The 56937-nt window shown below is 67.6% G+C and carries 46 protein-coding genes, 1 pseudogene and 2 riboswitches (1 of these 49 only partly in view); of the genes and pseudogenes, 25 read left to right on the forward strand and 22 right to left on the reverse strand.

Going from position 1 to position 56937, the window contains the following annotated elements:
- The 5 genes from MZV50_RS10855 to MZV50_RS10875 form a co-directional block, all read left to right on the forward strand.
- On the forward strand, nt 1-930 hold the 3' portion of the coding sequence (locus tag MZV50_RS10855; RefSeq protein WP_252634585.1) for a histidine-type phosphatase. 297 nt of this gene lie to the left of the window's left edge; only the last 930 of its 1227 coding nucleotides appear in the window; its start codon lies beyond the left edge, outside the window; it ends in the stop codon at nt 928-930.
- Nucleotides 931-983: 53 nt separating this feature from the next.
- Nucleotides 984-1172: riboswitch (cobalamin riboswitch) on the forward strand.
- A 106-nt stretch (nt 1173-1278) separates the two neighbouring features.
- On the forward strand, nt 1279-2313 hold the full coding sequence (gene cobW, locus MZV50_RS10860) for a cobalamin biosynthesis protein CobW (RefSeq protein WP_252634586.1): 1035 nt from the start codon (nt 1279-1281) through the stop codon (nt 2311-2313).
- Nucleotides 2313-6020, forward strand: a complete 3708-nt coding sequence (gene cobN, locus MZV50_RS10865) for a cobaltochelatase subunit CobN (protein WP_252634587.1) — start codon at nt 2313-2315, stop codon at nt 6018-6020. Before cobW ends, cobN begins: the two co-directional genes overlap by 1 nt.
- A complete protein-coding gene (gene cobO / locus MZV50_RS10870) occupies nt 6017-6637 on the forward strand; it encodes a cob(I)yrinic acid a,c-diamide adenosyltransferase (protein ID WP_252634588.1) in 621 nt (206 codons plus the stop codon). Before cobN ends, cobO begins: the two co-directional genes overlap by 4 nt.
- On the forward strand, nt 6634-7500 hold the full coding sequence (locus MZV50_RS10875) for an ABC transporter substrate-binding protein (RefSeq protein WP_252634589.1): 867 nt from the start codon (nt 6634-6636) through the stop codon (nt 7498-7500). Before cobO ends, MZV50_RS10875 begins: the two co-directional genes overlap by 4 nt.
- A gap of 5 nt (nt 7501-7505) precedes the next feature.
- Here the strand turns inward: MZV50_RS10875 and MZV50_RS10880 are convergent, their stop codons facing one another.
- Entirely contained in the window at nt 7506-8552 is a 1047-nt protein-coding gene (locus tag MZV50_RS10880; RefSeq protein ID WP_252634590.1) for a HoxN/HupN/NixA family nickel/cobalt transporter, read from the reverse strand.
- 178 nt (nt 8553-8730) lie between these two features.
- Nucleotides 8731-8948, reverse strand: a riboswitch (cobalamin riboswitch).
- A 54-nt stretch (nt 8949-9002) separates the two neighbouring features.
- Complete coding sequence (locus tag MZV50_RS10885; protein WP_252634591.1) at nt 9003-9896, reverse strand: MBL fold metallo-hydrolase; 894 nt, start codon at nt 9894-9896, stop codon at nt 9003-9005.
- Between the two features lie 74 nt (nt 9897-9970).
- On the opposite strand from MZV50_RS10885, the gene MZV50_RS10890 reads away from it, so the two are divergent.
- The 6 genes from MZV50_RS10890 (at nt 9971) to MZV50_RS10915 (ending at nt 15850) form a co-directional block, all read left to right on the forward strand.
- Nucleotides 9971-10330, forward strand: coding sequence for an ArsR/SmtB family transcription factor (locus tag MZV50_RS10890; protein WP_252635224.1), 360 nt, complete (start codon nt 9971-9973; stop codon nt 10328-10330).
- The gene (locus tag MZV50_RS10895; RefSeq protein WP_252634592.1) at nt 10299-10832 is read left to right on the forward strand and encodes a rhodanese family protein; all 534 of its coding nucleotides are present in this window, start codon (nt 10299-10301) and stop codon (nt 10830-10832) included. The genes MZV50_RS10890 and MZV50_RS10895 overlap by 32 nt, the downstream gene beginning before the upstream one ends.
- Before the next feature lie 4 nt (nt 10833-10836).
- A complete protein-coding gene (locus MZV50_RS10900) occupies nt 10837-11613 on the forward strand; it encodes a sulfite exporter TauE/SafE family protein (RefSeq protein ID WP_252634593.1) in 777 nt (258 codons plus the stop codon).
- Nucleotides 11614-11785: 172 nt separating this feature from the next.
- The gene (locus tag MZV50_RS10905; protein WP_252634594.1) at nt 11786-13075 is read left to right on the forward strand and encodes a cytochrome c; all 1290 of its coding nucleotides are present in this window, start codon (nt 11786-11788) and stop codon (nt 13073-13075) included.
- Nucleotides 13076-13082: 7 nt separating this feature from the next.
- On the forward strand, nt 13083-13547 hold the full coding sequence (locus MZV50_RS10910) for a (2Fe-2S)-binding protein (protein WP_252634595.1): 465 nt from the start codon (nt 13083-13085) through the stop codon (nt 13545-13547).
- Nucleotides 13544-15850 (forward strand): xanthine dehydrogenase family protein molybdopterin-binding subunit, encoded by a 2307-nt coding sequence (locus MZV50_RS10915; protein ID WP_252634596.1) that lies wholly within the window; start codon nt 13544-13546, stop codon nt 15848-15850. Before MZV50_RS10910 ends, MZV50_RS10915 begins: the two co-directional genes overlap by 4 nt.
- A gap of 22 nt (nt 15851-15872) precedes the next feature.
- Here MZV50_RS10915 and chrR read toward each other — a convergent pair whose 3' ends face one another.
- The 4 genes from chrR to MZV50_RS10935 all read right to left on the reverse strand — a co-directional run bounded on the left by chrR (nt 15873) and on the right by MZV50_RS10935 (nt 19316).
- Nucleotides 15873-16511 (reverse strand): cadmium/peroxide/UV radiation responsive anti-sigma factor ChrR, encoded by a 639-nt coding sequence (chrR, locus tag MZV50_RS10920; RefSeq protein ID WP_252634597.1) that lies wholly within the window; start codon nt 16509-16511, stop codon nt 15873-15875.
- The gene (locus MZV50_RS10925) at nt 16508-17068 is read right to left on the reverse strand and encodes a sigma-70 family RNA polymerase sigma factor (protein WP_354668932.1); all 561 of its coding nucleotides are present in this window, start codon (nt 17066-17068) and stop codon (nt 16508-16510) included. Before MZV50_RS10925 ends, chrR begins: the two co-directional genes overlap by 4 nt.
- Nucleotides 17069-17175: 107 nt before the next feature.
- Nucleotides 17176-17946 carry a DUF1365 domain-containing protein gene (locus tag MZV50_RS10930; RefSeq protein WP_252634598.1) on the reverse strand — a complete coding sequence of 257 codons (771 nt, stop codon included), beginning with the start codon at nt 17944-17946 and terminating at the stop codon, nt 17176-17178.
- A 2-nt stretch (nt 17947-17948) separates the two neighbouring features.
- On the reverse strand, nt 17949-19316 hold the full coding sequence (locus tag MZV50_RS10935; protein WP_252634599.1) for an NAD(P)/FAD-dependent oxidoreductase: 1368 nt from the start codon (nt 19314-19316) through the stop codon (nt 17949-17951).
- A 143-nt stretch (nt 19317-19459) separates the two neighbouring features.
- Between MZV50_RS10935 and MZV50_RS10940 the strand changes: the two genes are divergently transcribed.
- Complete coding sequence (locus tag MZV50_RS10940) at nt 19460-19861, forward strand: DUF2177 family protein (RefSeq protein ID WP_252634600.1); 402 nt, start codon at nt 19460-19462, stop codon at nt 19859-19861.
- Nucleotides 19862-19890: 29 nt separating this feature from the next.
- On the opposite strand, the gene MZV50_RS10945 is transcribed toward MZV50_RS10940, so the two are convergent.
- Both MZV50_RS10945 and MZV50_RS10950 read right to left on the reverse strand, forming a co-directional pair.
- Nucleotides 19891-21972 carry a hybrid sensor histidine kinase/response regulator gene (locus MZV50_RS10945; protein WP_252634601.1) on the reverse strand — a complete coding sequence of 694 codons (2082 nt, stop codon included), beginning with the start codon at nt 21970-21972 and terminating at the stop codon, nt 19891-19893.
- Nucleotides 21956-23455, reverse strand: a complete 1500-nt coding sequence (locus MZV50_RS10950; protein WP_289781916.1) for an ATPase domain-containing protein — start codon at nt 23453-23455, stop codon at nt 21956-21958. The genes MZV50_RS10945 and MZV50_RS10950 overlap by 17 nt, the downstream gene beginning before the upstream one ends.
- Nucleotides 23456-23708: 253 nt before the next feature.
- On the opposite strand from MZV50_RS10950, the gene MZV50_RS10955 reads away from it, so the two are divergent.
- The 4 genes from MZV50_RS10955 (at nt 23709) to MZV50_RS10970 (ending at nt 27543) form a co-directional block, all read left to right on the forward strand.
- Complete coding sequence (locus MZV50_RS10955) at nt 23709-24056, forward strand: DUF883 family protein (RefSeq protein ID WP_252634603.1); 348 nt, start codon at nt 23709-23711, stop codon at nt 24054-24056.
- A gap of 41 nt (nt 24057-24097) precedes the next feature.
- Nucleotides 24098-24283 carry a DUF3606 domain-containing protein gene (locus tag MZV50_RS26580; protein WP_252634604.1) on the forward strand — a complete coding sequence of 62 codons (186 nt, stop codon included), beginning with the start codon at nt 24098-24100 and terminating at the stop codon, nt 24281-24283.
- Nucleotides 24284-24437: 154 nt separating this feature from the next.
- Nucleotides 24438-25265: a DUF1206 domain-containing protein gene (locus MZV50_RS10965; protein ID WP_252634605.1), complete on the forward strand. Its 828-nt coding sequence runs from the start codon at nt 24438-24440 to the stop codon at nt 25263-25265.
- A 133-nt stretch (nt 25266-25398) separates the two neighbouring features.
- Nucleotides 25399-27543 (forward strand): catalase, encoded by a 2145-nt coding sequence (locus MZV50_RS10970; RefSeq protein ID WP_252634606.1) that lies wholly within the window; start codon nt 25399-25401, stop codon nt 27541-27543.
- Nucleotides 27544-27576: 33 nt separating this feature from the next.
- On the opposite strand, the gene MZV50_RS10975 is transcribed toward MZV50_RS10970, so the two are convergent.
- Complete coding sequence (locus MZV50_RS10975; protein ID WP_252634607.1) at nt 27577-27804, reverse strand: DUF6894 family protein; 228 nt, start codon at nt 27802-27804, stop codon at nt 27577-27579.
- A gap of 184 nt (nt 27805-27988) precedes the next feature.
- On the reverse strand, nt 27989-28750 hold the full coding sequence (locus MZV50_RS10980) for a Crp/Fnr family transcriptional regulator (RefSeq protein ID WP_252634608.1): 762 nt from the start codon (nt 28748-28750) through the stop codon (nt 27989-27991).
- Nucleotides 28751-28997: 247 nt separating this feature from the next.
- Between MZV50_RS10980 and MZV50_RS10985 the strand changes: the two genes are divergently transcribed.
- A complete protein-coding gene (locus MZV50_RS10985) occupies nt 28998-29693 on the forward strand; it encodes a Crp/Fnr family transcriptional regulator (RefSeq protein ID WP_252634609.1) in 696 nt (231 codons plus the stop codon).
- Between the two features lie 65 nt (nt 29694-29758).
- Here the strand turns inward: MZV50_RS10985 and MZV50_RS10990 are convergent, their stop codons facing one another.
- Genes MZV50_RS10990 through MZV50_RS11000 form a run of 3 tightly spaced genes read right to left on the reverse strand, consistent with a single transcriptional unit; the run spans nt 29759 to nt 31171 of the window.
- The gene (locus MZV50_RS10990) at nt 29759-29986 is read right to left on the reverse strand and encodes a hypothetical protein (protein ID WP_252634610.1); all 228 of its coding nucleotides are present in this window, start codon (nt 29984-29986) and stop codon (nt 29759-29761) included.
- Nucleotides 29983-30228, reverse strand: a complete 246-nt coding sequence (locus MZV50_RS10995) for a hypothetical protein (protein ID WP_252634611.1) — start codon at nt 30226-30228, stop codon at nt 29983-29985. Before MZV50_RS10995 ends, MZV50_RS10990 begins: the two co-directional genes overlap by 4 nt.
- Nucleotides 30229-30238: 10 nt before the next feature.
- Entirely contained in the window at nt 30239-31171 is a 933-nt protein-coding gene (locus MZV50_RS11000; RefSeq protein ID WP_252634612.1) for an iron-containing redox enzyme family protein, read from the reverse strand.
- Nucleotides 31172-31623: 452 nt separating this feature from the next.
- On the opposite strand from MZV50_RS11000, the gene MZV50_RS11005 reads away from it, so the two are divergent.
- A complete protein-coding gene (locus tag MZV50_RS11005) occupies nt 31624-31983 on the forward strand; it encodes a hypothetical protein (protein ID WP_252634613.1) in 360 nt (119 codons plus the stop codon).
- Here MZV50_RS11005 and MZV50_RS11010 read toward each other — a convergent pair.
- Together MZV50_RS11010 and MZV50_RS11015 are read right to left on the reverse strand one after the other, a co-directional pair.
- On the reverse strand, nt 31964-32809 hold the full coding sequence (locus MZV50_RS11010; protein WP_252634614.1) for an NAD(P)H-hydrate dehydratase: 846 nt from the start codon (nt 32807-32809) through the stop codon (nt 31964-31966). The genes MZV50_RS11005 and MZV50_RS11010 overlap by 20 nt on opposite strands.
- The gene (locus tag MZV50_RS11015; RefSeq protein WP_252634615.1) at nt 32806-33570 is read right to left on the reverse strand and encodes a histidine phosphatase family protein; all 765 of its coding nucleotides are present in this window, start codon (nt 33568-33570) and stop codon (nt 32806-32808) included. Before MZV50_RS11015 ends, MZV50_RS11010 begins: the two co-directional genes overlap by 4 nt.
- Nucleotides 33571-33666: 96 nt before the next feature.
- On the opposite strand from MZV50_RS11015, the gene MZV50_RS11020 reads away from it, so the two are divergent.
- Nucleotides 33667-36123, forward strand: coding sequence for an ATP-binding protein (locus tag MZV50_RS11020; RefSeq protein WP_252634616.1), 2457 nt, complete (start codon nt 33667-33669; stop codon nt 36121-36123).
- On the opposite strand, the gene MZV50_RS11025 is transcribed toward MZV50_RS11020, so the two are convergent.
- The 3 genes and pseudogenes from MZV50_RS11025 to MZV50_RS26710 all read right to left on the reverse strand — a co-directional run.
- Nucleotides 36120-36911 (reverse strand): DUF6683 family protein, encoded by a 792-nt coding sequence (locus MZV50_RS11025; RefSeq protein WP_252634617.1) that lies wholly within the window; start codon nt 36909-36911, stop codon nt 36120-36122. The genes MZV50_RS11020 and MZV50_RS11025 overlap by 4 nt on opposite strands.
- 98 nt (nt 36912-37009) lie before the next feature.
- Complete coding sequence (locus MZV50_RS26705; RefSeq protein ID WP_436792226.1) at nt 37010-38164, reverse strand: methyl-accepting chemotaxis protein; 1155 nt, start codon at nt 38162-38164, stop codon at nt 37010-37012.
- Nucleotides 38147-38896, reverse strand: a pseudogene (locus MZV50_RS26710) (MCP four helix bundle domain-containing protein); the annotation flags it as partial. The pseudogene MZV50_RS26710 and the gene MZV50_RS26705, both read right to left, overlap by 18 nt.
- 252 nt (nt 38897-39148) lie before the next feature.
- Here MZV50_RS26710 and MZV50_RS11035 point away from each other — a divergent pair.
- The 3 genes from MZV50_RS11035 (at nt 39149) to MZV50_RS11045 (ending at nt 43044) form a co-directional block, all read left to right on the forward strand.
- Nucleotides 39149-39757 (forward strand): CerR family C-terminal domain-containing protein, encoded by a 609-nt coding sequence (locus MZV50_RS11035; RefSeq protein WP_252634619.1) that lies wholly within the window; start codon nt 39149-39151, stop codon nt 39755-39757.
- A gap of 145 nt (nt 39758-39902) precedes the next feature.
- The gene (locus MZV50_RS11040) at nt 39903-40268 is read left to right on the forward strand and encodes a response regulator (RefSeq protein ID WP_252634620.1); all 366 of its coding nucleotides are present in this window, start codon (nt 39903-39905) and stop codon (nt 40266-40268) included.
- Nucleotides 40269-40377: 109 nt separating this feature from the next.
- Complete coding sequence (locus tag MZV50_RS11045) at nt 40378-43044, forward strand: glycoside hydrolase family 3 protein (protein WP_252634621.1); 2667 nt, start codon at nt 40378-40380, stop codon at nt 43042-43044.
- Nucleotides 43045-43089: 45 nt separating this feature from the next.
- Here the strand turns inward: MZV50_RS11045 and MZV50_RS11050 are convergent, their stop codons facing one another.
- Nucleotides 43090-46053 (reverse strand): glycoside hydrolase family 31 protein, encoded by a 2964-nt coding sequence (locus tag MZV50_RS11050; RefSeq protein WP_354668933.1) that lies wholly within the window; start codon nt 46051-46053, stop codon nt 43090-43092.
- Between the two features lie 371 nt (nt 46054-46424).
- On the opposite strand from MZV50_RS11050, the gene MZV50_RS11055 reads away from it, so the two are divergent.
- On the forward strand, nt 46425-48323 hold the full coding sequence (locus MZV50_RS11055) for an NPCBM/NEW2 domain-containing protein (protein ID WP_354668934.1): 1899 nt from the start codon (nt 46425-46427) through the stop codon (nt 48321-48323).
- Between the two features lie 175 nt (nt 48324-48498).
- On the opposite strand, the gene MZV50_RS11060 is transcribed toward MZV50_RS11055, so the two are convergent.
- Nucleotides 48499-51471, reverse strand: a complete 2973-nt coding sequence (locus tag MZV50_RS11060) for a TonB-dependent receptor plug domain-containing protein (protein WP_252634622.1) — start codon at nt 51469-51471, stop codon at nt 48499-48501.
- Between the two features lie 264 nt (nt 51472-51735).
- Here MZV50_RS11060 and MZV50_RS11065 point away from each other — a divergent pair, with 264 nt between their 5' ends.
- Entirely contained in the window at nt 51736-53019 is a 1284-nt protein-coding gene (locus MZV50_RS11065; RefSeq protein ID WP_252634623.1) for an MFS transporter, read from the forward strand.
- A complete protein-coding gene (locus MZV50_RS11070; RefSeq protein WP_252634624.1) occupies nt 53016-54647 on the forward strand; it encodes a glycoside hydrolase family 43 protein in 1632 nt (543 codons plus the stop codon). The genes MZV50_RS11065 and MZV50_RS11070 overlap by 4 nt, the downstream gene beginning before the upstream one ends.
- Nucleotides 54648-54661: 14 nt before the next feature.
- On the opposite strand, the gene MZV50_RS11075 is transcribed toward MZV50_RS11070, so the two are convergent.
- Nucleotides 54662-55687, reverse strand: a complete 1026-nt coding sequence (locus MZV50_RS11075; protein WP_289781917.1) for a LacI family DNA-binding transcriptional regulator — start codon at nt 55685-55687, stop codon at nt 54662-54664.
- Between the two features lie 272 nt (nt 55688-55959).
- Nucleotides 55960-56913, reverse strand: coding sequence for an alpha/beta hydrolase (locus tag MZV50_RS11080; protein WP_252634625.1), 954 nt, complete (start codon nt 56911-56913; stop codon nt 55960-55962).
- Nucleotides 56914-56937: the final 24 nt, after the last annotated feature.

The raw sequence follows: 56937 nt of genomic DNA on the forward strand, positions 1-56937 counted from the left end.
GCGGCCTATTACTGGGCCAACGTCACCCAGCGTACGATCGCCACCGGCGAAGCCTACGCCAAGGGGCTGATCCCGACTTGCGCCAACACCGTCCATACGGTGGGCGAGGGCAAGGACGATCCGATGTTCGAGCCGGTCAAGGCCGGCGTCGTCTCGCCCGACAAGGCCTTGGCCAAGGCCGCCGTGGCCGGCCGGGCCGGCGGCGATCTGACCGCCTGGAGCGCCAGTCACCGCCAGGAAGTCGAGCAACTGGACGCCTTCCTGATGCAGTGCGGCAAGGGGCCGTGCCCACCCGCGCCGGGCAAGCGCCGCGCGCTCGACGCCAAGCCCGGCTTCGTCGATGGCGAGGATCTGGTCAGCCTCTCGGGGCCCGAGGCGTTCGCGTCAGGCGTCACCGAGAGCCTGCTGATGGCCTGGGCCGACGGCGGCGACTTCGCGGGTCTGGGCTGGAAGGGCGTCGACGAGGACGCCCTGACCCGGACCTTCTTCCTGCACCAGGCCGAGTTCGACCTGCGCCTGCGCACGCCCTATGTGGCCCAGGCGCTGGCGGGGAATATCACGGGCCGGATTCTCGACTCCCTGGATGGCGGAAGCGCGCCGATCGGCCCTTCCGACGCCAAGGTCGTGGTGATCGCCGGTCATGACGGCACCCTGGCCACGGTCGGTGGGCTGCTGCGGCTGGAATGGACGCTGCCGGGCTATCAGCCCAACCAGATCCAGCCGGGCGCGGCCCTGGTGTTCGAGCGCTGGCTGCGAGCCGATGGCGTCCGGGTGATCCGGACGCGGTTCACCGGCCAGAGCCTTTCACAACTGCGCGCCGCCACGCCCCTGACCCTGGCCGCGCCGCCCTGGCTACCCCGGTGTTCATCCCTGGCTGCAGCACCGCCACGCCCGCCTTCGACTGTCCGGTCGCGCGCCTGCGCGAGGTGACCGCCGGGCGCTGAGCCGCCCTGGCGAGGCCTTGACCCCGCGGGCGGCGCGGCCTACGCCCTAGGTTCGAAGGCATGGGGGCCGCGAGGCCTCCGGGAATGCGGTGTGAAACCGCGGCTGCCCCCGCAACTGTGATCGTCCGTCGATCCTCACGGCTCAACGCCACTGGGACCTCGCGTCCTGGGAAGGCGCCGCGAGGGGAGGGCGTAAGCCAGGAGACCGGCCTTCGTGACCATGAAGCAGGCCGGGCGGGGTGCACCGGTGCGGTAGAGCACGACCCGCGCGGCCAGACGCAACGGGTCCGCGCGCCGTCACGTCCCCCGTCCGCCCCAGGCGGAGGCGAGGACGATGGCGAGAATTCCCACCACGGTGGTGACCGGCTTCCTGGGAGCGGGCAAGACCACCCTGATCCGGCATCTGCTGGAGAACGCCGGCGGCCGGCGTCTGGCCGTCGTGGTCAACGAGTTCGGCGACGTCGGCATCGACGGCGAGATCCTGCGCGGCTGCGGCGTCGAGGGCTGCGCGGACGACGACATTCTGGAACTGGCCAACGGCTGCATCTGCTGCACCGTCGCCGACGACTTCCTGCCGACGCTGCGAAAGCTGATCGACCGGCCCAATCCGCCCGAGCATATCCTGATCGAGACCTCGGGCCTGGCCCTGCCCAAGCCGCTGGTCAAGGCCTTCACCTGGCCGGAGGTGCGCACCCGCGCGACCGTCGATGGCGTGATCGCCATGATCGACGCCGACGCCGTGGCGGCCGGTCGCTTCGCCCATGACGAGGCCGCCTTGGCCAAGGCGCGCGAGGCCGATCCGACCCTTGATCACGACACCCCGCTGGAGGAGCTGTTCGAAGAACAGCTGGGCTGCGCCGATCTTGTCATCCTCAACAAGACCGACCTGATCGACGCTCAGACCCTGGCCCGGGTCGAGGCTTCGCTGGCCGAGCACCTGCGCCCGGGCGTCAAGGTGGTCCACGCCCGCCAGGGAGCGCTGGACCCGGCCGTGCTGCTGGGCCTGGGTGTCGCGGCCGAGGACGATCTCGACAGCCGCAAGTCGCACCATGAAGGCGAGGACGATCATGATCACGACGACTTCGACAGCTTCGTGGTGCGCGGCGGCGTCGTGGGTGACGTCGATGTCCTGACCGCGCGCCTGAAGGGGGCGCTGGAAGCCCACGACATCCTGCGCCTCAAGGGCGTGGTGGCGGTCCAGGGCAAGCCGGCCCGCCTGATCGTCCAGGCTGTCGGACCGCGCATCCAGACCTATTTCGACCGGCCTTGGCGCGAGGGCGAGGCTCGCGCCTCGTCGCTGGTGGTGATCGGCGAGAAGGGGCTGAACGCGGAGGCCATCGCTCCGCTGATCGCGGCCATGATCGCCTGATGCATCTGCTCGCTGTCCAGCCGGGCCAGGTTCTCGACGGCGAGGAGGCGGTCGACCTGGGGCAGAGCCCCGGCGATATCGTCGTCCTGTCGGCCGCCGACAGCGACCTGGCGTGCCTGTCCCAGGCGCTGGCCGGACTGCCCGACGATTTCCCGACCGTCCGTCTGGCCAATCTGCTGCGGCTCAAGCATCCGCTGTCGGTGGACCTGCATGTCGAGCAGGTGATCGACAAGGCCCGGATCGTCGTCGCGCGGCTGGTCGGCGGACGGGCCTACTGGCCCTACGGCCTGGACGAGATCGCCGCGTCGTGCCGGCGGCGTGGGGCGCTGTTCGTGGCGCTGCTGGACGAGGAGGTCGACCGCGAGGGGCGGGACGTGTCCATCGCTCCGCACGAGGTCTGCGACCGGATCTTCGCCTATCTGCGCCAGGGCGGGATCGGCAACGCCCGCAACCTGCTCCTCTACGCGGCCGACCTGATCGGCCAGGCGCGAGGGGCTTGGAGCGAACCCGCGCCGCTGTTGGACGCCGGTTTCTACTGGCCGGGCCAGCGGGTCACGGACCTGGCCGGCCTGCGCGCCGCGTGGTCGCCCGATCGGCCCAAGGCGGCGCTGGTCTTCTACCGGGCCCTGATGGCGGCCGGGACGACCCAGGCGATCGACGCCCACGTCACGGCTCTGGTCGCTCGGGGGTTCGACGTCGCGCCGATCTTCGTTCAGAGCCTCAAGACCCCGTTCGCTGCCGATCTGGTCGCCGAGACCTTCGCCCGGATCGCGCCGGATGTCGTGCTAAACGCCACGGCCTTCGCGGTGTCCAGTCCGGGCGACGACCGCCGAGCCAGCCCGCTGGAAATCGGCGACGCGCCGGTGCTGCAGCTGGTGTTCGCAGGGCTGGACCGCGCCGCCTGGGAAGCCAGCGCGCGGGGGCTGGGCGCGCGAGACCTGGCGATGAACGTCGCCTTGCCCGAGCTGGATGGGCGGGTGCTGGCCGGCGCCACGGCCTTCAAGGCGGCCCTGCGCCACGATCCGCGCACGCAGTGCGATGTCGTCAGCCACGCGCCGGCCGAGGATCGCATCGCCTTCGCGGCCGACCTCGCGCGGGCGTGGGCGGACCTGCGGCGCGCGCCGACGGAGCAGCGCCGCGTCGCCCTGGTGCTGGCCAACTATCCCAATCGCGACTCCCGCCTGGGCAATGGGGTGGGCCTGGATACGCCGGCCAGCGTCGCGGCCATTCTGGCGGCGCTGAAGGGGCGCGGCTACGCCGTCGAGGGCGCTCCGGAAAGCGCCGACGCGTTGATGGTTCGCCTGCGGGCGGGCGTGACCAACGCGGGCATGGCCGCGCGCGCCGCCGGGCCGGTGCTGAGCCTCGACGCCTATACGGCCTTCTTCGCGACCCTGCCGGCGGCGACGCGCGCGGCGGTGACCGAGCGATGGGGCCAGCCCTGGGGCGATCCGTGGTTCGACGCCCTGGCCGACGGCTTCCGTCTGCCGGTCCACGTGTTCGGCAACATCGTCGTCGGCGTGCAGCCGGCGCGCGGCTACAACATCGATCCGAAGGCGACCTATCACGACCCCGACCTGGTCCCGCCGCATAACTACCTGGCCTTCTATGCCTGGCTGAGGACCGCGTTCGGCGTCCACGCGGTCGTCCATGTCGGCAAGCACGGCAATCTGGAGTGGCTGCCGGGCAAGGCCCTGGCCCTGTCGGACGCTTGCTTCCCGCAGGCCATCGCCGGTCCCGTGCCGCAGCTCTATCCGTTCATCGTCAACGATCCGGGCGAGGGTACCCAGGCCAAGCGGCGGATCGGCGCGGTGATCATCGACCATCTGACCCCGCCTCTGACCCGCGCCGAGAGCTACGGACCTTTGAAGGCGCTGGAGGGTCTGGTCGACGAATATTACGAGGCCGCCGGCCTGGACCCGCGCCGGCTGAAGCCGCTACGCGACGAGATCCTGGCCCTGGCCGCCAGCCAGGGACTGGACATCGACTGCGGCATGGACCTGGCCGACGAGGATCAGGCCCTGTCGGCGCTGGACAACTATCTGTGCGACCTCAAGGAGATGCAGATCCGCGATGGCCTGCACGTCTTCGGAGCTTCGCCCGAGGGCCGGCTGCGCGACGACCTGATCGTGGCCCTGGCTCGAACGCCGCGCAGCCTGGGCAAAGGACGCGAGGCTTCGCTGTTGCGCGCCCTGGCCGACGATCTGGCGTTGGGCTTCGACCCGCTGGACGCCCGAATGGGCGAAGTCTGGACGAGCGCGCGGCCGGCGGCGTTGGTCGCGCTCTCGCCCGATCCTTGGCGCACGATCGGCGACACGGTCGAGCGCCTGGAACGGCTTGCATCCACGATGGTGGCGGGCGGCGAGATCGATCCGGCCTGGACACGGACAGCGGCCGTTCTTGACGAGGTGCGCGAGCGGCTGCTGCCGCGTGTCGAGGCGTGCGGGCAGGCCGAGATGGCGGCGCTGCTGGCGGGGCTGGACGGCTGCTTCGTCGCGCCGGGACCGTCGGGCGCCCCGACGCGGGGACGACCGGATGTCCTGCCGACCGGGCGCAACTTCTATTCGGTCGACACGCGCGCCGTGCCAACGCCCACGGCCTGGCGCCTGGGCTGGGCCTCGGCCCAGCTGCTGGTCGAGGACCACCTACAGCGGGTCGGCGACTATCCCAAGGCGGTGGCGCTGTCGGCCTGGGGCACGGCCAACATGCGCACGGGCGGCGACGACGTCGCTCAGGCCCTGGCGCTGATGGGCTGCCGGCCGACCTGGGAGGCGTCCACCGGCCGGGTGACGGGTTTTGAGATCCTGCCGCTGGCCACGCTGGGGCGGCCCAGGGTCGACGTCACGCTGCGGATCTCCGGCTTCTTCCGCGACGCCTTCGGGCCGCAGATCGACCTGCTGGACAGCGCCGCCCGCGCCGTCATGGCCCTGGATGAGTCAGCCGAGGACAATCCCGCCGCCGCCCGCTTCCAGGCGGAGGGCGGCGACGCGGCGGCCGGGGCGCGGGTGTTCGGCTCCAAGCCTGGGGCTTATGGCGCGGGCCTCCAGGCGCTGATCGACGAGAAGCTCTGGACCGATCGCGCCGACCTGGCCGAGGCCTTCCTGGTCTGGGGCGGCTGGACCTATGGCGCGGGCGGGGAGGGCGAGGCGGCCCGGCCGCTGCTGGAGCGTCGCCTCTCGGCCGTCGACGCGGTGATCCACAACCAGGACAACCGCGAGCACGACCTGCTGGACAGCGACGACTACTACCAGTTCGAGGGCGGGCTGACGGCGACGGTGACCCAGCTGAAGGGCGTCGCGCCGCGTGTCTATCACAACGACCATTCGCGACCCGAGCGTCCAGTGATCCGTACGCTGGAGGACGAGATCGGCCGCGTCGTTCATGCGCGGCTGGTGAACCCCAAGTGGATCGCCGGGGTCATGCGTCACGGCTACAAGGGCGCGTTCGAGATCGCCGCCAGCCTGGACTACCTGTTCGCCTTCGCCGCCACGACCGGGGCGGTGCGCGACCACCATTTCGACCTCGCCTACGCCGCCTTGCTGGCCGACAACGACGTCGCCGCCTTCATGCGCGACGCCAATCCCGACGCCCTGCGCGAAGCCGCCGAACGCCTGCTGGAGGCGATCGCGCGCGGTCTGTGGCGGCCGAAGTCCAACAGCGCCGCCGAACGCCTTCACCAACTCGCCCAGATCCAGGAGACCGCCCGATGACCGACGCCACGGCCGACGCCGACCTCAACGCCAAGCACAACGCCAAGATGGCCAAGATCCAGACGGCGCGGGCCAAGATGATGGCCGAGCGTCAGATCGAGAAGGGCCTGCTGATCGTCAACACCGGCACGGGCAAGGGCAAGACCACGGCCGCCCTGGGCATGGTCTGCCGCGCCATCGGCCACGGCCAGAAGGTCGCCGTCATCCAGTTCGTGAAGGGCGCGCTGAAGACTGGCGAGAAGGTGGTGTTCGACGCCTTTCCCGACCAGGTCGAGTTCAAGCCGATGGGCGAGGGCTTCACCTGGGACACCCAGGACCGCGCCCGTGACATCGCCGTGGCCCGCGAAGCCTGGGATGCGGTCAAGGCCCGCATCGCCGATCCTGAGATCGACATGGTGGTGGCCGACGAACTGAACATCGTGCTGCGCTACGAATACCTGCCCGTCGACGAGGTGGTCGCGGCGATCGTGGGCAGGCCCGAGGGCAAGCACGTGATCGTCACCGGGCGCAATGCGCCCCAGGCGCTGATCGACGCGGCCGACCTGGTCACCGACATGACCCTGGTCAAGCATCCGTTCCGGAGCGGGGTGAAGGCCCAGGCGGGGATCGAGTTTTGACCGACGCCTTGACCCGCCGGACCCTGGCGGCGGGCCTGTTGTTCCTGTCCGGCGGCGCGGCCGAGCCGGCGCCACACCGTGTTGTGTCCATCGGCTCTTGCCTGGACCCGATCCTGCTGGCCCTGGCCGATCCCGGCCAGATCGCGGCGCTGAGCCATTTCGCCCGGGATCCCCTGACGTCGACGGTCACGGAGCAAGCGCGACGCTTCGCCGTCACCCACGAGGGCGCAGAGGAGGTGGTGGCGCTGGATCCTGACCTGATCCTGGCCAGCAAACGCTCGGGCCTCTACGCCCGCACCGCCCTGAAGGCGCGCGGCCTGCGGGTCGAGGAGTTCGACATGCCCAACACCGTCGAGGCCAGCCTGCAGCAGGTGCGCAAGATCGCCGCCCTGGTCGGCCGCCCCGATCGCGGCGAGGCCCTGATCTTGCGCATGGAAACGGCCCTGGCCGCCGTCGCGCCGAAACCCGGTGAGCCGCGGCTGCGGGCGCTGGTCTATCAGTCCGGTGGACTGGCGGCCGGACCCGCGACCCTGCTGGGCGAGATGCTGGAGCGCTGCGGCTTCGAGAACGGCGCGGCGCGCTATGGCCTGCGCAAGTGGGGATCGGTGTCGCTGGAGCGGGTCCTGGCCGACCCGCCGCAGGTGCTGCTGGCCGGCGCGCGGGCCGAGGGAGCGCCCACCTGGGCCGATCGCGTCATCGACCATCCCGCGCTGGAAAGCCTGCGACCGCGCACCTTCCGAGCCGGCTTCCCCCAGAAGCTGATCTATTGCGGCGGGCCGGTGCTGATCGAGACCGCCAAGGTCCTGGCCAAGGCGCGGCGGCGGGCCGAGGCCTGGGCCCGCCAGCGCTCCTTGCGCGACTGACCGCGTCACGGGCGCGGCGTCGCCCGCACCTCCATCGCGTCGAAGCCGCGCCAACGATAGATGGCGAACGAGCCCAGCCAGGCGACGGCGAATATGCCGATGACGATATAGCCGAGCAGGCCCATGTGCTCGGAGATGGCGCCGGCCACGTCCCAGAGACCCCCGGTCAGGGCCAGCTTCTCGGACAGCAGGGCCAGGGTCTGGACCGTGCCGATCACCACGGCGATGACGACGGAGATCAGGGTGATCACCAGGTTGTAGTAGAGCTTGCGCATCGGCTTGACGAAGGCCCACTCGTAGGCCCCCAGCATCATCACCCCGTCGGTGGTGTCGACCAGCGCCATGCCGGCCGCGAACAGGGCGGGGAACACCAGGACCACGGCCAGGGACAGGCCGTCCGACGCCTGACCGGCGGCCAGGCCCAGCAGGCTGACCTCGGTGGCCGTGTCGAATCCCAGGCCGAACAGGAAGCCCAGCGGGGCCATGTGCCAGCTCTTGGTGATGATCTTGAACAGCGGCCGCACCAGGCGCGAGACCAGGCCCCGGTCGGCGAGCAGCAGGTCGAGATCCTCCTCGACATAGGCGCCGGTGCGGCGCGCCTGGGTGAAGGCCTTCCAGACTCCGCGCAGGATCACGAGGTTGATCGCGGCGATGCCGAACAGGAAGAACGCCGAGATCGACGTCGCGACCACGCCGCCGACGCCCTTGAAGGTCTCGATCTCGGACAGCGCGCCGGCGGCCAGGGCGATCAGGATCGCGGCGATCACCACCACGGCCGAATGGCCCAGGGCGAAGAAGAAGCCGACCCCCACGGGACGCTGGCCGTCCTGCATCAGCTTGCGGGTGACGTTGTCGATCGCGGCGATGTGGTCGGCGTCCACGGCGTGACGCAGGCCGAAGCTGTAAGCCAGCAACGCCGTTCCCAGCAGCATCGGCTTGTCGTGCAGCAGCGCCAGCGCCCACAGCCACGCGCCGACATTGGCGGCGACCAGCAGGCCGTAGACACCGATCAGGCGACCGCGCAGGGCGCCGGGTGAAATCAACTTGGGCATCTTCATCCCCGTCAGCGCCTGGGCGACATGACGAGGGGCCTCCACCGCGCGGACGCGCGATGGCCGACACCGGCGGCGTGGGCGCTGGACGGCGCGCGCCGGACGTCGGAGCGGCCCTTCGCCGCTCGTTCGTCGCTCAGACGGAACACCGTGCCGCGGCCATCCCCTGGGCCAGGGCAAGAGCGACCCGACGCCGGCAGGTCTCCTGGCTCGCGGGTCGTCGCGCTTCGCACGCCTTCCCAGGCCTCGAAGAGGCCCAGTGGCTGGCCCTGTGGGGCCGAGTGCGTCGCGCTATCCGCTTACAGTTGCAGGGACAGCCGCGGATTTGGAGGCCAGGCCTCCGCACCGCATTCCCGATTAAGCTCCTTTCGGAGCACCGGCGCGATCACGGCGATGGAAGCTCCACCGCCGATAACGGCAGTAGGCCAAAAGCCGCCGGGCGCCAAGGTTTCACCCGCCTTTGCCGCGACCAGGCCTGGGCTCGGCGTCCGCTCGTGTCACGGGCAAGCGCAGGAACACCTGTCCGGCTGGGGTGGGGTCGGGCAGGGCGCCGGCGCGGATGTTCACCTGCAGGGACGGCAGGATCAGGGTCGGGGCCGACAGGGTGGCGTCTCGCGCCGTCCGCATGGCGACGAAGGCGTCCTCGTCCAGACCATCCCGCACATGGATGTTACGGGCGCGCTCGTCGGCGACGGTCGTCTCCCACCGATGATCCGAACGGCCTTCGGGAAGATAGTCGTGCCCGACGAAGATGCGGGTCTCCGGCGGCAGGGATAGCACCTTGCGGATCGACCGATACAGGGTCCGCGCGTCGCCGCCCGGAAAATCGGCGCGGGCGGTTCCATAGTCGGGCATGAAGAGCGTGTCGCCCACGAAGGCCGCGTCGCCGATCGTGTAGGTCATGCAGGCGGGGGTGTGCCCAGGCGTATGCATCGCGCCGATCGTCAAGGCGCCGAGGGTCAGGACGTCGCCTTCGTTGATCAGCACGTCGAAGACAGAGCCGTCGTCGGAGACGTCGGCCTCGAACACGGGGATGAAGGTCTTCTGCACCTCGATGATCCGGGCGCCGATCACCACCTTGGCGCCGGTCTCGTGGCGGATGTAGTCGGCGGCCGACAGGTGGTCGGCGTGGGCGTGGGTCTCCAGCACATAGGCCAGCTTCAGACCTCGCGCCCGAATAGCCTCCAGCAGGGTGTCGGCTGAACGGGTCGAGAGCTTGCCGGCCTTGGGCTCGAAATCCAGCACGGGATCGATGATCGCGGCCCAGTGGGTGGCCGGATCGGCGACGATGTAGCTGGCGGTGAAGGTGGCGGGATCGAAAAACGCTTGAACGTCGGGTCGCATGGCCGGAGCCTCCGATGGGCGAGATCCTTTATATTAGATCTTGCTAAATTAGATCAAGCTAATATATGGCGTTCATGTTCGATCTCTCGCGTTTCGATGTCAGCCAGTTCGAGGCCAGCGCCGCGCAGGCCGCCAAGCTCCTGCGCGCCTTGGCCAACGAGCGGCGGCTGATGATCCTGTGCCAGCTCGCCGATGGCGAACGGACGGTGGGGCAGATCCAGCCCCTGGTCGGCCTTTCGCAGTCGGCGCTCTCGCAGCACCTGGCGGTGCTGCGGGACGAGGGCGTCGTGGCCTCGCGCCGCGAAGCCACGAGCGTCTGGTACCGGATCGCCGATCCCGCCGCCCTCAAGGTGGTCGGCACGCTCGCGGAGATCTTTTGCCCTCCAGCGGAGAACGCCGCCCATGACCGAGATTCTGCATCCTCTGACGCCTGAAGAGGCCGCCCGGCGCCTGGCCGAAGGCCGCGCCGTTCTGATCGATATCCGCGAGCCCGACGAGTTCGCCAGGCGTCGTGCGAAGGGGGCGTTGTCGCGCCCGCTGTCCACCCTGGACGCCAGGGGCCTGGGGCTGCCCGATGCGCGCGAGGTGATCTTCACCTGCCGGTCGGGCATGCGCACCGGCGCCAATGGCGAACGGCTCGTGGCCGCCTGCGGGCGTCCGGCTTACGTGGTGAAAGGCGGCCTCGACGCCTGGGACGGCGTTGGCCTGCCGGTCGAGATCGATGACAAGGCGCCGCTGGAAATGATGCGCCAAGTCCAGATCGCCGCCGGGTTGCTGGTACTGGCGGGCGTGATCCTGGGGCTGACGGTCTCGCCCTGGTTTCTGGGCTTGGCCGGGTTCGTCGGCGCGGGCTTGACCTTCGCGGGGGCCACCGGCTTCTGCGGCATGGCGCGGCTGCTGGCCCTGGCGCCCTGGAACCGTCCGGCGGCGGCGTGAAGCCATGGACGCCAGCCTTCTCGCGGCCGTCCTGAGCGGGGCGATCGTGGCGCTGCTGCTGACGCTGTTCGGTGGCGGCGGCTCGGTGCTTGCCACGCCCTTGCTGCTCTATCTCGTCGGGGTTCGGGACCCGCACGTGGCGATCGGGACCTCGGCCGCCGCCGTGGCGGTGAACGCCGCCGTCGGCCTAGCCGCCCAGGCTCGGGCCGGCCGCGTCAAGTGGCCCTGCGCCCTGACCTTCGGCGCGCCGGGCCTGCTGGGTTCGCTGGCCGGCGCGCACCTGGCCAAGGCCGTGCCCGGAAATCACCTGCTGGCCGCGTTCGCCCTGGCCATGGCGGCGGTCGGCCTGTCGATGTTTCGCGCACCAGGCTCGCCGGGCGACCCGGATGTCCATATCGATCCGGACAAAGCCCTGCGGCTGGTTCCCGTTGGGACCGCCACGGGCCTGGCGGCGGGCTTCTTCGGGATCGGCGGCGGGTTCCTGATCGCGCCGGGCCTGATGGCGGCCACGGGCATGACGCTCGCGAACGCGACGGCCTCGTCGCTGGTGTCGGTCACGCTGTTCGGCGCGGCGACCAGCGTCAGCTACGCGGCGTCGGGACTCGTGGACGGGCCGCTGTTCCTGGCCCTGATCCTGGGCGGTGGCGTGGGCGTATTGGCGGGCGCGCGCCTGGCGCCGCGTCTGGCGTCGCGCGCCTTGCTGGCGCGTCGGCTCTTCGCCGCCATGATCGTCGCGACGGCCGTCTATGTGCTCTGGCGCGCGACGGCGGGCCAAGCGTGACGCCCTCGCGCGAACGGGCCGGAGGCTTAGGCTAGAAACCGTCTCCTGCGATCGTCTCGCAGGAGGCGCCTAAGCCTTGCCTGGGGCGGAGTTTGCTTTCAAGCTCCCCGCATCTGGCCTTGTTGCGGAAGCAGCGTCGAGCGTCCGCCCGAGACCGCCAGGAGGCCCTCTCGTGCTGAAACGTATCCTCGTCGGGTTCCTGGCTCTGGCGGTCGTGGGGCTGGTTGGCTTCGGCGTCTTCGCTTGGCGCCCGTCGATCGGCAAGATCGCGCCGCCTGCGCCGACCAGCTTCTCCCTGGACATGGTCGCGCGAGGCGAGGTGCTCGCGGGGGCGGGGTATTGCTCGACCTGTCACACCACCAAGGGCGGGCAGCCATTCGCCGGCGGCTACCCGATGAAGACCAGTTTCGGTGTGATCTACTCGACCAACATCACGCCCGACCCCAAGACGGGGATCGGCGCCTGGTCGGAAGCGGCGTTCAGTCGGGCGCTGCGCGAGGGCGTCGGCCGCGACGGTTCGCACCTCTTCCCGGCCTTGCCCTATGATCACTTCACCAAGCTGTCGGACGCCGACGTCTCGGCCCTCTACGCCTACATGATGACGCGGCCGGCCGTCGTCGCGCCGGCCAAGCGCAACGGCATTCCCTTCCCGCTGAACATTCGCGCCTTGCAGGCCGGCTGGAAGCTTCTGTTCTTCAAGCCGGGGCGCTTCGAGCCCGACAAGACCAAGAGCCCGGAATGGAACCGCGGCGCCTACCTGGCCGAAGGCCTTAGCCACTGCGGCGCCTGTCATACGCCGCGCAACGCCCTTGGGGCCGAGAAGCGCGACAAGGCCTTCGCCGGGGCCGCGATCGACAATTGGATCGCGCCGCCGCTGACCGCCGCCAATCCTTCGCCCGCGCCCTGGGACCGGGCCGAGCTGATCGCCTATCTGCGGACTGGCGTCAGCCGCTATCACGGTGTCGCCGCCGGTCCGATGGCGCCCGTGGTGCACGATGGCCTGGTCAAGTTGCCCGACGCCGACATTCAGGCCCTGGCGGTCTATTTCGCCGATCTAGACGCCGCCGCGGGCAGGTCGGGGGCCTTGGCTCCGGCCTTGCAACGGGCCGCCGCCGCCGATCGCCTGAACGTCGGGCCGCAGAACGACCCGTCCGCGCGCCTCTACACGGCCGCCTGCGCTTCTTGCCACTATAACGGCGTCGGCCAGCCCAACCCGCTGCGGCCCGATCTGGCGCTGAACAGCGCCGTCAATCTGGACGACCCGACCAATCTGATCCGGGTGGTGCTGTACGGCGTCAGCGCCCGTGATGGCGCGCCGGGGGTGGTGATGCCCGGCTTCAGCCGCTTCAGCGACGCCGACGTCGCCAAGCTGGCGGCCTATCTGCGCGCCACGCGCACCGACAAGCCTGCCTGGCCGGACCTCGACAAGAAGGTCGCGGCGATCCGCGCGCAGGAGAAGTGAGCCAGCCATGACCCAGTTCACGATCAACGGCAAAGCTGTCTCCATAGACGCCGACGAGGATACGCCCCTGCTGTGGGTGATCCGCGACGACATCGGCCTGACCGGCACCAAGTTCGGCTGCGGGATCGGCATGTGCGGCGCCTGCACGGTCCATGTCGGCGGGCGAGCGACACGCTCGTGCATCACCCCGCTCAGCGCCGTCGACGGGGCCGAGGTGACGACGATCGAGGGGCTGGACCCGGCCGGCCAACACCCGGTGCAGCAAGCGTGGCTGGAGCTCCAGACCCCGCAATGCGGCTACTGCCAGTCCGGTCAGATCATGCAGGCCGCCGCCATGCTGAAGGACTTTCCCAAGCCTTCGGACCAGGACATCGACGCCACCATGAGCGGCAATCTATGCCGCTGCATGACCTATGCCCGTATCCGCGCGGCCATCAAGCAGGCCGCCGCCGCGATGGAGGTGAAGTCGTGAGCCGGCTGCTTCCCAAGGGCGAGCTGGGCGTTCTGTCGCGCCGCAACTTCCTGATCGCGTCGACGGGCGCGGGACTGGCCTTCGGCTTCTCGGCGCTGGTCGAGGCGGCGATGGATCCAGCCGTTCCCGGCGGCGCGCCGGCGGCCAAGGCCGGGCCGCAGTTCGAGCCCACCCTGTGGTTCGCCATCGATGGCGATGGCATCGTCACCGTCAACATCATCCGCGCCGAGATGGGCCAGCACGTGGGCACGGCGCTGGCCCGCATTCTCGCCGACGAACTGGACGTAGCCTGGGACAAGGTGCGCATCGTCCATGTCGACACCGATCCCAAGTGGGGGCTGATGGTCACCGGCGGCAGCTGGTCGGTGTGGCAGACCTTCCCGATCTTCAGCCAAGCCGGCGCGGCCGGGCGCATCGCGCTGGTCGAGGCCGGGGCCAAGCTGCTGAACGTCTCGCCAGCTGGCGGGACGGCGCGCGGCGGCATTGTCCATGTCGGCGGCAAGTCGATCTCCTATGGCGATATCGTCAAGCGCGGCGGCGTCGCGCGGACGTTCACGCCCGAGGAACTAGCCAAGCTGCCGATCAAGCCGGCGGGTGAGCGCAAGCTGATCGGCAAGCCCGGCAAGGCCCTGGACATCGTCGCCAAGACCAACGGCACGGCGGTCTATGGCATCGACGCCAAGGTTCCGGGCATGGTGTTCGCTCGGCCCAAGCTGCCGCCCACGCGCCATGGGGCCAAGGTGCTGTCGGTCGACGATGGCGCGGCCAAGGCGATCAAGGGCTATCTGCGCTGCCTGGTGATCGAGGACCCTTCCGACACCGTGCCTGGCTGGGTTCTGGTGATCGCGCAAAGCTATCCGGCCGCGCTGCGCGCTTCGGAAAAGGTCAAGGTGAAGTGGACCGCGGGGCCGGGCGCGACCGTGTCCGAAAAGGACCTGCAGGACCACGCCGCCAGCCTGATCGCCAAGCCCGATGGCGGCGCGCTGCTGGAGAACAAGACCGCCGACACCGCTCCGGCCTTCAAGGCCGCCAAGTCGGTGCTGGAGCAGACCTATACCGCCGCCACTGTGCTCCACTTCCAGCTCGAACCGCTGAACGCCCTGGCCTTCGAGAAGGACGGGGTGATGGAGATCCATACCGGCAACCAGTGGCAGAGTCTGATCCTGCCGACCCTGGCCAAGGCGCTGGCTCGGCCTGAGAACCATATCGTCATGCGCACCTACATGCTGGGCGGCGGTTTCGGGCGGCGGCTGAACGGCGACTACGCCGTACCGGCGGCCCTGGCGGCCAAGGCGTTGGGGCAGCCGGTGAAGCTGATCCTGACGCGCGAGGACGACGTGCGCTTCGACTCGGTGCGGTCGCCTTCGGTCCAGACGGTGCGCATGGCCTTCGATGGCGCGGGCGCCATCCTGGCCCATGAGCACCACGCCGCCGCCGGCTGGCCGACCCTGGCCAACGCGCCGGCTCTGATGCCCAAGGGCAAGAATGGCGTGGCCTATGACCCGTTCGCCATCTCGGGGGCCGATCATTGGTACGAGGTCGGCGCCCACAAGGTGCGGGCCATCAACAACGACCTGGCCAACGAGACCTTCCGTCCTGGCTGGCTGCGATCGGTCGGACCAGGGTGGACCAACTGGGCGGGCGAGAGCTTCATCGACGAGGCGGCTCACCACCTGAAGACCGACCCGGTCGCGCTGCGCCTGAAGCTGCTGACGGGCGCGGGCGCCAATGCCGGGAGCGACGCCAGCACGAAGGGCGGCGCCAAGCGCCAGGCCGAGGTGGTGCGTCGCGCGGCCGAAGCCGCCGGCTGGGGGCAGGCCCTGCCGAAGGACACCGGCCTGGGGCTGGCCACCAGCTTTGGTCAGGAACGCGACATGCCCACCTGGGTGGCGTGCGTGGCGCGTGTCCATGTGGATCGCGCCAGCGGCGTGGTCACGGTGCAGAAGCTGACGGTGGTCACCGACGCCGGAACCATCGTCGACCCCGATGGGGCGCGCGCCCAGACCGAAGGCGCGACCCTGTGGGGCCTGAGCATGGCCCTGCACGAGGGAACCGAGTTCGTGAACGGCGAGGTCAAGGACCTGAACCTCGACACCTATACGCCGCTACGGATCTCCGACACGCCGGAGCTGGACATCCAGTTCGTCGACAGCATCGAGGTTCCCGTGGGCCTGGGCGAGCCTGCGACGACCGTGGTGGCGCCGGCCGTCGCCAACGCGATCTTCCGCGCCGTCGGCGTGCGCCTGCGGCACATCCCGATCACCCCGGCCGACGTGCTGCGGGCGTTGTCGGCGAAGACCTGACGGCGCCGCGCGCCGACGGCGACTAGAGGCGGACGAACGGCGCCAGCAGCCGGCCGAGCTTTCCCGGCAGCACGATCTGGCCGTCCAGCGCCGCCACGCACAGGCAAGGCTCGGCGGACACGACGCGCGGCTGGTGCGTCACGTTGGGATCGGCCTCTTCGAAATCACCCGCGGAGAAGACGCCATCCTCGGTGGCATAGGCGCCGCTGATGACGCAGGTCAGTTCCAGACCGCCGTGCGTGTGGCGCGGCGTACATTGGCCTGGCGCTATCCGCAGAAGAATGACCCGGCAATCGCCGTCCCGCGGGCCGATCACGTCCCGAACATGGACACCGGGGCCCAGCCACCGCCAGCGGCCGAGCGGGAAATGGCGCAGCGGCGCCGGCAGCGAAGGATCCGCGCCGGCGGGAGGCGTCGGCGTCTCGGATGCCGAGGGCGCGTTCAGGCGCGCCAGCGTCGCGTCACGCGCGTCGGCGTCGAGCGCGACCGGATCGAGATTTTCCAGGACGTCGCCGCCGACCGCCCGCCCCAGATCCGTCCAGGCGCGCGTCTCAGGACGCAACGCCAGATGGGTGGCGACGACGACGGCTTCCGGGGGGCTCAGCGTGCCGGCCGCGAACGCCAGCAGGCGCTCTTCGCTGGGTTGGCGTCGAAGGCTCATGCCACGCCTCCAGACTCGCGCTCAATGAAGGCGCGAAGTTTCATCATTCCGAACCGGATGCGAGCCTTGATCGTTCCGAGCGGCACGCCCAGGGCCTGGGAGATCTGCATATGGGTCTGCTCTTGGAAGAAGGCCATTTCGATCGCCTGGGCCTGATCCGGGTTCAGGGACTTGATCGCGGCCCTGACGCGTTGGGCGTCCTGGGCGCCGCTCAGGATGACGTCGGGTTGGGGCGGATCCTCGGCGTCCGGCGCGAAGTCCTCGGCATAGACGGCGCGATCCGCCCGGCGCAGGCCGTCGATGCGCAGGTTACGCGCGATCGTGAAGATCCAGGCCGCCGCCGACGCGCGCGTGGGATCGAACAGGTGCGCCTTGCGCCAGACCGTCAACAGGGTCTCCTGCGCCAGCTCCTCGGCCGCGGAGGCCGGGGACCCGCTCCGGATCAGCAGCGCCTTCACGCGCGGGGCGTAGTGATCGAACAGGGCCGCGAACGCCTCGCGGTCGCCGTTCGCGGCGATCAGCGTGACACAGGTGTTGAAATCCCGTGGCGCGGTCACGGCGCGAAAGCCTCCAGGGCGATTGGGATCAAGCTGAGTCGCATGCATGGCCATGATACGGAACACATCGGCGATCGGATGCTGGCGCGCGCCAAAATCGCTTCAGGTCAGGCGGGGCCTCCCAAGGTCACGGCCTGGGCCGGCGGCGGTGGACGGCGGCGAAGGCCGATGCCGCGCGCCAGGATTCGCGCGGCTTCCCAGTGGATGCCCGCGATCACCTTGAGGCTCAGCAGCGGATGGCGCAGCCAGGCCTTCGCCAGTCCGCCGTCGGTCAGAGGCGCGCGCTGGCCTTCGAAGGTCGCGGTCAGGACCAGGTCCTCTCCCCGGCGGACCGAAATCCGGACCGCGACGGCCTCGCCAGGCGGCAGGACCTCGAAATCATAGACCAGGTCCATGTCCATGAACGGAGAGACGAAGAAGCGCTTCGGCACCGTCTGGCGCACCGGCGAGGTTTCCTCTTCGGGCGTCGCCGCAAGATAGCTGTGCCGCTGGCCAAAGGTGTTGCGCACCTCATAGAGGATCGCCGCCAGGGAGCCGTCGGCGCGGTGACAGAAGTACAGGCTGAGCGGATTGAAGCCGTAGCCGAGAATACGCGGCATGCAGAGCAGCCGCACCGGCCCGTCGGCGACGATGCCGGCGTCCGCCAACAGGCGATGGGCGTACGGCTTCAGCGCCATTCCTCCTCGATCGCCATGGTCGGCGGCACGAAAGGAGAGCAGGCCAAAGCGCCCCGATCCCAGGAGCCGCAACCGCGACAGCACATCGGGCAGCTCGTCCAGGTCCAGCAGCAGCATGAAAATGCGATAGCGCAGCCGGTGCGGCCTCGGGGAAAGCCGCCGGTGGGCGACGACGCCTTCGTAGATGGCCGATGCGGTCATGATCAGGCGGCCTCTTCGAATTCGGGCCCTCCGGCGTAGGGGATCCGGTCGTTCTGGCCGGCCACTTGCCAGGGACGACGGACGCCGCCGAGTTGCTCGGCGACGGCGAGGCCCGCCTGCAGGCCATCCTCGTGGAAGCCTGCACCGAAATAGGCGCCGCAGAACCAGGCGCGGCGCGCGCCCTGCAGCGTCCACAGGTCCTTCTGGGCCGTCAGGGCGGTGGCGTCGAAGTGCGGATGCTCGAAGGTCCGGGTCTGATGGACGAGGTCCTCGCGCGGCTCGAGGTGCGGGTTGAGCGTGACGAATAGCGGCGGCGTCTGACGCAGGCTCTGCAGGTGGTTCATCCAATAGCTGACGCATCCACTGGCCGGATCGTCCCGGCGTCCCAGATGGTTCCAGCTGGCCCAGGCCAGGCGGCGGCGTGGCATCAGCCGGCGGTCCTGATGCAGCACGACCTGGTTGGGCGTGTAGCGGAACGCTCCGAGTATCGCGCGCTCCCTCGCGTCCGCGTCGGTCAGCAGGCCAAGGGTGGTCGGCGCGTGGGTGGCGAACACCACGTGGTCGAACGCGGTCTCCCGGCCGTCGCGTTCGACGATCCGCACGCCATCATCGCCTCTCAGCACGGCCTCGATGCGGGCCGAAACCCTGACGCGCCCGCGGAACGCCGCGGCCAGGCCGTCCACGTAGCGGCGGCTGCCGCCGTCGACCGTTCGCCAGGTGCGCCGGCCCACGAACCTCAGCAGGTCATGGTTCTCGAAGAAACGGATGAAGGCCGCCGCCGGGTGCTCGCCAGCGCCCTCGATGCTGGCCGACCAGATCGCCGCGGCCATCGGCAGCAGATGATCCTGCTGTAGCGCCGCGCCATAGGCGTGCTGGCGCAGATATTCGCTCAGCGAAACGACCGGATCCAGCGTCGCCAGGTGCCCCGGAGCGGTGCGATAGAAGCGATTGAGGTCGCGCAGCATCGACCAGAAGCGCGGTTTCAGCAGCGCGCTGGGCTGGGCGAAAAGCGAGGCCAGGCTCCGGCTGCCGTACTCCAGGTCGCCATCGTCGAGCGAGATGGCCAACGACATGTCGGCTGGCTTGGTGGGCGTGCCGAGATGCCGGAACAGCGCCGTCAAGTTCGGATAGTTGACCTCGTTGTAGACGATGAAGCCCATGTCGACCGAGATCGGGCCGCCGGGCGAGGGAACCTCGACGGTATGGGCGTGCCCGCCCAGCTGGTCGGCGGCCTCGTACAGGGTGACGTCGTGGCGTTGGCTCAGAAGCCAGGCGCAGGACAGGCCGGAGACGCCGGCCCCGATCACGGCGATCCGCGACGGCGCGGCCTGGCTGGGCGAGGGCGTGAACGGGTACGGCGCGGCCTGCATGGAAGTCTCCTGGCGTCGGGCGCGAGGGGGATGATCGATGGGAGTTACGGTCGAAACCGCGAGATGGACGGATGCATCCGCCACGATTTTTCGGACGTAACCCGGTTCATGATCTCGAAATCCCGCCCCAGGAGGCGTTCGCCATGAAAATCTTGATCGCCTATGCCAGTTCACTGGCGGCGTTCCTCGCGCTCGACTTCGTCTGGCTGAGCCTGATGGTCCAGCGCCTGTACCGGCCGGCGCTGGGCGACTTGCTAGCCGAGCGACCCCGGATGTTGGCGGCCGCGACCTTCTATCTGGCCTACGCGGCCGGTCTGGTGTTCCTGGCCATCGTTCCGGCGATCAAGGACGGCCACGCTGGCCGCGCCGCGCTGAATGGACTGGTGTTCGGCGCCGTGGCCTACGCGACCTACGACCTGACCAACCAGGCGACGCTGCGGATCTGGTCGACGAAGGTCACGATCGCCGACATCGCCTGGGGCGCGGTCGCCACGGCCTTGGCTTCGCTGGCGGGCTATCTCGTGGTGCGCGCCGTCGCCCGATAGAGACCCTCGCGGCGGGTTTTCCGTCCGCCTTAGGCGGACGGCATCATTTCGCCGATCTTGGCCGCCAGCACGTCGAGGGCGAACGGCTTGCTGATCATCTGCATGTTGGATCCCAGGAAGCCGGCGCGGATGGCCGCATTCTCGGCGTAGCCGGTGATGAACAGGATCGCCAGGTCCGGCCGGGCGTCGCGCGCCGCCTCCGCCAGTTGTCGACCGTTCATTCCCGGCAGGCCGACGTCGGAGATCATCAGATGGATGGGCTCCCGCGACTGCAGCACACCGATCGCCGCTTGCGGTTCGGCGACCTCGATGGCGCGATAGCCGAGCTCTTCGAGCACCTCCCGGACCAGCAAGCGCACCGCGCTTTCGTCCTCGACCAGCAGGACCGTCTGGCCCGCGCCGTCCACGGCGGCGGGCGGCCTGGCCGGAAGCGGCGCGGCGACCTCGTCGTTGGCGAGGGGCAGGAATATCTTAACCGTCGCGCCCTGGCCGGGCTGGCTATGGATGCGGACGTGGCCGCCGCTTTGCCTGGCGAAGCCGTAGACCATTGAAAGGCCGAGCCCCGTTCCCTGGCCGATCGGCTTGGTGGTGAAGAACGGGTCGAAGACCTTCTCAAGGATGTCCGGCGCCATCCCCACGCCAGTGTCCGACACGGCGATGACCACGTATTTTCCAGGCCGGGCCTCGGGCCTGTTTTCGACGTAGCGCGCGTCGATTTCGATCGAGCTGGTTTCGATGGTCAGGCGGCCGCCATTGGGCATGGCGTCGCGCGCGTTGATCGCCAGATTGAGAATGGCGCTCTCGAGCTGGTTGGCGTCCGCCACGGCTGGGGCGTCCGCCGACAGCCGCAGATCGACGGTGATCTGTTCGGACACCGTGCGCTTGATCAGGTCGTCCAGCGACAGCACCAACGCATTGACGTCGAGCGCCCTGGGGGCGAGCGATTGGCGCCGTGAGAACGCCAGAAGGCGGTGCGTGAGACCCGCGGCGCGATGGGCCGAAGCCAGCGCCGTGTCCATGTAGCGATCGATGTCTTCGTCGCGTCCGGCCGCGCGCCGGCGGTTGATCATGTCGAGCGCGCCGATGACGCCCGTCAGCATATTGTTGAAATCGTGAGCGATGCCGCCGGTCAGCTGGCCGACCGCCTCCATCTTCTGGCTCTGACGCAGAGCCGCTTCGACCCCCGCCCGCCGCTCCATTTCGCTCTCCAGAGCGGCCGTGCGCTCGCGCACCCGCTGCTCGAGCGCCTGCGCCGTCAGGCGCAGCATCTCTTCGCCCTGAACATGATCGGTGACGTCGGCGACGAAGACGTGGAAGCCGTCGACTTCTCCGTTGGCGTCGCGGCGGGGGAGGTAACGGATGTCGGCGTCGCGTCGACGGCCATCCGCATGGGGCCAGGGCAGGATGAAGTGGGCCGGTTCGCCCGCCAAGGCCCGCCGCATCGCTGGCAGGCGGTCGGAGAGGCCCTCCGCGCCGACGATCTCGCCGACATGGCGACCGAGGACCTCGGCCGGCTCCCGGTAGAACCAGTCCGCGTACGCCCTGTTGGCGAAACGATAAATCAGTTCCTTGTCGATGAAGCCGATCAACACGGGCAGGGCGTCGGCGATCAGGCGCACCTCGGCTTCGCTGGCGGCGAGGGCGGTTTGGCTGGCCTGCAGTTCGGCGAGGCGGTCGCGCAGATCGAACTGACGCGCGCGTGCCCGAAGGGCCGTGTCCACGGCGCTGAGCAGCGAGACCGAACTCAGCGGCCGTTCCAGAACGATCAGATTGGTCGTCAGATCGCCCAGCGCCAGGCGCGCGAGCTCCGCGCCGCCTGGATGACGTGCATTGCGCGCCACCAGCAGGATGAACGGCGTGTCCGACCATTCTGGCTGCCGTTCGAGGGCTTCGCGCAGGGAGGACAGGTCGCCCCGCAAGGCCTCGTCGGTGACCAGCACGACGCCCGTATGTTCGTCCAGATGCTCGGCGAGCGCCTGTGGGGTCGGGCACGATTTGGAGGCTAGGTTCTTGCTTTCGACCAGGCGCGCGATGCTGCTGGCGTCGCGCCCATAGGGCGCGGCGATCAGGACACGACTTCCTTCGGGAACGCGCCTATTCGGCAAGAGCACGGTCTTCCATCAAAGGACCGCCTTTTCCGACATATTCCGGGGTCCCCGTCATCACACCTCTGAATTGCGTGAGCGGTTCACCAACGCGGACACCGCCACTATCGATGCGAAGTTCACGGATGGTGTCTTCGTGCGGTCCGCCCCGGTTCTTCAGGATCGAGATCGCCTTGCGGATGCGCCCGTCGGCCTCGAAGAACCGGATCAGCACCACGGCGTCCGCGACATAGGAGACGTTGAGCGAGGTCGCCATCCCGCCCACAAGCCCGGACTGCGGATTGATCAGCAACGTCACAACGCCTTGCTGGTTCAGGTAGGACAGCATCTCGTGCATCTGCAGGATCAGCTGCTTTTCCTCCGGCATGGCGGCCAGGTAGCCGTTGAGGCTGTCGATCGCCACCATCCGCACGCCGCGCGTTTCAATCTCTCGGCGGAGGATCGCGGCGAACTCGCCTGGCGACATCTGGGCCGGATCGATCTGATGGATCGTGAGAAGTCCTCTGTCGATGTGATGCTGGAGGTCCATGCCCATGGCCAACGCGCGCACCATCAGCGTGCCGACCCGCTCGTCGAACTCGAAGAGCGACGCGCTTTCACCGCGCGCGCAGGCGGCGTCCAGATACTGCAAGGCGATGGTCGACTTGCCTGAACCGGCGGGCCCTGTCAGCAGGGTGCATGTGCCGCGCAGGGGACCGCCGGACAGCAAGAGGTCGAGTTCGGCCACGCCGCTCGGCGTGGGTTCGCCGACGAACGGCGCATGATGTTCGGCCGCGACCAGGCGAGGAAAGACCTGCAGCCCGCCGCGCCGTATCTCCATGTCGTGATAGCCGGCGGTGAAATCGACCCCGCGCAGCTTCTGAACCTGCAATCGCCGGCGCGCGGCGCCGAACTCCAGGGTCAGGCGCTCGAGCGTGACGACCCCGTGGCAAAGACTATGGAGGTGGCTGTCACGCCCCCCTTCGTTGCTGGTCAGGTCGTCGACCAGCAGGACGGTGCAGGCGCGGGTGGCGAAATACTGCTTCAGCGCCAGAACCTGACGCCGATACCGGAGCGGATCCTGGGCGAGGAGACGCATTTCCGAAAGGCTGTCGAACACCACGCGGGTGGGCGACGCGCGTTCGACCTCGTTCTGGATGAGCTTGATCGTCCCCCCGAGTTCGATTTCCCAGGGATGCAGGATCGATTGCTGGCGGCCCTCGCCCAGAACCTCCTCGGCCGAGGACAGCTCGAAGAGATCGATCTTGTCGAGATCCCATCCGTGCGATGTCGCGACGCCACGCAACTCCTCGGCCGTCTCGGAAAGGGTGATGTAGAGGACGCGCTCGCCAGCGGCGACGCCTTCGCGCAGAAACTGAAGACCCAGCGTGGTCTTGCCCGAGCCGGGCTCGCCTTCGACGAGGTAGAGGCGGTTGGCTGGCAGGCCGCCCTTCAGGATGAGGTCCAATCCCTCATTGCCCGTGGAAATGCGGGATCCCCCGTCTGACATAGATGAATACCCTTCCGCGGATTCGACCGCACGGCCATGCTTCAACGGTTCTGGGCCGATTACGTTGCGGTGTCTGTTCAGAAGTCGACCCGCCCTTTCAATATGAACTTAGGCAGGTGTCGGGCGTCTGGTTGTCCGCGGCGGTTTCCGCCCCCTAGGGGCGTCATCCGATGAGCGCAGGAACGAACGGTCATGGCTCCAGTTTTGTCTTCCTGGGTGCGACCACCGGTCGCCACGGACGAGGGAAGACGAGATGTCCGACTATACCACCAACGACAGAGACGCCTTCATCGGAGAGCTCGGCGACGACTTTCCAGCCCGCGAAGGCGAACGAAGCTTCAAGGCGGCCAAGGCTTCCGCGAAAGCGGCGGCGGCCAGCGTCAAGGAGGTCGCCGGGAGCGTCCTGGACGAAGCTCGCGAGCGGGTTCGTGACCTGACCGATGAAGCCGCTGGCGAGGCCCAGCATCGTTATCGCGACCTGGAGGCCTGGGTCCAACTCCGGCCCGCGCGCGCGATTGGCGTCGCCGCCGCTGTCGGCGTTCTTCTCGGCTTGCTCATGCGCGGACGCACGACACGCGTCGTCTATGTGCGCGATCGCTGACGGTGTTCGGGCCCGTCTAATAGCAACGAGATGGAAAGCTGATGTCGGACGACAAGAGCAGGCGTGGTCCGGAGGACGCCTCCAGGATTAGCCTTAGCGAGGCCTACGAGGTCTCCTACTGGACGCGGGAGCTGGGTGTTACCCGGGATGAACTGGCCCGAGCCGTTGTCGAAGTGGGTAACAGCGCGGCAGCCGTTCGCGCCTATTTCCAACGCGGCGCCCACTGACAGCTGGAACGCCGTCGAGGGGCGTGTGCGGCGCGGCGGATCGGAAGGTCGTTGAGGAACGGCGTCGGTGAAACCGCGTTCCGCCAACCTCCGCCATGGCGACGATGCGACGATGGGAAAAGTCAGGCTGGCGCCCCGTGATTTCAGGACGAGCTTGCGGCGCTGGACGCGGCAGGCGGATCTATCCGTCTGGCTGGAGCGTGCTTCACGCCTCGGCTATGCGGCGCGGGGCCTGGTCTATCTTGGCATGGGCGTCTTGCTTCTCCTGGCCGCGGTCGATCTGGCGCCCCGAGCGCGTGGCGCCAAGGCGATGCTGGCCGCCTGGACCGACTGGCCGCTGGGCCTGGCGCTGATCGGCCTGGTCGCCTGCGGCCTGACGGGTTTCGCCCTCTGGCGAGTCCTGCAGGCGCTCTTCGACGCCGACCGGCATGGGGCGTCGGCCAAGGGGCTGGCGGTGCGCGCCGGGCAGGCGGTCAGCGGGCTGGTCTATGGCGGTCTGGCGCTTTCGGCATTCGAACTCCTCGACGCCGTCGAGGATGTGGGTGAAGCCGACGAGGAGCAGAAGGCCCGTGGCCTGGCCTCCAGCCTGCTGGTGCTGCCTCATGGCGACCTCCTGCTGATGCTGGCCGGCCTCGTGTTGCTGGGCGTGGGCTTGGGCAATGTCATCCAGGGCGTGGCCCAGGACTTCGCCAAGAGGCTGGGCTGTGGCCCGCGCCTTTGCCGGCGCATCGTGCCGCTGGCCCGCATCGGCTACGGCGCGCGCGGTCTGGCGACGCTGCCGGCAGGCTATTTTCTGTTCAAGGCGGGGATGGAGGCCAAGAGCGCCGACGCCCGCAGCTGGGGCGGAGCCTTGCAGACCATCGAGCAGCAGCCATTCGGGTCGGCGGTATTGGCGCTGCTGGCCTTGGGGCTGATCGCTTTTGGCCTCTTCGCCATGGCCGAGGCGCTCTTCCGCCGTATCCGCGCCGATGCGGTGGTCTAGAGGCAAGCGCTGCCGCCGCCCGATGTGAGCTTGGCCGCTCAATCCTCCGCCGCGCGATCACCCATCATTAGACGAGTGCGGAAACTTCCCGTTCGCCGATGGTTTCAGATCGAGCAATTCGTGGAGAACGATGATGGCCGGCACCGTGGGCAAGGACCAGGGCGCGATTTCGCACGCTCAGACTTTCGACAATCAACCCGGCGCCGCCGGCGAAACGCACCAGATCGCGCCGGCGGGCGGCGAGGTGCTGACGACCTCCCAGGGCGTGCCGGTCGCCGACGACCAGAACACGCTGCGCGTCGGCGAACGCGGCCCGGCCCTGCTCGAGGACTTCCATTTCCGCGAGAAGATCTTCCACTTCGACCACGAGCGCATCCCCGAGCGTGTCGTCCACGCCCGTGGCTACGGCGTGCATGGGGTCTTCACCCTCAACGAGTCCCTTGCGCAGTACACGACCGCCAAGGTGCTGACCGAGGTCGGCGAACAGACGCCGATGTTCGTGCGCTTCTCGACGGTGGCCGGCAACAAGGGCTCGTTCGACCTGGCCCGCGACGTGCGCGGCTTCGCCGCCAAGTTCTACACCAAGGAGGGCAACTGGGACCTCGTCGGCAACAACATCCCGGTGTTCTTCATCCAGGATGCGATCAAGTTCCCCGACCTCGTCCACGCGGCCAAGCCCGCGCCGGACCGTGAGTTCCCGCAGGCCCAGACCGCCCACGACAATTTCTGGGACTTCATCACCCTGACGCCCGAGTCGATGCACATGATCATGTGGACCATGTCGGACCGGGCGATCCCGCGCGGCTTCCGGTTCATGGAAGGCTTCGGCGTCCACACTTTCCGGCTCATCAATGCCGAGGGGAGCAGCACCTTCGTCAAGTTCCACTTCAAGCCCCGCCTGGGGCTGCAGTCGGTGATGTGGAACGAGGCTGTGAAGATCAACGGCGCCGACCCCGACTATCACCGCCGCGATCTGTGGGACGCCATCGATCTTGGAGCGCCGCCCGAATGGGACCTGGGCGTGCAGCTGTTCGACGACGCCTTCGCCGAGCAGTTCGAGTTCGATGTGCTGGATCCGACCAAGATCATTCCCGAGGAGCAGATTCCGGTCCGGATCATCGGCAGCTTCGTGCTGAACGGACTGGTCGACAACTTCTTCGCCGAGACGGAGCAGGTAGCCTTCTGCACCCAGAACGTCGTTCCCGGCATAGGCTTCTCGAACGACCCGCTGCTGCAGGGCCGGAATTTTTCGTACCTGGACACCCAACTGAAGCGGCTGGGCGGCCCCAACTTCACGCATATCCCGATCAATGCGCCGCGCTGTCCGATGCACAACTTCCAGCAAGATGGCCACATGGCCATGCGCAACCCCAAGGGCCGCGCCAACTACGAGCCCAACACGTGGGGTGGTCCGCGCGAGAGCCCGACGACCGGCTATCGCCATTTCGCCGAACCGGTGAGCGGCCAGAAGGGGCAGCTGCGGCCCGAGTCGTTCGGCGATCACTACAGCCAGGCCCGGCAATTCTTTATCAGCCAGGCGCCGATCGAGCAGAAGCACATCGGAGACGCCCTGGTCTTCGAACTCTCCAAGTGCGAACGCGTCGACATCCGCCAGCGCATGGTCGGCCATCTGCTGAACATCGACGAGAAACTGGCCAAGGCCGTGGCGAGTGGCCTGGGCATGAAGACCATGCCCGAGCCCGCGCGAGCGCAACGGCCGACCCGGATGGATCTGCCGCCCTCCGACGCGCTCAGCATCGTCAAGCGGATCCCGGGGACGTTCGAGGGGCGCAAGCTGGGCATCCTCGTCACCGATGGCGCGCCGTCGGCGCTGGTGACCGCGTTGACCGAGCGCGTGAAGGCGCTGAAGGCCGTCTACGAGATTGTCGCGCCGCACATCGCCGGCGCGGAGCTCGACGACGGCACGCTGGTCGAGGCGAAACAGAAGATCGATGGCGGGCCGTCGGTTCTCTACGACGCGGTGGCGCTGGTCGTGTCGGAGGCGGGCGCCAAGACGCTTTCCAAGGACAAGACGGCGCTCGATTTCGTCAACGACGCCTTCGCTCATGGCAAGTTCATCGGCCACACGGCGTCGGCCAAGACCTTGTTCCAGAAGGCTGGCGTCGAACAGGGCGACGAGGGCGTCGTCCTGCTGGAGACCGTCGAGGACGTGGCAGAATTCCTGCGGGCATGCGGCCAGCTGCGCGTGTGGGATCGCGAGATCAAGAACGATCTCGACGCCGAAGGATTCCTTGAGGCAAACGACGTCACCTACTGATCGGCAGGGCGCGCCGCCATCGCGGCGCGTCCGTCAGCCGCCCTGGTCGCCAGAGGCGGATCCGCTCCAGATCACCATGTTCGCCTCGTCGCGCACGGATAGCCTCACGGTCACCGCGCCATCATTGGACAGAGCGTGGTCGCGAACGATCTCCGACACGAGCAGCAAAGCCTGGCGGATCGCCGCGTCGTCATCGAAGGCTTCAACGATTTCCGTCGTCGTGGCGCCGTCACTGACGATGTCGAAGTGATAGCTAGTCATGGCCGCATCGTTCGCTTTCGGTCGCGGCGATAAAGCCGCTTCATTCTTGGTCCCAGACCCCGCGATCACGGGCGAACTGGCCTTCAGGCAAGGCGTCGCGCCGGCGACCGTTCCCCTCCCATTCGCTCACTTCGGGTTTTTGGCCGTTTGAGCGAGCGGAAGGCGAGGGGCGGCGATCAATTGATCATTGGCCTCTCCGGCCAACGCCCTTGTCGGAAAAGGGCGGCGGCGGATCCTCCTGGTCACGCTGCGGACGTAGAAGTTCGGGGTCGAAGCCGGCGACGGCGGTCAGGCGATCCCAGTCCTGGATGCGAAGCACCCCGTTGCGCAAACTGGCCAATCCATCCTCGCGCAAGGCGCGCAGCACCCTGTGGATATGGACCACCGACAAGCCCAGCGCGTCGGCTATGTCGACCTGAACCGCCGGAAAGGCGCATTCGCCCTCCTTGGCTAAGGCCAGGCTCCTTTGCCGCCAATAGATTTCGCACAACAGATTGGCCGTGCGCGCCACGGCCGACCTGCGGCCGAGGCTGACCATCCAGTTTCGCTGCGTCCGCGCCTCGGTCAGCGTCGCGCGGCAGAGGGCGCCGAGCAGGCTGGCGTGATCCTGCAGCATGGACTTGAGCTCGCGCGGCGTGACCTTGCGGACTTCGCATGGCCCCAAGGCCCGCATGCCGTGATCGATCCCGGTGAAGAGCCCGCCGAGATCGATAAGGTCGCCTGGGGTCGCGATTCCATAGATCTGCCGAGCGCCGTCCGGCAGCGCCATTTCCTTGATCGCCAGACCGCGGGCCAGCAGGCGCAGCTGCGAACGTGCGCCCGCGGCGAAGATCAGGTCTCCGGCCTGAAACGTCTCGGCGCTTACGGCGCAAGCGGCAAGCCGTTCGCGAACACCCTCCCGCAAAGGGCCAAAGCGGTCGAGGCTGGCGATCAAAAGACGGTTCAAGAGCGCCCGCCCTTAGGCGCGCGAAAGGCCGCCGTGGCGGCGGCGACGCGAGCGACGCAACGAATGAACCAACCGACGAGCAAGAAAGTCTCCGCGTGAGCCGGATGCGATAGGCCGACCGACGGTGACGCGCGTTAACCTAGGTTATTCGCCGCGATCTTTGTTTCGGCGAGAGGATCCCAATCAGAAGGTTCGTCTGTTGAACGTCATGTCTTCAGCACCCACGATCACGCCCTTGATCGAGAAGATGTCCCGTCGCGACGTGATCTCCGCGGCCGAACGCGACGCCCTGATGGGTCTGCTCGGACCCATCAGAACCGTGCCGGCCGGCCGGCCGATCGTCGAGCCCGGCGACCGGCCCAGCTTCAGCACGTTCGTGGTCAGCGGCTTCTGCGCGCGTTTCAGCCTGACGCCCAACGGCGGGCGGCAACTGACCGAAATCAACGTGGCCGGTGACTTCGTCGACCTGCATAGCCTTTTGATGCGTCAGATGGACCATGGCGTGGTGGCCCTGGCGGACTGCGTCATCGCGCCGGCCGCCCACGACGCCTTGCGGCGTCTCACCGAGACCCATCCCCACCTGACCCGGCTGCTCTGGCTGGAAACCGTGGTCGACGGCGCCATCCATCGCCAGTGGCTGGTCACTATGGGCCAACAGAACGCGGCCAGCCGTCTGGCCCATCTGCTTTGCGAGCTCTACTGCCGTACGGAAGCGGCCGGGCTGGCGTCGGATCACAGGTTCCCGTTACCGATGACCCAGGCCGATCTGGGCGACGTCCTCGGACTGACCCAGGTGCATATCAACCGGGTTCTGATGGAACTGCGCCGACAAGGGCTGGTCGAGTGGAAGGCCGGGCAGGTCACGCTCAACGACTGGGACGCCTTGGTGAAGTTGGGCGCGTTCGATCCAACCTATCTGCGGCTGCAGAGCGATCCGGTCTGACCTGCGACGTCAAATGATCGCGGCGGAACACGCGCGGCCATCGTGGGCTTATGGCACACGCATTTTCAGGCCGCCTTCGCCGTTGGCGCGGGCGCGACCGCAAGCGAGGTCCGCGCCTGGACAATGTGTTTGATCACCAAGGCCGCGGCGATCCTGCGCGTCGGGCTCAGGCCGCAAGCGCGCAGCGCGCCGTCGGAACCGTGTGTTTCCCAACGCCAGCCTCCAAGCCCGTCTGGACGGATCGAAAAGCGAATGATCGGCCCAGGCTCCGGAAACTGAGCGATCGGGTTCATGCCGGCGTTCCGAGGGGACGGGCGGGCGCGATCGGGGCTACCGAGGCCGCGGGCCACTCGCCGACCAGAGCGCGCCGCAGATCCAGCACACGGACGCGGGCGCCGCCAGGATGCGCCGCCGCGAGGCGTCTGGCTTCCCGTTCGGCCTGACCGCCAGTCTCGAAGAACAGGACCTCGCCGGTGTCGCACAGCTTGACCGCCCAGCCTCCGTCGAATGGGGAGACCTCGAACACGCATGCCATCGACGCCTCCCTACTCGGCCGCATAGACGAGCGGATGGGTGTGGGCCCAGAGGTGGGCGCGGTAGGTGTCGAAGCACTGCTCGCCGCAGATCAGGCGCATGATCGCGCCCTCGGCGATGAACCGGGCCCGCGACGGATCTTCCGACACCAGCGGGATCAGCGCCTCGGCGTTCCAGGCCTTGGAGTGCTCGATGTCGAGCTGGGCGTGGAGCGCGAAATACTTCCGGGCTTCGGGCGAGACACCGACGCGCTTCAGACCAGCGTCGACGCAGGCCACGCGGGTGGGGGCCGTCAGTTCGACCACGCCGAGGGCGCCGATCGAGTGCCAGGCGTATCGGCGGGTCGTCGCGAATGCGGTCATGGTGTTGGCCAGGCACAGCGACTGCCAAAGGGTGGTGTCGATGGTCGGCGTCAGGCCCAGGGTCGCCGTCGTTCGCGAAAGCATCGGGCCGTGCATGCCCTTGGCGTTGCCTCGGCCCATCTCGTCCCAGTAGTTGCGGGCCAGCTCAAGCTTGGCGCGGTCGGAAACCTTGACCTGAGTGAGGGCCACCAGGTCGTCGAAGCCGGCCTCGCCGGCGGCCTCCTGGGTCAGGAACCATTTGAGATCCTCGAACGAGGCCGCGCCCTCCAGCCAGTCGAACAGCGGATCCCATTGACCAGGACCGTGGTCCTTCAGGGTTTCGAACCAGGCCACGAAGCCTTCGGCGTCCTGTGGGACCTCGTCGACGAGGGAAGCGACGTGATCGCGGAAAGCTTCGATGAACTCGCCTTCCAGGCGCCTCATCTTGCCCTCGTCGATGAGTTCTTCCCGCCAGTCGACGGCTGGCGCGCGCGGCGAGAGCCGGCGGTGGTTCCAGTGGGCCAGGCCCTTGTGCAGGGCCTCGGCGTCGGGGAATTGCGGGCTAAAAACGCCAAGGCGCGACAGACGATCGCCACCGAACATGCTCGTACTCCGAACGAATGAAGAGGGCGGGCGATGACGCGAGCCGCGCGCACGGCCCGACCCCTATTGAATTGGCCCGCCCCTATGGCGGTGAGTTCGAAAAACGAAGGTGTTCTGACGACGTTCCAATGTCGGCGACCCGTCTCAGACCCAAGGCGCTGAAAACCCCAGCTCCCGTTGGCGGTGCGGCGATCCCATAACGACGAGGGCATTCATTTGATGTTTGTGACGGCCCTGAACCTTGGCCTTCGGAACACCGCCGCTTGGGGATCCGCCGAACGATGCGAAGCGTGGGCTGGGAGGGGGCGGCGGCGTCGAAGCGGATGGCCAACGCCTGATCAAAAGCGCGGATCGTGAACCTCTCACCCGATGGCGGAGTTGATCACGCGCCTAAGCCAGCCAAGAGGACGCCATGTCCAAACCCATCAGCCCGTGGAGCCTGGGCCGCGCGGATGGGCGACCGCGCCTTGTCGGTGAAGCTGCTGGAGGAGGGATACGCCAGGTTCGAGAGCGGCCGCTTTGGGCAGATCCTCGAATACCGTCCCGATCGGTTCCCCGAACAGACGCGAGCCGGCCCCTTCTTCGCGAACATGGGCGGGTTTCTGTACAGCCTGTTGCTCGGCTTTCCGCGTCTCGAACCAAATGGCGAGGCCTTGGAAACCTGGTCCCAGGCTCCCGTCGTCCTGCCGGCGGGATGGCAAGCGATCGAGGTCGACCGGCTCTGGATCCGGGGCAAGCCCATGAAGCTCGTCGCGCGGCAGGGCGAGGTCGCTCGGCTGACGGACGTCGACCTCAGAAGCTCGACAGAATAGGTGGGACCTGGTCGGCGATCTCGCGGGCCAGGAACCCCAGCTTGCCCAGGTTGGCGGCCAGACGCGCGCCAGCCTCGCCGTGCAGATAAACGCCCCAGGCGGCCGCCTGGAAGGGCGTCGCGCCACGCGCTAGCAGGCCCGTGATCAGTCCGCCCAGAACGTCGCCCGATCCTGACACCCCCAACCCAGGACCCCCGCCGGCATAGCGGCCGGCCCGGCCTTGGGGTGAAACGACAAAGGTCGAAGCGCCCTTCATGACCACGAGTGCCTCGAACCGCCGCGCGGCCTGGCGGCCGGCCGCCAGCGGGTCGGCGTCGACCGCGCCTTTGTCCATGTCCAGCAGCCGCGCCATCTCTCCGGCATTGGGCGTGAGCACGAGGTTCGGCTGGCGCCGGGCGGCGGGCACGGCGACAAGGGCGCCGGCGTCGACGACCACCGGATCGCGTGTCTCCAGCGCCAGAAGCGCCGCCGCCAGTCCCGCGCCGTCATCCATCATCCCTGGGCCGATCAGCAGCGCGTCGCATCGAGCGGCGTGCTCCATGACCAGACCGGCCGCCGTGTCGGCCTGGTCGCCTTGAAGCGCCAGGATCCGCGCCTCGGGCAAGGCGACGCTGAGCGGCGCGACGGCCTCCCTGGCCACGGCGACCTGCAGTTTTCCCGCGCCCGCGCGCAGGGCCGCGACCCCGGCCAGCATGGCGGCGCCAGCCAGTTCGGCGCCGCCGCCGACCACGAGGACCTGGCCTCGGCCATGCTTGCCTTCATCGCCAGGTTCCGGAAGCGGATGCGCGCGCATCCAATCCGCGTCGATCGTTTCGATGTTCGTCATCGCGCGGCCACGTTGGCGTCGGGTTGGGCGGTGACGGGGGCGGCTTCTTCCTCCAGGGGCGCGGTGAAGTTATAGCGCGCGAGGATCAGCTCGCCGTCCGGACCGCCGCGGGCGTCGAACCGGTATTCCGTGACGCCGCAGTTGGCGATGTCGGCCTCGCGGTCGATCGCCAGGATCTGTTCCTCGCTAAGGCCCTCGAGCAGGTAGCGCAGGCAAAGCACGACGACCTGATGGGCGACGATCAGGACGCGATCGCCGCCGTGATGAAGGCTCAGCGTATCGATCAGGCTCCTCAGGCGCAGGATGACGTCGCACCAGCTCTCGCCGCCGGGCGGGCGATGATAGAACTTGCCGAGCAGTCGCCGGAATTCGGCTTGCTCTGGAAACTGCATCTCGATGCCGTGACGCGTCAGGCGGTCGAGGACGCCGAACTCCTTTTCGCGCAGGCGCTCGTCGATGCAGAACTTTCGGGTGGGCGTGACGAGCCCCCCGACGTCGCGGATCGCTTGACTGGTCTGTACGGCGCGCAGGTACGGCGAGGACATCACCGTGCAGGGACGCTCGTCCGCCGGCAGCCGAGCGAACCAGCGTCCCAAGGCGCGCGCCTGTTCATGACCGAGTTCGCTCAAGGCCACGTCCATGTCGCGATCGGCGATGTCGATGCGGGCCAAGCCCGCCGCATCGGCCGCGTCTCGCGCGACATTGCCCGCGCTCTGTCCGTGACGGACGATCCACAAACGGGCAGGCCACCGCTGTTCCATTTCCAAGGAACTCACTGAGCCCGCCTTGGTTCGACGCGCCCTTGGCGGGGAGCCTTTCGGGACCGGGTACGTTTGGCAAGCTTGGGCGGGATGGCGATGTCAAGCAAAGACCAGTTCGATCTCTTCAGCGTGTTTCCGGGCGATAGCGAGTTGGCTCGTCGCATGCGCGCGTTCGACTGGTCGCGAACGCCGCTGGGGCCGCCGGAGACTTGGCCGTCGGGCCTGACCGTTCCGCTGAGCATGATGCTCACGTCGCGGTTCGAGATGTGGCTGGGCTGGGGCGAGGCGCTGCATTTCTTCTACAACGACGCCTACGTGCCGACGCTGGGCGTCAAGCATCCATCCGCGCTGGGCCAGCCCTTCCATGAGGTCTGGCGCGAGGTCTATGCCGATGTCCTGCCTCAGGTTCGCTCGGTCATGCTCGAGGGGAAGGCGACCTGGAACAAGGCGCTTCTGCTTCTGCTGGAGCGGAGCGGCTATCCAGAAGAGACGTATCACACCTTCTCCTACAGCCCCCTGCGCGACGGCGACGAGATCCGCGGCTTGATGTGCATCGTCACCGAGGAGACCGAACGCGTGATCAGCGAGCGGCGCCTGGAGACGGTGCGTCGGCTGGGCGAGTGCCTGATCGGCGCGGTGACGCACGAGGCGGTGGTCCAGGGGCTGTGCGACGCCTTGGCCACGAACACCGAGGACTTTCCGTTCGCCCTGGCCTACGGGCAGGATTCATTGGGCGGCCTGTTCGGGTGCGCCGCCACGGACGAAGCGCGCACGCTGCTACGACGGTCCTGGCCTTTGCAGGGGCGCGATGCGCCACGGGACTTCCCGCTGGAAGGCGAGGACTATCCGACGGGCGCGTGGGCCATTCCCCCGACCCGCGCCCTGATCCTGCCGATCCCCGGGGCGGGCGGTCAACGGGCGGCGACCCTGGTGCTCGGGCTCAACCCGCACCGCCGGGGCGACGACGGCCTGATGGACCTGGCGAACCTGATCGTCGATCGCGCCGCCGGGGCCTTCGCCCAGGCCAGCAGCGTCGAGGCCGAGCGCCGCCGCTCCGACCGTATCTGGACCAATGCCCGCGACCTGATGGTCGTGGTGGACGGGGAGGGGATCTTTCGCGCGGTCAGTCCCGCCTGGACACGCATTCTGGGCCACGATGTCGAGGACGTGATCGGTCAGCCGATGGAGGCTTTCGTCTTCCCGGAGGAGGCGGCGATCACGCGCGCGACCCACAACGGCATCATGAAAGGCGCGCAGGTCACGGGGTTCGAGAACCGATACCGGACCAAGTCCGGCGAATGGCGTTGGATCTCGTGGAACACGGCCTTCGAAGACGGCCTGATCTATGGCTATGGCCGCGATGTCACCGACGAGAAGCTTCAGGCCGAGCAACTGCGACTTGCCGAGGACGCCTTGCGGCAGGCCCAGAAGATGGAGGCGATCGGTCAGCTGACCGGCGGCGTGGCTCACGACTTCAACAATCTGCTGACCGTCATCCGCTCGTCGGCCGACCTTCTCCGCAGTCGCGATCTGCCGACGGAACGCCGACGCCGGTATGTCGACGCGATTTCCGACACGGCCGACCGCGCCGCCAAGCTGACCAGCCAGCTCCTCGCCTTTTCGCGGCGCCAGGCGCTAAAGCCCGAACGCTTCAATGTCGCGGCCAGGGTCGAGGCCCTGGGAGATATCCTGCGCTCGGTCCTGGGGGCGCGCGTTCAGCTCGAGATCAAGGTCGATTGCCCCGAATGCGTGATCGAGGCCGATGCCAACCAATTCGAAACGGCGCTGATAAACCTGACCGTCAACGCCCGTGACGCCATGGGCGGCGAGGGGCGGCTCGCCATTCGCATCAACGAGGTCGAGGTCATTCCCGCGATCCGGGGTCACGCCGCCAGCCGTGGCGATTTCGTCAGCGTCTCGGTCGCCGATCACGGTGAGGGCATCGCGCAGAGCGATCTGGCCAAGATCTTCGAGCCGTTCTTCACGACCAAGGACGTGGGGCGGGGCACGGGGCTGGGCCTGAGCCAGGTCTACGGCTTCGCCAAGCAGTCCGGTGGCGACGTGTCGGTTGATAGCCGGCGCGGCGAAGGCTCCACGTTCACGGTCTATCTGCCCCGGGTGAGCGGGCCCGCCGTTTCGACCCAGGCGGCGCCTGTCGCGCCGCGCGCCCGTCATGAGGGCCGCGTGCTCATCGTCGAGGACAACGCCGCGATTGGCGAATTCTCCACTCAGCTGCTGCGAGACTTGGGCTACCAGACCGAATGGGCGGCGAACGCCGCCGAGGCCTTGGAGCGGCTGGAGCATGACGCCGCGTTCGACATCGTGTTCAGCGACGTGGTCATGCCAGGGGTTGGCGGTGTCGAGCTGGCCAAGACGATCAGGACGCGCTGGCCGGCGGTGTCGGTGATCCTTACGAGCGGCTACAGCCACGTATTGGCCCTGGACGCCAATCACGGCTTTCCCCTTCTGCACAAACCGTATTCGGTCGAGGAGCTGTCGCATATCCTCCGGCAAGGCAGATCTGTCCGCGCCCTGTCGCGCGACCCGGCCTAGCCGGCCTGGATGAAGCCGTCGTCAGTCAGGTCCAGTCGACGCAGGTCGACGCCCATCTCGTTGCGAAAGCGGACCACGGCCGCGTCGCCCAGTTGGCCGGCGGTGGCGCGGTCGCCGCGCTTCATGGCGTCCACATAGGCCGCGTGCTGGACCAGGAAGTTCAGCATGAGGGTCTCGGACAGCTCCTGGCGCTGGGCTTCATTCAGGCGGGCATAGCCGGGGTTGGAGGCGATCATCCGCCGCACCTGCTCGCGCACCGCCTGGGCCTGGGCGCGGTTGTTGTCGGCCCCGTTCGCCATCACCCAATTGAGAATCCAGTAGCTGGCCATCGCGTCGGCGGTGTCGCCTGGCCGCAGGCCGTCGGCGCCGACGATCTGGGCCCAGTTTCGCACTGGGTCGCGCCGCGCCATGGCCTGGGCGATCTGGCGGCCGCCGTCGGGACCGGCCTGCTTGCCCATCCAGTCGGCGAACTGCTGGCGCACGCGCGCGCTGACCTCGGGCGAGGCGCGGTAGGTGGTCTGGGTCAAGGCTGGATCGCCGGCCGCGGGATGTCCCGGGGAGCCCGCCGGCGGCGCGGACGGGCGTGACGCCGGCCGTTGGGCCGACCGCGCGTCGCCGCCACGCCTCGAATTGATCGCCGAGTCGACCCGCTGCCGGTTCAGGATGTCCGACATCACGTAGTTGTTCGGCATCACCGTCGGCATCTCCTGAGCCTTGGCGGGCGCCGACAAGGGAATCGCGAGGGCCAGGGCGACAAATACCAGGGGACGGGCGACGCGCGTGGTCATGGGCCGGAGTCCTTTCATGCTTGGCTGCCAACGCAGAAGGCGGCGGATTGGTCCACCGCCTTCGACAACCTGCTCCGGCCGGCTTTCGCCGAAACCCTTTAGGCGTGGCGGCGCGCGAAGGTGGCGACGCGGGCCTGCGCCTGGGCCACGGTGAGCTGCGCCGAAGCGTCCTGGCCGGGTCGGGACGGCTGCGGGCGCGCCGAGGCGTGCTGCTCGACGTTGAACCGGGCGACCAGTCCCACCAGCTTGCCGGTCTCTCCCCTGAGGTTGGAGACGGCGGCCGTGGCCTCTTCGACCATCGCCGCGTTCTGCTGCGTGACCTGGTCCATCTGGTTCACCGCCGCGTTGACCTGGTTGAGGCCCGTGGCCTGCTCCTGGGACGACTGGGCGATCTGGCCGATCAGGCCATCGATCTGGGCGACCTTGTCGACGATGTCGTTCAGCGCCCGCTCGGTGTCGCCGACCAGCTTGACGCCGCGCGAGACGTGAGCCGAGCTGCCGGCGATCAGGTCCTTGATCTCCTTGGCCGCCTCAGCCGAGCGTTGGGCCAGGCCGCGGACTTCCTGAGCCACCACGGCGAACCCTCTGCCGGCCTCGCCGGCGCGAGCCGCCTCGACCCCGGCGTTCAGGGCCAGGAGGTTGGTCTGGAAGGCGATTTCGTCGATCACCCCGATGATGCTGTTGATCTGGCTGGAGCTCTGCTCGATCTCGACCATGGCCGAGACGGCGTCGCGCATGACCTTGCCCGAGTTGCTGGCGTCGCGTCGAGCCTGGGCCGCGGCGTCCGAGGCCTGGCGGGCGCCGTCCGCGCTGACCCGGACCGTCGCCGTGATCTGGTCCAGCGCCGCGGCGGTCTCTTCCAGGTTGGCGGCCTGCTGTTCGGTGCGCCGCGACAGATCGCTGGACGCCGAGGCGATCTCCTCCGAGCCGCCGCGAATGCCGCTGGTGGATTCCGAGATCGCCGTCATCGCGGTGCGCAGGCTTTCGACGGCCGCATTGAAGTCGGACTTGATCTGCGCGTACTGGCCATCGAAGCGGGCGTCGATGCGGGTGGTCAGGTCGCCGGCCGCCAGACCGCTGAGGCTGGTCGCCAGGGTCGAAACGACCATGCTCTGCTCGGCCTCGTTGGCGCGTCGCTGCTCCTCGGTTCGGCCGCTGGCCGCGTCGGCCTCGATCTTCAGCCGCTCGGCGTCGGCCGCCAGCGTTCGCGCCTTGAGACCGTTGTCCTTGAAGATCTGGACGGCTTGAGCCATGACCCCGACCTCATCGCGACGCTGTTGGCCTGTGACCATGACGTCCAGGTCGCCGCCGGCCAGGCCCTCCATGTCGCCAGCCAGGCGCTTCAGCGGACGGGCGATGGCTGTCGCCGACATCCAGAGGGCCGCGCCAACGCCGGCCGCCACGGCCAGACTTGCGATGACCAGCAGGCTCCAGGCCGTCCGTTTCGAGAAGGCGCTCAAGGCGTCCGACTCGGTCCCGACGCTGTCGACGCTCTCATCAACCATCTTCATGTTCAGGGTGGTGTAGTCCGCGATGACCGGAACGGCCTTCTCCAACTCAGCCCTCGCCTCGGCCTTGCGGCCCTGCTCGGCCAGGGCGACAGCGCCGTCCATGGCCGTCATGGCGCGTCGCAGCTTTTCCCTCATTTCGGCGAAGTCGGCCGCCTGATCCGGCAGGCCCTCGGCCGCCGCTTCGAGATTTTTCGCTGCGCCGGCTCGCGCCTTCCTGTAGTCGGCGATCGCTTCGGACGAATGCCTGGGATCCGAACTCATGACGCTCAAGGCCGTCGAATAACCCATCTGGCTGATAGTGCGATTGGCGCGGACCAGCGCGACCTGCGCCGGTAAACGATCGTCCGTCATCACCGAATAAGCGCTGTCGAGGCCAATGACCTGCCTCGCCCCGTAGCCGGCCACGGCCAGACAGATCAGCCCAAGGGCCATGACAAGGATCGAGATCTTCGTGCCGATCTTGAGGTTTTCCAAGGCTTAACGCAGCTCCAGCTGATGCGCCGTTCTCGCCCCGATGCCCGAGCCGTCTCCACGCGCAAGTTATGCAAAACCCGTGTTTAGCATCCGGGTTAATATTTTCTTGCGCGGGTAAGGGCGGTCGCTTCTACCAAGGGTGTTTTTCTGCGGGCCCGCCTGGGGATCGGGCGTTTGACTTCGCGACCGGGTCGCAACATCGTCCGATCGATGAGACGTCGATCCGAAGAGAGCGCGCGTGAAGACGCGGCCTTGACACGCGGCCGCCTGCTGGAGGCGGGCGTCAAGGTGTTCGCACGCAGCGGCTACGAGGAGGCCAGCGTTCGCGAGATCGCCGCCATGGCCGGCGTCACCGTCGCCATGGTGGGATATCACTTCAGGGGCAAGGAGGGGCTCTATCTCGCCGTCGCCAACGACATCGCCCGGGCGGGGATGGAGATCATCGGTCCCGCCCAGAGGATGGGGCGGGAGATCCTGCAGCAAGGCCTCGTGGACCGTCCGGTGCTGGTCGCGACCATCAGCAAAATGCTGCGCGCGCTTCTTGAGGCTCACAACGAAGACGGCAGCCTGGACTGGGCGCGGATCCTGCTGCGCGAACAGCTCAATCCCACCCACGCCATCGACGTTCTGCACGAAAATCTCACCAAGCCCTACATCACCACCCTGGCGGATCTGATCGCCGCCCTGGAGGGGCGCGCGGCCGAGCACCGCGACATGATTCGCGCGCTCTCCCTGACGGGACAGATGATCGTCTTCCGGACCACCCGTCATGCTTCGACGAGGCTCCTGGGCGGCGAGGAGCGCAGCCGGGAAGATTACGAGGCGATGATGCGGCTGGTCGAAAGACAGCTCGAAGACTGATGCGCCCTCGCTAGGGCGCGTCACAGGGCCCGATCCGACCGCCAAGCCGGTCAGCCGTTGAACAACGCAATCTTAAGTCTTTTTGCTAAACAACGGTTTGGCAAATTGCGCGGGCAAGGCGCTTTGAGAGCAGGATAGAAGAGCCGTGACCGCGATTCTCACCGTCGACGACTCCGTCAGCATTCGTCAAACCGTCAGGATGGCTCTGAGCGGTGAGGGCTACGTCGTGACCGAAGCCGTCAACGGCCAGGACGGTCTGGAAAAGAGCGGGGCCGGCGGCTTCGATCTGATCGTCACCGACCTGAACATGCCGGTCATGGATGGGCTGGCCATGATCCGCGAGCTGCGCAAGCGTCCTGCCGGGGCCGGCGTGCCGATCCTGTTCCTGACCACCGAAGCCGACCCAGAGATCAAGGGGCAGGCCAAGGCCGCCGGCGCGACCGGCTGGCTGAACAAGCCCATCGACCGCCAGCAGCTGGTGCGCGCCGTGAAGAAAGCCCTCGTCAAATAGGCGGCCATCGCCGGCGCTCCGGGTCTGTCGGAAAAGTAGACAAGACGGCGGAGTTCGGGCAGTGATTGCGTAAATGATAGCGCTACCAAGAGCGCGCGGGAGGACGGCCATGAAACGCGACTTCAAGGGAGCCGGGCGGTTGTCCGGCCTGGATTTTGGCGTGCGGGCGATCGCCGCGCTGGCTTTGCTGGCCACGCCCTCCGTTTCCGCGAGCGCCGTGGCGCCGGCCGACACGGCCCCGACCTACAGCGATACGAACCTGACGCCCGAGCAGCGCGCCAAAGACCTCGTCGGCAGGATGACGCTGGAAGAGAAGTCGCTTCAATTGGGTCATGCCGCGCCGGCGATCCCTCGTCTGGGCGTGCCGCAATACAATTGGTGGAACGAAGGCCTTCACGGCGTCGCGCGAGCTGGTATCGCGACCGTGTACCCTCAGGCGATCGGCATGGCCGCGTCGTGGAACGCGCCTCTGATGGAGCAGGTCGGTGACGCGGTCAGCACCGAATTTCGCGCGAAGTATTTGGAACGGGTTCACCCGGACGGCGGCGCGGAATTCTACCGTGGACTGACGGTGTGGTCGCCGAACGTCAACATCTTCCGCGATCCGCGGTGGGGGCGTGGTCAGGAGACCTACGGCGAGGACCCCTATCTCACGGGAAGGATGGGCATCGCGTACATTCACGGCCTGCAAGGGCATGATGCGAAGTATCTGAAGACCATCGCGACCTCGAAGCACTTCGCCGTGCATAGCGGCCCGGAATCGAACCGGCACCGGGAGGATGTGCATCCCTCCGCCCATGATCTGGAAGACACCTATCTTCCCGCCTTCCGCGCGACGGTGACCGAGGGTGGCGCGCAGTCGGTCATGTGCGTCTACAACGCCGTCTATGGCGTCCCCGGCTGCGCCAGCGACCTCCTTCTGTCGCGAACGCTGCGGCGGGACTGGGGCTTCAAGGGCTATGTGGTTTCCGATTGTGGGGCGGTCGCCAACGTCTATCGCGAGGACAGCCTGCACTACACCAAGACCGCGCCCGAGGGCGTGGCGGCCAGCCTCAAGGCGGGCACGGACCTGATCTGCGGCGACTATCGCAACAACATGACCACCGAGCCCGAGAACATCGTGGCCGCGGTTCGGGCCGGTCTCATGCCCGAGGCGACGGTCGACCAAGCCCTGGAGCGGCTGTTCACGGCCCGCATCCGTCTTGGCCTCTTCGATCCGCGGGGGACTGTGTTTCCTGGGATCACCGCCCAGGACTACAACACGCCAGATCACCGCGCGCTTTCGCTCCAGATGGCGAAGGACTCGATGGTTCTCCTGAAGAACCACGGTGATCTGCTGCCGCTGTCCACGCCGCCCAAGACCATCGCCGTCATTGGGCCGAACGCGGACAGCTACGACGTGCTGGTAGGCAACTATTATGGGCGGCCGACGAAGCCGGTGACCGTGCTGGACGGCGTTCGCGCGCGCTTTCCCGCGTCCAAGGTTCTGTTCGCGGAGGGTTCCGGGCTGATCGGGCCGGCGGAGGAGCCCGTGCCGGATTCCGCCCTGTGCGCCGACGGCGACTGCGCGACCAAGGGCCTGAAGGCCTCGTACTTCTCCGGTCCGGCGTTCAGCGGGACCGAGGCGGTCCGCGTGGAGCCGAACGCGCGGGTCAGCTGGAGCGGCGAGGACAAGAACGCCAGCGCCCGTTGGACCGGTTATCTGACCGCGCCCGAGACCGGAGAGTACCGTCTTCGGTTCGCCAGCGAGAACGGCTATCGGATCTGGATCGACGACCAGTTGATCGTCGACGAGTGGCAGGTCGGCGACGCGCCATCGATCGCGTCCGGCCGCGTAAAGCTGAAGGCCGGACAGCGATACGCTCTGCGCGTGGACGCGGTGCAGCGCGACGCCACTGGCGATCAGCGGCTGGTTTGGAGCCGACCTTCGGCGAATGGCGACGACGCCGTCGCCGCGGCGCGACAGGCCGACGTCGTCATCTTCGTCGGCGGTTTGTCGGCGCGCATCGAGGGCGAGGAGATGAAGGTGGAAGCCGACGGGTTCGCCGGCGGCGACCGGACCAGCCTGGATCTGCCAGCCCCTCAGCAAAAGCTGCTGGAGCGAATTCACGCCACCGGCAAGCCCGTCGTGCTGGTGCTGATGAACGGTAGCCCGTTGTCCGTGACTTGGGCGGACAAGAACGTCCCCGCGATCGTCGAGGCCTGGTATCCGGGCGGGGAAGGCGGCGCGGCCGTGGCCGCCCTTCTTTCTGGCGACTTCAGTCCCGCGGGACGCCTGCCGATCACCTTCCACAGGTCCGCGGACGACCTGCCGCCGTTCGGCGACTATGCGATGACGGGGCGCACCTACCGCTATTTCAAGAAGCCGGTGCTTTATCCGTTCGGACACGGGCTGAGCTTCACCAAGTTCGTCTATGACGCGCCGACGGCGTCGAGCGCGGCGATCAAGGCGGGCGCCGCCGTTCAGGTCTCGGTCCGGGTCGCCAATACCGGCGGTCGCGACGGCGACGAGGTCGTGCAGCTGTACGTGGAAAAGCCCGGCGACAAGGCCGCTCCAACGCTCGCCGGTTTTACGCGCATCCACCTGACGGCCGGCGAAAGCCGGTTGGTGACCTTCGATCTCGATGCGCGCCGCCTGTCCCAGGTGGACGATCACGGCGTTCGAAAGGTCGTCCCAGGCTCCTATACGGTCCATCTGGGCGGCGGCCAGCCAGGCCACGCCAAGACCGTGAAGCTTGGCCTGTCGGTGACTGGCGAGGACATCCTGCCCCACTAGACCGCCACCTTCCGTGCGACGCCTCCAGCCTGGGGGCGTCGCGCGCTAGCCGGTCTTGCCGAACCTGACGGTCTTGGCCGCCCCGTCATAGATCACGCGACGCTTGATCTCGACGGGCGCGGATGTTCGAGCGCCGACGATCAGCGTGACATCCAGCTGCCGTTGCCTGACCAGGCCCGGATAGGATCCCTGGCGGGCGCCGATGGTCAGGGTTCGCGCCTTGTCGTTCCAGACCAGATCATAGGTCGCGCGCTGGCCCTTCTCGTAGGCGTAGGTCTCGTTGTCGTCCTCATAAACGGTGAAGCGCCCGTCGGCCCCGGCATAGACCTTCACGTCGTAAGGGGCGCCGGGCCGCTCGGTGGCGTATTGGACGTCCGGTCCCATGGGAACGATCGACCCGGCGCGGACATAGAGCGGTATCAGGTCTAGCGGCGCGTCGCGGGAGACCGTTTCGCCGCCCTTGTGGCGGGCATTGCTCCAGAAGTCGTACCAGTCGGCGCCTTTGGGCAGATAGGTGGCGACGGTCAGGTTGCGTGGCGCGTTCTCGACGCTGGCCGCCGCGCGCAGATCCGAGGGCTTGCGCCAGGTCAGCCGCAACACGCGATTTCCGTCGACCTGATGGTAGTCGATCCGCAAGGGCAGGCGCTCGCCCTTCTTCATCATCCGCCTGACGTTCCGTTGACGTTCGGCGCCGGCCGACCAGTCGTCGATCACCTTCTCGCCGGCGAGGAACAGGCGGAAGCCGTCGTTGCCGGCGACGCCGATCTCGTACTCCCCGTCCTCCGGCGCGACGATCGCGCCCTCCCAGCGGGCGGAGAAGTGCTGCAGGCTGGTCAGCCCGCCCGGGATTTCGGCCAGCGGCGGGTCCGGCCAGTCGTGATCGACCTTTTCGTCGACCAGCGCGCCCTTCGGGGTCTCGAAGTTCTCGCCTTCGAAATACCGCACCGCCAGGCCGGCCTTGCCGTCGGGCGTTCGGAGGTTGGCGTTGGGCACGGGCGCCGATGGCGGGGCCGTCACGTGGTACATCGGCCGCGTCACCGGATGGACCAGGAAGGCGGGGCCGAACATGAAGCTGTCGTTGATCCGATCGAGCGCCCGGTCGTCCGGGAAATCCATCATCGATGGCCGCATCAGGGTGTAACCGGCGGAGGTGACCTGCCAGCTAAGTCCGTAGATGTAAGGCAGCATCCGGTAGCGCAGCCGGGCGCTGCTTAGCAGCGAGGCGTAGACCTGCGGGGCGAGCGTCTTGAACCGATAGGGCTCTCGCTCGACGTTGGTGCCGTGGATGCGCATGATCGGGTTGAACGCGGCGAACTGCGCCCAGCGCGCATAGAGTTCGCGCCAGGCGGCATTTCTTTCTCCGCCCGGAAACTCGCTGACGAAGAAGCCGCCGGTATCCTGTGTCCAATAGGGATTTCCGGTCACGGTGACGTTGACGCCGCCGGCGACCTGCTCGGCGAACGTCTTCCAGCTGGCGAAAATGTCGCCGCTCCACGACGCCGCCGCGGTGCGCTGCGCCCCCGCCCAGGCCGAGCGGGTGAGGGTGAAGACACGCTTGTCGGACGTCGCCCGCTGGCCGTCATAGGTCCCCTGGGTCGTCATCAGCGAATAGGGATTCAGATAGCGGGTGAAATCGCCCAAGGCGTTGGAGCCAAGGGCTTTGGTGTCGCGGATGTTGTCCGCCGCGTTCCACATGGCGCTGGAGACTTCGATCTCGGTGCCGTCCATCCAGAGGGCGTCGACGCCCTTGTCGAGCAGGCCGGATTTGATGTGCTTGAAATAGATCTCTCGGCCTAGGGGGCTGTAGGCGTCGTAGACCCGCGCGTGCTTGGAGATCCAGTGCAGCGGTTTGAAGCGCAGGCCCTGGGCGTCGAGTTCGTGGGCCAGGGCGGTGTCGTCGCCGATGGAGGGCCATATCGACACCATCAGCTTCATGTTGAGATCATGGATGGCGCGGACCATCCCTTCCGGGTCGGGATAGCGGACCTTGTCCCAGGTCATGCCGCTCCAGCTGCCGTCCTTGTCCGAGCCCCAGTACTGCCAGTCCTGGACGATGTAATCGAGCGGGAAGCCCTCCTTGCGGAAGGTGCGCGCGACCTCGACCAGTTGGTCCTGGGTCTTGTAGCGCTCCTTGCTCATGAACAGCCCGAATGCCTGCTTGGGATACATCGGGGCCTGGCCGGTGAGATCGCGATAGGCGCCGACCACCGCGTCCGGGGTGTCGCCGCCCATGAAGTAGTAGTCGACGCCGCCGGGCGCGCTCTCGGCCCACAGGGTCGCTTCTCCCGCGTTCTCCTTGAAGCGCATCTGGGAATAGGTGTCCCACATCACGCCGTAGCGGCGCGAAGACATCATCACGGGAATGATGATGCCGACATTGGTCTGAACCAGCAGAAGGTCCTTGCCGCGTCGGTTGCTGGCGCTGTCGGCCGTGAAGCCAAACCCGTAGATCGCTTCGTCCGGACGCAGGGCGAAGCTGTTCTGCGCCTCATACGTGGGCGCTTCGGAGATGGTGCGGGCCGTCAGGCTCTGAGGCGTGGCGCGGCTTTCTTCGGTGTAGAGCTTGCCGTGCGCATCGAAAAACCGCAGCGCGCCGGTCGCCTTGCTGACCTCGACCCGCAGCTTGGCGCTGGCCAGGGTCAGGGTGGTCGGCGTTTCTGCGATCTTGAGCGCCACGGGCCCGGGCGGCGCGATCACGACCAGGCTGGACGCCGTCCAATAGTTGCGGCCGAGGTTGGCGTTCACCCGCACGGTGTTGGGCGCATAGAAGATGATGTTCTTGGTGACGCCGTCGAGGCGAACCTGGACGCCGCTTTCAAGCCGGACATAGCTGAAGCCCGCCCGGCTTGGCGCGGAGATCGCCAGGAGATGTCCGTTGCGATCGAGGCCGCTGGGCGCCTCGGTCGACGCGGTCATGGGCGCGGGCGCGGCTTGGGCTCGCACGACGACCGGGGCCGTCACGCCAAGCCAGGTCAGGGCGATCATCAACGCGCGGTTGGCTGCTGGCATACGGATGCTGTCCCTTTTCACGATCGACTTTCGGGCTGTCGGCCAAGGCGATGATGGGTCGTTTCCTCTGGGACGGGCCGTTCTTGTCCGGCTATTGGCTGCCGTTTGCAGGGGAGCTCCCGCCCTCACGGCGCGCAAGATACCGGGGATAGTGACAAATGATAGCGCTAAACACGCCAAAATCCGCAGGGCTGGGCGACCCGCGATCTGCCGAGCAAGGTTATTCTTGTCGGAGTAATGTAGGGCGGGCTATTTCAGTCCTCGGACAGCGCCATCCGATCGGTCACCTTCGCTCGTCGGGTGATGTTTCTCGGCGTTGCCACATGACATGTGCGCGGGCTGACGCACGAAAACAGAAAAGGGCGGAAGCGATGCGGAAGATGCTGACTGCGGGGGTGATCGCCGCGCTGCTTGGGCCATCCATCGCCGTCGCCCAAGGTGACCCCTTGGCGCCGACCGGTCGCTGGTCGGCGAACATGGCGGGACGCGCGTCGACGCCCCCCATGGGATGGAGCACCTGGAACGCCTTCGCCACGGACATCGACGAAGACAAGATTCTGGGCTCGGCGCGACAGATCGTGGACAGCGGTCTCGCTGCCAAGGGATACCGGTACATCAACATCGACGATGGCTGGGCGCTGAAGCGCCGGATGCCGGACGGGCGGATGATCATCCGCGATGACAAGTTTCCCTCGTCGCGCGTCGGCGGCGACGCCCCGAGCTTCAAGCCGTTCACCGAGAAGCTCCATGCCATGGGGCTCAAGGCCGGCATCTATTCCGACCTTGGGCGCAACACCTGTTCGGAAGCTCATTCGCCGACCGACACGGACCTGCCCAAGGGGACCGTTCTGGAACGCGAGGTCGGGCTCTATGGGCGGATCGACCAGGATATCGCGTTGTATTTCAAGGACTGGGGCTTCGACTTCATCAAGGTCGATGGCTGCGGCCTCCGTGACTACGCCCCGCAAAGCGAGCGCGTGCGGTCGGGCAAGTTCCGGGCGTTGGGCCCGTTCCTGGATTCTAGCGAGGTGATGCGGACCAACATCGCGGCCATTCAGGCGATGTTCCGGCAAATCAACGTGGCGCTGACCCGGGAAAACCCCGACGGCGACTATCTGCTGTCACTTTGCGTTTGGGGCGCCGCGAACGTTCGGGCCTGGGGAAAGGACTACGGTGCGATCTCGCGCACCAGCGACGATATCTCGCCGGCCTGGGGGCGGCTGCTGGTCAACTACGACACGACCGTGACCCGGCCGCTGTATGCTCATCCGGGCTCTTGGAACGACCCCGACATGTTGCACATCGGCGCGGGCGACTTCGACGCCGACCATCTGACCGAGGCGCGCTCGCATTTCGCCCTCTGGGCGGTGCTCAACGCGCCGCTGATGATCGGGACGGATCTTCGCAAGACGCCCCAGGCCTTGCTGGATGTCTTCGGCAACGCCGACATCATCGCGCTGAACCAGGATCCGGCCGGCAACCAGGCGACGCTCGCTCACGATTCCAGCGACGTGCAGATCCTGGTGAAGACCTTGGCGTCCGGCGACAAGGCCGTGGCGATCTTCAACCGAGGATCGGGCGACTATGACGTCGACCTGAGCGCGAGCCATCTGAAGTTCAGCCAGGACGCGCCGATCGAGCTGGTCGACCTATGGAGCAAGCAAGTCAGCACCTTCACCAAGCGGACCAGGCTCCACGTAAAGCCCCGCGAGACGTTGATCTTTCGAGCGCACGGCAAGCACGCCCTGCAAGGCGGCTACTATCTGTCGGAGCAGCCAGGCAGCGTGAACCCTGCGGTCGACGGCGTCCTCTATCCCACGCCCGATCCGTCGATCTTCCGGACCGGGGCGGGCTGGGGCGGCACCGGCGGAGCGGGCGACAGGCCCTCGTACGCGGGGTGGGGCGGGGCCCGCGCCGACAGCGCGCCTTACGGCCAATTGTTGCAGATCGCGGGCCAGCGCTTCACCGCGGGCATCGGGATCCTGGCCAACTCGCGGCTGGAGGTGCGCAATCACGGCGCCCAGCGCTTCACCACCTTGGTCGGCGTCGACGACAGCGCGAGCGACAAGGCCAGTGACGTGACGTTCGCCGTCTATGGCGATGGCAAGCTCCTAGCGACCAGCAAGGCGACGAAGTGGGGCATGCCCGCCCAGTCGATCTCGGTTCCGGTCGCCGGCGTGAAGCTCATCGAACTGGTCGCGCGCAGCCCTCGCGGCGACAACCAGCGCCTTCCGGTCACCTGGGGCGAAGCCGCGCTTCTGGAACGCTGACGGTCTTCAAGGCGGCGCCCGGCCTATCGCTGGGCGTCGCGACATTTCCGAGAGCAGACGCTTCGCCTCCCTCTTCTCGTAAGGAGAGGGGAGGCGAGCGCGAAACGCAAATCGCCGCCGACATCGCCAGGACGATGTCGGCGGCGACCAGCGCCTTCAGGAAGAAAGCGCGGCTCTAGAAGCTGAAGCGAACGCCCGCGCGGTACATGCGGCCGACGATGTCGTACAGCGCCGGGTTGGCGTAGTTGGGCGACTTGGCCGGATCGCGGTCGAACAGGTTGTCGACCTTGAAGTAGGCCGTCACGTCCTCGCCGATCTTATAGGTGCCGCCCACGTCCATGTAGAATGCGCCCGGCATGAAGTTCTTGTCGATCGTCGGGGCGTTGGGCGTCGAGACCGGGCAGCTGCCGGGCGCGCAGACGACGTACTGGTTGCCGTAGTTGCCGTCACTGAACCAGCGTTCCTGCAACGTGACCGAGAAGCGGTCGGTCTCGTAGCTCTGGATCGCCAGCCACTTCCAGTCGGGCGTGTTGCCTTGGTTCACCCCCGCGGAGTCGACCGGCACGGTGCCGGGCAGACCGGTGTCCGTCCAGAAGTCGCGGATGTGGGTGGCCAGGGCGCGCAGGGTGAAGTTGCCCGGCAGGCCCAGCGGCTGTTGCCAGCGATAGCTGGCCTCGATGTCGAAGCCGCTGGTCTTGATCGACGCCAGGTTGAAGGACTGGACGTTGATATAGTTCGGGCCGTTGGGGTTGTTGAGATTATACGAGCCGCAGGTCTCCGGAATAATGTTGCGGACGCAGTAATCGACGATCTGAGCCGCGCCCAGGCTGGAGACGACGTCGTCGACCTTGATCTTGTAGTAGTCGAACGAGGCGCTGAAGCCCGGCAGCCAGGACGGGTTGGCCAGGACCACGCCGACCTGGGTGTTGCGGGCGATTTCTGGCGTCAGCTTCGAATTGCCGACCACGTTCTGGATCGCCACGACGTTACGGTTGTTCACCGGGTCGAAGAAGTTCGGCAGGGTCGTGGTGACTGGCGCGGCGAACAGTTCCGACAGGTTGGGCGCCCGGACGTCACGCGAGGTCACGCCGCGGAACCGCAGGCCGTCGAACGGCGTGTCCCAGGTGCCGCCCGCCTTCCAGGTCCAGATGGTGCCCGAGGTGCTGTAGTCGGTCACCCGCGCCGCGGCGTTGAAGTTGGCGCGGCCGACCTTGTCGTTGTTGAACAGCGGCAGGTCGATTTCCAGGAAGGCTTCCTTGACGTTGTAGACGCCGTCGCCGTTCTTGTAGTTGCCCGCGTGCCAGTTGTTGCCCAGCGTCGACATCAGCGGATCGGCCGGATAGGCGCCGCCGTTGGGGCTGCGATCGGCGATGCCTGCGCCGTACGGGTCGGCGCGGACGGTGTAGAACTCCCGACGGTATTCGGCGCCGAAGGCCACCGACAGAGGACCGGCCCAAAGATCGATCGGCGCGCCAGAGAAGTTCAGGCTGGCCACGTCCTGGGTCATGCGCATGCGCTGGAAAGGACCGGCGGCCGGCTGGACGTACTCAAGCGCCGCGGCCGAGGGCGGCTTGCCGCCGAAGATGTTCAGCGGCTGGCAGCCGTTGGCGCGCGCCACCGGATCGGCGCAGACGATCGCGCCGTTCAGCGTGATGGCCTGGATGGCCTGGTTGAAGTGCGGCGTCAGCAGAATGTGGTCGACGTCGATGGCGGTCTTGTTGACCCCGTGCTCGTAGTAGGCGTCGTAGCTCCAGTTCTTGCTGAAAAGATCGAACTTGCCCTTCAGCCCGCCTACGACGCGATACATGCGACGGTCGGTGTGGACCTTGGTGTTGGGCAGAAGCGCGTTGCTGGTGCCGAACTGGAATTGCGTGATGCCCGCCGTCGCGCAGGCCGCCTGGACCGAGGCCGGCAGGTAGGGATTGGCGCATTGCAGCGTCAGGCCCGTCCGGTTCATGCCGTTGACGGGCTGGTTGCTCGTCTTGACCTGGCCGAGGTTGAACGAGACGTAGGCCTCGTTGTTCTCGGCGAAGTCGTAGCCGATGCGGCCGTAGCCCACCTTGCGCTGGATCGCCGACTGCAGCGTGCGGCCGCTGTCGACATTGCCCGACAGATCGCCGCCGATGCAGAAGCCAGGAAGGCAGCCATTGACGGCTCCGCCCGCGGTCTTGGATGGCACGCCGTTCGAGCCGTACTGGAACTGGAATGGCTGGCCGCTCTGGTCGAACGCGATGCCCTGCAGCGGTCCGGCCGTGATCAGGCCGTACTTGGTGTAGGCGTAAGGCTGGGCCTGGTCGCGCATCAGGTACTGAGGCGAGCCGTCATTGAAGACGTTGCGATTGATCATCGTCGTCTGCGTGAACCAGTGACGGTCGCCCGCCAGATCCAGGCCGAAGTCGCCCGGGCCGACCCCGTTTTCCTTCGCCCACTCGACACTGCCGACCAAATGCAGGCGGTCATCGGCGAAGCTGCGACCGCCCGCCAACTGCACCAGGCCCTGCTTGTTGTCGTCGTACTTGGAGATGCCCGCCTGAACGTTGCCCTTCAGGCCGGTGAAGCGGGTGTCGGTGATGAAGTTGACGACGCCGCCCACCGCGTCCGAACCGTACGAGGCCGAGGCGCCGCCGTTCACGACGTCGACGCGCTGGATCAACAGTTGCGGGAACAGGCTGACGTCGGTGACGCCGGTATAGTAGGCCCCGACCACGCGCTGGCCGTCCAGCAGGGTCAGGGTTCGGATCGTGCCCAGGCCGCGCAGCGAGAACGAGCTCAGGCCCTGCTGGCCGCTCGAGGTGCTGAAGGTGTTGGTCGCCGAGCCGCTCGACCCCTGCAGGGACGGCAGCTGGACGATGGTGGCGAAGATATTGGGCTGGGCGTTGTTCTGGATCTGCTCTTCGCCGATCACCGACGTCGGCGTCGGCGCGGTAAAGCCCGTGGTCTGGATGCGCGTGCCGGTCACGACGATCTCGCTGACCGTGGCGGTTTCCGGCGCCGGCGGCGCGGCGGTCTGCGCCAGGGCGGGGCTGGCGATCATGGCCGCCAGCAGCGCCGCCGCGCCGGCCGAGCCGAGCGCCTCGCCCTTGATTTGCCGGACTAGATCGCCGCGACGGGCGCGCGAATCCGAACGGTCTTCGCCGTATGAGAACATTTCCATCCCTCCCTGGGCGTCGTTGATCGACGCGTTTGACGCCTGGCCACGACGCGCTCAGCGGTCGATGGTAGCGTTATCGTAAAACTGCTATGCCTGCTGTTACGGCAAGTCAATACTCCGACATAATAAGCTTGAAACCATCGTCGCGCCTGGCTAACTCGGGTTGAAGCGCTGCCTTTTTGCGGTGTTCAGCCGCAAAAACGTGAAGAACGGCGCGCCTACGACCAGCCTATGGTCGGTGATAACGTTATCGGGGTGGAAATGAGTGATCAGCTCAGCAGCGTGGGATCTGGCGACGCGGCCGGGCCAAGGTTTCCGTTCGTTCGCTGGACGATCATCGGGCTGTTCGTTCTGGCGATGGTGCTGAACTATCTGGCCCGCTCGGTGCTTGGCGTGTCGGCGCCGATGATTCTCAGCGAACAGTCGATCTCCAGCGAGCAGTATTCCTGGATCACCAGCGCCTTCCAGCTGGGTGTGATGCTTCAGCCCCTCGTGGGCTATTTCCTGGACGGGGTGGGGCTTCGGCTCGGGTTCGCGGTTTGCGTGACGGTCTGGTCGCTGATCACGATCGCGCATGTCGCGGCGCAGGGTTGGGCCCCGTTCGCCGGATTGCGTTTCGCCTTGGGGCTGGCCGAGGGCTCGGCCCAACCGGCGGGTCAAAAACTGACGGCCGAATGGTTTCCGGCCCGCGAGCGCGGCCTGGCCAGCGGCATCTACAACATCGGCGCCTCGTTCGGCGCGGTCTTCGCTCCGCTCCTGGTCGCCTGGGCCGTGGCCGCTCACAGCTGGCGTTTAGCCTTCGCGGTCGCCGGTGTGCTCGGGCTGATCTGGACCCTGGCATGGCTGGCCTGGTACCGCGCCCCCGACCAGCATCGGCGTCTCAGCGTTGGCGAACGCGCCCATATCGAGAGCGGGCAGGAGCAGCATCTGGCCGCGCGCGGCAAGCGTGCGGCGTTCATGGACCTGGCCAAGCGCCGCGAGGTTTGGGGCATCGCCTTGCCTCGCATGCTGGCCGACCCCGTCTGGGGCATGCTTTCGTTCTGGATGCCGCTCTATCTGGCGCGTGAGCGGGGCTTCGACCTGGCTCACATCGCCATGTTCGCCTGGCTGCCGTTTCTGGCGGCCGATCTAGGCTGTCTGTTCGGGCCCGCCGTGGTCAGCTTCCTGCAGCGACGCGGCGTGAACCTGATCGACGCGCGGCGCTGGGCCTTCACCCTCGGCGCGGTGCTCATGACCGGCATGACCCTGGTCGGCCTGGCGACCAATCCCTACGTCGCCATAGCCCTGCTCTGTCTGGGTGGGTTCGCCCACCAGACCCTGTCGGTGACCGTAATCACCATGGCCTCGGATCTGTTTGCCCGCAACGAAGTGGCCACTGTCGCGGGCCTGGCGGGGCTGGCGGGCAATCTTGGCGTCCTGGTCTTCACCCTGGCGCTTGGCCGATTGGTCGACCAGATCGGTTACGGCCCCTTCTTCATCGTGCTGGGCATGCTCGACCTGGTCGGCGCGGCCCTGCTCTGGACCCTGGTTCGCAAACCCGCATGACCTTCATCCGCAATCCCGTTCTCAGAGGGTTCAACCCCGATCCCTCGATCATGCGCCTGGGTGACGACATCTACATCGCTACCTCCACCTTCGAGTGGTATCCGGGCGTCCAGATCCACCACAGCCGCGACCTGGTGAATTGGCGCATGGCCGCCCGCCCCCTGAACCGGCCCGCGCAACTGGACATGCGCGGCGACCCGGACTCCTGTGGCGTCTGGGCGCCGGACCTCAGCCATGCCGATGGCCGCTTCTGGCTGGTCTATACGGACGTCAAGCGGTTCGGCCGCTCGACGCTGGACGGCGCCAAGGGCGTCACCCTGCGTGATTTCCACAACTACCTGGTGACCTGTGATCGCATCGACGGGGCGTGGTCGGATCCGGTCTATCTCAACAGCAGTGGTTTCGATCCGGCGCTGTTCCATGACGATGACGGGCGCAGCTGGCTGCTGAACATGCTGTGGGATCATCGCCCGGACCGGCCGCGCTTCGCCGGCATCGTCATCCAGGAACTGGACCGCGCCACGGGCGCGCTGGTCGGGGAGCGGCGGACGATCTTCCAGGGCACCGAGCGCGGCTTCACCGAAGGGCCTCATCTCTACAAGCGCGACGGCTGGTACCACCTTCTGGTCGCCGAAGGCGGCACGGGCTGGGGGCATGCCGTGGTCATGGCGCGCGCGCGAGACCTCATGGGCCCTTACGAGCTTCATCCGGACGGCGTCGTCCTGTCCTCCGACGGTCGTCGCGACGTCCCCCTGGCGCGCGCGGGCCATGGCGATCTGGTCGAACTGGCGGATGGCGCGCCCTGGATGGCCTATCTCTGCGGGCGTCCGCTACCCGGGCGGGAACGTTGCATTCTGGGCCGCGAAACCGCGCTGCAGCCCATGCGCTGGTGCGAGGATGGCTGGCTCAGAACCATGACGGCCGACGCGGCTCCGGATTTGCGGCCGCCGGCGCCCAGCCTGCCGCCGGCCCCGTGGCCGGAGGACGCCTGGGATGGCCAGTTCGACGGGCCGACGCTGCCGGCGCCCCTGCAGTGGCTGCGCACGCCCTATCCGGACGAAATCTTCAGCCTGACCGCCCGGCCTGGGCGCCTGCGTCTGTATGGTCGCGAGACGGTCGGCAGTCCGTTCCGGCAGGCTCTCGTCGCGCAGCGTCAGACGCATTTCCGCTACACCGCCACGACCTGTTTGGACTTCGAACCCATCGACTTCCAGCAGGCGGCCGGGCTCATCTGCTACTACAACAGCACCAAGTTTCACTATCTCCACGTCACGCGCGAGGACGGCGCGCGGCGACTTCAGGTCATGACCGCTTGCCCTGACACGGGCGGCTGCACGCTGGAGGTCGTGGTGGGCGCGCTGGCCGAAGGGCCTATCGAACTGCGGGTGGACATCGACTTCGACCAACTGCGGTTCGCATGGCGCGCGGAGGGCGAGCAAAGCTGGAACTTCCTGAACGGCGCGTTCGACGCCAGCATTCTCTCCGACGAGGCGTCGCTGCCCGGTCTGCCCAACTTCACCGGCGCTTTTGTCGGCATGGCCTGTCAGGACATGTCGGGGAGGGCCACGCACGCCGATTTCGCCTTCTGGCGCTATGTCGGACGGGAGGACGCCGAGCCGAGCGCCTAGTCCGGCGGCCGCGCCTAGACAGGCGCGGTCGAAAGGCGTGTGACGATCTCGTGGTCCAGCACGCGGTCGGATCGGTCGCCCAGAGGCTCGCCGCTGGCGATCTGGGCCGCCAGGAGGCCAAGAGCCTCCGCGGCCAGCCGACGCACGGGCTGATGGACCGTGGTCAGCGGCGGCCAGACCGTGACGGCCGGCGAGGTGTCGTCGAAGCCGACGACGGTCAGCTCGCCGGGCACGTCGAGATGGCGGCGATGCGCCACGGACACCACGGCGGCGGCCATGTCGTCGTTGCTCGCGAAGATCGCGGTGGGCGGCGTGACCGCATCGAGCAGTTGCTCGGCGGCGGCCAGGCCCGAAGTGAAGCTGAAATCGCCCTGGGCGATGGTCGTCACGACGCCGACGGCCTCGCGGACGGCGGCATAGAACCCCGTCAGGCGTTCGGCGCTCGCGGCCTGGTCGGGATTGCCCAGAATGAAGCCCAGCCGTCGGTGGCCAAGGCCGATCAGTTCGCGGGTCATTTCGTAAGCGGCGCGCCGGTCGTCGATGCGTACGCAGATCGCGCCCTCGACGTCGTAGGCGCCCACCGCGGCCAGCGGCAGTCGGGCCTTGCGGAGCGTCTGAAGCACGGCGGGGGACTCGCCCAGGGGCGGCGCGAGGATCGCCCCGCGCACCCCCGAAGCGATCAGGCCTTTCACCGCCGCGGGGGCGGGCGCGCGGCCATCCTCGCCCTTCAAGAGGGTCAGGCGGGCGCCACGCGTCGAGGCTTCCTCAAAAACGCCAGTCAGGAAATCGCTCATGAAGGCGGCGCTGGGATTGGAGTAGATCACGCCGATCCTCAGCTCGTGGGCGGTGACCAGGCTGCGCGCGGCGACATTGGGCGTGTAGCCCAGCGCCTGGACGGCCGCGTCCACCGCCGCGCGGGCTTCAGGTCCAACACCAGGACGGCCATTGATCGCCCGCGAGACGGTCATCGGCGAAACACCGGCCTTGATCGCGACGTCGACGATCGTCGGCCCGCGACCTTGCCCTGCCTTCCTCGCCAATCCGTCCCCCGTCGCCGCATCCGGCGCTACAGACCGCCGCGTCCGATACGCGGTCGATGATCTTCAAAATTCTCGCACGTCCGTCGGGGTGAGCGTCAACGCCCGTCAAGATCGCCTCTATGCCTGCGATCTTTAGGGGCAGCCGGCACGGGGTCCAAGCCCATTGTTTGCGTTACCATCGTGGCCAGGTGTCGTTTCCAAGAAAATCGCCGCCCGCGTGAGCGGACGGCGATCCTCGGACCGTCGATCCCGGCGCCTACCGGTTCAAGGCGTCAGGCCTTGGGCTTGAGCATGCCGTGCATGGTCAGCCAGCGGACATAGGCGTCGAACCAGCCCGTGCTGGTCGTGGACTTTTGGTACATGCCAAACCCGTGTCCGCCTCGCTCATAGAAGTGGAACTCGACCGGCCGCTTGGCCGCGCGCCAGCTGTCGATCAACCCGAAGCCGCTGGTGGTGGCGAAGAGCGGATCGTCGGCGGCCAGCGCGACGAAGGCTGGCGGCGCGTCGGCCGGCACGGTCAAAGGCGACAGCGGCCCATAGATCAGGCCGATGAAGGCGGGCTTGGCGTCATCGCCGGCCAAGGTCGTGGCCAGGGTCAGCATGGCGCCGGCGGAGAAGCCGACCATACCGATGCGGTCGGGATCGACGCGCCAATCGGCCGAGTGCTGGCGGACCAGGACGAAGGCCGCGCGCGCGTCGGCGATCTGCGGGGCCAAGCCGGCGATGGCCGTCTGCGGGTCGGGGCGCGGCCGGGCGGCGGTGGCCGAGAACATCTCCTTCATCGAGCGTTCGAAGCCCGGCATGTCCGGCGGCGTCTGGTTCAGCCGGTACTTGAGCACGAAAGCGGCCACGCCCTTGTCGGCGAGCGCCTTGGCGACGTCCCACCCTTCGTTCTCCATAGACAGCGTGCGGAAGCCGCCGCCGGGCGCGACGATCACCGCCGCGCCGGTGGCCTTGGCCGGGTCGGGCAGGAACGGCGTCAGCGTCGCGACCGTGACGTTGCGGGCAAAGACGCTCTTGTACTGGCTGTGCCAGGATTCCGGCGACGTCGCGCCGGGCAGGGGGCCGGTGTTCAGCTGGATGGCGTTCGGCTGCGCGGGGATGGCGATCGGGACCATCTTGTCGTCCTGCGCCCGGACCCCTGTGGCCAAGACAAGCGCCAGGCCAAGTCCGGCGAGAAACGCGACGGGACCTCGCCTCGGCGTTTCGAAGCTCTTGAATTTCATGGATATCCTCCTCCGTAGTCTTTT

It is taken from the genome of Caulobacter segnis (assembly GCF_023935105.1).
Lineage (GTDB): Bacteria > Pseudomonadota > Alphaproteobacteria > Caulobacterales > Caulobacteraceae > Caulobacter > Caulobacter segnis_B.

Bases quoted from the DNA above. Each gene is read 5' to 3' on its own strand.
- cobW (WP_252634586.1), top strand. From the start codon at position 1,279: ATGGCGAGAATTCCCACCACGGTGGTGACCGGCTTCCTGGGAGCGGGC.
- cobN (WP_252634587.1), top strand. From the start codon at position 2,313: ATGCATCTGCTCGCTGTCCAGCCGGGCCAGGTTCTCGACGGCGAGGAG.
- cobO (WP_252634588.1), top strand. From the start codon at position 6,017: ATGACCGACGCCACGGCCGACGCCGACCTCAACGCCAAGCACAACGCC.
- MZV50_RS10880 (WP_252634590.1), bottom strand. From the start codon at position 8,552: ATGCCCAAGTTGATTTCACCCGGCGCCCTGCGCGGTCGCCTGATCGGT.
- MZV50_RS10885 (WP_252634591.1), bottom strand. From the start codon at position 9,896: ATGCGACCCGACGTTCAAGCGTTTTTCGATCCCGCCACCTTCACCGCC.
- MZV50_RS10890 (WP_252635224.1), top strand. From the start codon at position 9,971: ATGTTCGATCTCTCGCGTTTCGATGTCAGCCAGTTCGAGGCCAGCGCC.
- MZV50_RS10895 (WP_252634592.1), top strand. From the start codon at position 10,299: ATGACCGAGATTCTGCATCCTCTGACGCCTGAAGAGGCCGCCCGGCGC.
- MZV50_RS10900 (WP_252634593.1), top strand. From the start codon at position 10,837: ATGGACGCCAGCCTTCTCGCGGCCGTCCTGAGCGGGGCGATCGTGGCG.
- MZV50_RS10910 (WP_252634595.1), top strand. From the start codon at position 13,083: ATGACCCAGTTCACGATCAACGGCAAAGCTGTCTCCATAGACGCCGAC.
- chrR (WP_252634597.1), bottom strand. From the start codon at position 16,511: ATGAGCCTTCGACGCCAACCCAGCGAAGAGCGCCTGCTGGCGTTCGCG.
- MZV50_RS10930 (WP_252634598.1), bottom strand. From the start codon at position 17,946: ATGACCGCATCGGCCATCTACGAAGGCGTCGTCGCCCACCGGCGGCTT.
- MZV50_RS10935 (WP_252634599.1), bottom strand. From the start codon at position 19,316: ATGCAGGCCGCGCCGTACCCGTTCACGCCCTCGCCCAGCCAGGCCGCG.
- MZV50_RS10940 (WP_252634600.1), top strand. From the start codon at position 19,460: ATGAAAATCTTGATCGCCTATGCCAGTTCACTGGCGGCGTTCCTCGCG.
- MZV50_RS10950 (WP_289781916.1), bottom strand. From the start codon at position 23,455: ATGTCAGACGGGGGATCCCGCATTTCCACGGGCAATGAGGGATTGGAC.
- MZV50_RS10955 (WP_252634603.1), top strand. From the start codon at position 23,709: ATGTCCGACTATACCACCAACGACAGAGACGCCTTCATCGGAGAGCTC.
- MZV50_RS26580 (WP_252634604.1), top strand. From the start codon at position 24,098: ATGTCGGACGACAAGAGCAGGCGTGGTCCGGAGGACGCCTCCAGGATT.
- MZV50_RS10970 (WP_252634606.1), top strand. From the start codon at position 25,399: ATGGCCGGCACCGTGGGCAAGGACCAGGGCGCGATTTCGCACGCTCAG.
- MZV50_RS10975 (WP_252634607.1), bottom strand. From the start codon at position 27,804: ATGACTAGCTATCACTTCGACATCGTCAGTGACGGCGCCACGACGACG.
- MZV50_RS10985 (WP_252634609.1), top strand. From the start codon at position 28,998: ATGTCCCGTCGCGACGTGATCTCCGCGGCCGAACGCGACGCCCTGATG.
- MZV50_RS10990 (WP_252634610.1), bottom strand. From the start codon at position 29,986: ATGAACCCGATCGCTCAGTTTCCGGAGCCTGGGCCGATCATTCGCTTT.
- MZV50_RS10995 (WP_252634611.1), bottom strand. From the start codon at position 30,228: ATGGCATGCGTGTTCGAGGTCTCCCCATTCGACGGAGGCTGGGCGGTC.
- MZV50_RS11000 (WP_252634612.1), bottom strand. From the start codon at position 31,171: ATGTTCGGTGGCGATCGTCTGTCGCGCCTTGGCGTTTTTAGCCCGCAA.
- MZV50_RS11005 (WP_252634613.1), top strand. From the start codon at position 31,624: ATGGGCGACCGCGCCTTGTCGGTGAAGCTGCTGGAGGAGGGATACGCC.
- MZV50_RS11010 (WP_252634614.1), bottom strand. From the start codon at position 32,809: ATGACGAACATCGAAACGATCGACGCGGATTGGATGCGCGCGCATCCG.
- MZV50_RS11015 (WP_252634615.1), bottom strand. From the start codon at position 33,570: ATGGAACAGCGGTGGCCTGCCCGTTTGTGGATCGTCCGTCACGGACAG.
- MZV50_RS11020 (WP_252634616.1), top strand. From the start codon at position 33,667: ATGTCAAGCAAAGACCAGTTCGATCTCTTCAGCGTGTTTCCGGGCGAT.
- MZV50_RS11025 (WP_252634617.1), bottom strand. From the start codon at position 36,911: ATGACCACGCGCGTCGCCCGTCCCCTGGTATTTGTCGCCCTGGCCCTC.
- MZV50_RS26705 (WP_436792226.1), bottom strand. From the start codon at position 38,164: ATGGCTCAAGCCGTCCAGATCTTCAAGGACAACGGTCTCAAGGCGCGA.
- MZV50_RS11045 (WP_252634621.1), top strand. From the start codon at position 40,378: ATGAAACGCGACTTCAAGGGAGCCGGGCGGTTGTCCGGCCTGGATTTT.
- MZV50_RS11050 (WP_354668933.1), bottom strand. From the start codon at position 46,053: ATGCCAGCAGCCAACCGCGCGTTGATGATCGCCCTGACCTGGCTTGGC.
- MZV50_RS11055 (WP_354668934.1), top strand. From the start codon at position 46,425: ATGCGGAAGATGCTGACTGCGGGGGTGATCGCCGCGCTGCTTGGGCCA.
- MZV50_RS11060 (WP_252634622.1), bottom strand. From the start codon at position 51,471: ATGTTCTCATACGGCGAAGACCGTTCGGATTCGCGCGCCCGTCGCGGC.
- MZV50_RS11065 (WP_252634623.1), top strand. From the start codon at position 51,736: ATGAGTGATCAGCTCAGCAGCGTGGGATCTGGCGACGCGGCCGGGCCA.
- MZV50_RS11070 (WP_252634624.1), top strand. From the start codon at position 53,016: ATGACCTTCATCCGCAATCCCGTTCTCAGAGGGTTCAACCCCGATCCC.
- MZV50_RS11080 (WP_252634625.1), bottom strand. From the start codon at position 56,913: ATGAAATTCAAGAGCTTCGAAACGCCGAGGCGAGGTCCCGTCGCGTTT.